Raw genomic sequence first — 55096 nt, forward strand, 5'->3', positions numbered from 1 at the left:
CCGGCTCGCCGCGCTCGACCTGGCCCTGCTGCCGGGGTGAGCGCGGCGGGCGGGACCCGCTGCCGGGCGGGCCGCCGGCGGCCGTTCGGCCTTCGACGGCCGTTCAGCCTTCGACGGCTGTAGAGCCCTCGACGGCCTCCCGGAGTTTGCGGAACTCCTCGGCCAGCCCGTCCAGGGTGTAGTGGGCGTTGAGTCCGCTGGGGTTCGGCAGCACCCACACCTCGGTGTCGCCGATGCCCTCCGGCTGGCGCCCGATCGCGGCCCGCCGCTGACCGAAGGCCGTCCGGTAGGCGCCGATGCCGAGCACGGCCAGGACGCGCGGGCGCAGCCGCAGCACCCGTTCGCGCAGTGCGGCGCCGCCCTCGCGCAGCTCCTCGGCGGTCAGCTCGTCCGCCTTGGCGGTGGTGCGCGGGGCGACGTTGGTGATGCCCAGGCCGAGCGCGAGCAACTCCCGCTGCTCGTCCGGGCGGTACTGGTGCCCGGTGAAGCCGGATCGGTGCAGGGCGGGCCAGAAGCGGTTGCCGGGGCGGGCGAAGTGGTGGCCGGTGGCGCCGGACCACAGGCCCGGGTTGATGCCGCAGAACAGCACCCGCAGCCCGGGCCCGGAGACGTCCGGGATGGTGGTGTCCTTGGCGGCCAGCAGTTGCTCGGCGGTGGGCTTCATCGGTGCGCTCGGGTTCACCCGGCCAAGTCTGCCGGGCCCTTCGTTGGAGCCTTCGCCGGGGCCGCGGCCGGAGCCGGTGCGGAGGCCGAAGCCGGAGCGGAAGTGGCGTCGGCAGCACGGCGGTTGCGCAGCCGGCGCAGCCCGTACACCACCGCGGCCGCGTAGGCCCAGCCGACGAAGACGTCGATGATGAAGTGCTCCGCGCCGTAGACCAGGGTGAAGGTCATCGCGAGCGGGTAGGCGACCAGGACCGCCCGCAGCCAGCGCTTGGCGGTGGGCCAGAAGAAGAACAGCAGCATCGCCGGGTAGGCGGAGTGCAGCGAGGGCATCGCGGCGACGTCGTTGGCGAACTGGCTGCCGTTCTCCAGCAGCGAGTCGGCCTGCGGCAGCCCGCTCAACGAGATCACCTCCCAGACCACCCGGGACAGGTGCGGCAGGTTGCCCGCCTGGGAGGTCAGCCACGGCGGCTCGGCCGGGTAGAGGAGGTAGGTGGCGAAGCCCGCGAAGGTGAGCGTCAGGTAGGCGGCCAGCAGCTGCCGGAACCGGTGGTGCGCGCGCCGCCAGAGCACCGCGAGCAGCAGGAAGACGACGAAGAAGTGCGAGAGGTAGACGGCCACCGCGGCGTAGTCGTACCAGTGCGGTGAGCCGGGGGTGTAGAGGGCGTGCTGGAGCCGGACGGTCCAGGTCTCGCCGAAGCCGAGCACCTCGTCGAAGCGCAGCTGCGGCAGCCAGTGCGGGGCCCACGGGGTGTGCGCGCCGTAGCCGCGCAGCAGCGAGTACGCCCACACCACGGCCATCACCGGGACCCAGTCGCGCAGGACCAGGAAGAAGCCGCGGGGGCCGTGCCCGCTGTGCACGGCGGCGGTCAGCAGGGCGGCGATCAGCCAGAGGAACAGCACGTCGTTGGCGGAGGGGATGCCCTCGGTGCGCAGGAACCAGAGGAGGCACGTCAGGTAGAGCGGCCAGGCCAGCCAGCGGAGTCTCGACCAGCCCGTCACGCGTGGGCGGGGCGGAGGCACCGGGCGCGGCTGCCCGGCCCGCACGTCGTGCGGGGCCGGGGGGAGGGTCTTGGTCATGCGCACCGAACCTACCAACCCAAACTTGGAGGACTCTGGGTGAAATATGACCGGTTCGTAAGAACGCTCGATCCGGTCGACACCCGGTTCGACGGACGATCCGAAGGACGGTTCGACAGGTGGTTCGACAGGTGGGTCGACACCCGGTGCGACCGGCGGTCGGACGCCGGTGGGGCACCGTCAGGCCACGATGCCCAGCTCGTGCGGAGTGTTGTTGAAGCGGCGGCCACCGGCCGGGGTGACGGTGACGATGTCCTCGATCCGCACCCCGAACCGGCCCGGCAGGTAGATCCCGGGCTCGATCGAGAAGCACATGCCGGGCACCAGCGGCCGCTCCTCGCCCTCGACCAGGTACGGCGGTTCGTGCGTGGTGGTGCCGATGCCGTGCCCGGTGCGGTGGATGAAGTACTCGCCGTACCCGCCGTCGGTGATCACCCGGCGGGCGATCCGGTCGATCTCCTGGCAGCCGATCCCGGGGCGGACCGCCTCGAAGGCGGTCTGCTGGGCCAGCCGGACCAGGTCGTGCACCTTCCGCACCTCGTCCGGGACGTCCGGGCCGACGTGCACCGTCCGGGTGGTGTCGGAGCCGTAGCCGTCCTTGAGACCGCCGAAGTCCAGCACCACGGTGTCACCCGTACGGATGACCCGGTCACCGGCCTCGTGGTGCGGGTCGGCGCCGTTCGGGCCGGAGCCGACCACCGTGAAGTCGACCTGGCTGTGCCCGTACTGGATGAGCAGCGCACCGAGGTCGGCGGCCACGTCGGTCTCCCGGCGGCCGGCGAAGCCGACCTCCAGGATGCCCCGGTAGGCGGCGTCCGCCGCGCCGCCGGCCGAGGCCAGGCGGTTCAGCTCCTCGGTGTCCTTGACGGCACGCAGCATCGGCAGCGTCTCGGTGAGCGAGGTGAAGGAGACACCGGGCAGCGCGGCCTGGAAACCGAGCAGGTGCAGCGCCCAGGTGTTGTCGGAGACGCCGTACCGCCCGGCCGGGTCGAGCAGCGGGCCCGCGGTGGCGAACGGGTCCGCGCCGTCGGACCAGTCGAGCAGCCGGACGGCCGGGGCGCCGACCGCCTTCGCGGCGTCCGGTCGCTCCAGCGTGGGGACGACCAGCGTGGGTTCGCGTCCGGCGGCGAGGACGAGGGCGGTCAGCCGCTCGGTGATCGCGGTGGGCGTGTAGCCGCACAGGTAGGCCAGGTCGGGGCCCGGGGCGACGACCAGGCCGGACAGCCCGGCGGCGGTCGCCTCGGCGGTGGCGCGGGCCATCCGGGCGGTGTGGTCCTCGACGGTGAAGGGGCGGGGCACGGTGGTTCCTCCTCTGCGGCCGGACGGGCTCTGTTGAGCCTCCGTCGCGTCAACTCCATCACTTGACGGTGGAGTTGGTGAAGCCCGAGGGGAGCATGCGGCGTGATCCGGGCGGTGCGGCGATCCCTTCCCGGTGGCCCGGGGTGGCCCGGGTGGGGCCTCGGACGGGTTCCTCGGGGGCAGGGTGAGGTGCGGTGGGGCGAGGTGCGGCAGGGCGCGGACCGGGCCGTGGGCCGTGGCCCGGACGTGGCGCAGGCCGGCCAGCGCGGCGGCGGCCAGCAGGGCGAGCGCCGGCCAGGACGGTCGACGGGTGGCGGCCGTGCGGGCGGTGCCGCCGATGTCGTCGGTGCCGCCACGGCCGGGCGGGGGCGTGTCCGTGGAACTCATCCGGTACTCCTCCCGGTGCGGCGCCACTCGGCCCCGGCCGGTCCTGGCCGGCCGCTCGGGGCCGGGCCTGCGGGCCGTGGGGGTTCAGGCGCCTGGTCCGGCGCCGCGGGGTCGCGGCCGATCCCCCGGAAGGACCCCGGAGGGCGAGCCGTACCCGGCCAGTTCACCCGGTTGCCTGGCCCGCCGCATGCGGCGGGGGCCGTGCGGGTGACCGGCGGCAGGCCCGGGGCGTCAGTCCTGTCCGGCGGCCGGCGCGGCAGCGGGCCACGTGGCGCGGCGCAGCGTGGGGCTCGCGGTCGCGGCCAGCAGGGCGGCGGCGAGCAGGGCGCTGATCGCGACCAGCACGGTGGCGGGGGAGGAGCGGTCCAGCAGCAGGCCGGCGACGAAGGTCCCCGCGGGCATGCCGGCCGTGAGCAGCGTCATGGTCGCCGCGATCACCCGGCCGCGCAGCGCGTCCGGGACCTGGCGGAAGACCAGCAGGTCGAGCATCACCCGCAGGGACGGCACGCCCGCGCCGAACACGAACAGTGCGGCGAAGACGGTCGGCGCCCCGCCGGGCAGCAGCGGCGCCAGCGGGACGGGTACGGCGCTCCAGGCCACCGCCAGCAGCAGCACGCCGGGGCCGGCCAGCCGGTGCAGCCGGGCGACCAGGACGGTGCCGGCCAGCGCCCCGACCGCCTCGCCGGCCAGGGCCAGGCCGATCCCGGCGCTGCCGGTGCCGTGTTCGTGCAACAGCACCATGACGGGCAGCAGCAGCGCGGCCCCGGTCAGATTGATCACCAGCAGGACGGCCAGGGCGGTCCGCAGCAGCGGGGAGGCGGCGAGGACGCGGAAGCCGGCCAGGGCGTTGCCCCCGGCGCTCCGGTCGGCAGCCCCGGACTCGTGCGGGCTGGGGAAGCGCACCACGAGGGCGGCGGTCAGCGCGAGCAGCGAGGCGAGCGTGGCCCCGAGGAAGGGGACCGCGCGGCCGAGCCCGAACAGGAATCCGGCCAGCGGCGGTCCGGCCAGCGCGGCGCCGCTCATCCGGGCCTCGTCCTGGGCCAGCGCCTGGGACAACTGCTCCGGCGGGACCACCGAGCGCAGTGCGAGCAGCCGGACCGGGCCGCTGTAGGAGACGGTCGCGCCGATCACGGCGGCGACCAGCAGCAGGTGGACCAGGTTCGGCGGACCGAACGCCAGGGCGGCCGGGACGCTGGAGAGGGCGAGCAGCCGGGCGCCGTCGGCGGCGATCAGCACCCGGCGGCGGTCCGCCCGGTCGGCCACCACGCCGCCGTGGACGCCCAGCAGCAGGGCGGTGGCCATCTGTACGGCACCGAATGCCCCGGCGGCGGTGGAGGAGCCGGTGAGCGCGAGGACCAGCAGGGGGAAGGCGGTGTCGCCGATCACCATGCCGAGGGTCGCGGAGGCCTGGCCGGCCCAGAGGGCCTGGAACCGCAGGTTGCGCCTCAGCGGTACGAGCGGAGCCGGTGCCGGCGACGGCGGTACGGACGCAGGCGGTACGGGCGGAGGCGGGTCGGCCGGTTCGGGGTGCGCCGCTGCCGTCACCGTCGGCTGGTCCGTCATGTCCGGCCTCCATCGTTCGCACTCTCGCCATCGTTCACGTTGAGGTGAATGGTGACGTAATCATGATTGCTTACGCAAGGCTGATTGGTTGTGGAAAGGTGATCGATGGCTCAGCGGTGAGCGCTCACCGCTGCGTGATTGCCGACGGAGCGGGCGATCTGGAAGGGTGGGCCCGTGGTCGAGCACGCACCGGAACCCGCCGACAGCGGCGAACAGCAGCCCGTCACCTGGGTCAAGGAGCGCCAGGTGTCCGACGTCGCCGTGCTCAAGGCGCTGGCCGACCCGCTGCGCCTGGCCATCCTCGGCGCCCTGCAGTCCTCCGAGGACCGCCCGCTGACGGCCAAGGAGCTCGCCGCCCGGCTCGACGAGCCGCAGACCAAGCTCTACCGGCACATCAAGCAGCTGGAGAAGGCCGGGCTGGTCCTGGTGGCCGGCACCCGGCTGGTCTCCGGCATCGTGGAGAGCCGCTACCGGGCCGCCCAGGGAGCGATCCGGCTGGCGCCGGAGATGTTCACCGCCGACTCCCCGGCCCGCTCCGGGGCGTACGACGCCATGCTGGCCGCGATGGACCGGGTGCGGACCGACTTCCGCGTCAGGATCGCCGAAGGCCGGCTGGACTTCGGCCGGCCGTCGGGCGGCTCGGGCCCGCCGTCCGGACTGTTCGCGGACTTCGCGCTGCGGCTCAGCCCGGACCGGCTGGACCGGCTGCGCTCCCAACTGGCCGGAATCTTCGACGAACTGAACGAGGAAGGGCCGAGTACGGCCGAGGACGCGCTGGACGTGACCGTCTTCACCCTGCTCTACGGTCTCCGACCGGGCACGGAATCATAAATTCCGGGCCGACTGTCGGCGCGGTGGGACACCATGTCCGGCATGTCCTACGAACTCCAGGCGCTGATAGGAACATCGGAGCTGCTGACGGTCGCCGCGGCGGAGGTCCCGGCCGCCAGGGTGGTGCCGTTGCGGCAGGGATTGGCGCTGATCCCGGTCACCTCCGCCGTCCTCGCCGCGCTCCAGGGGGACGGCAGCGTGCGCAGGCGGGGCGGCGGGGCCGGGTTCGGCTGGCACTCGGACGGCTTCGAACTCCGGCTGGCCGCCTGGTCGAAGGCCGGCCCGATCGCCTGTGTCGAGGCGGAGTACTTCGGCGGCAGCGGCACCCAGCGCGCCGCCGTCTGGACGGACGGCAAGGTCGTCCTCGGTCCGCTCACCATCGGCGAGTTCGAGCCCGCGCCGGCCGAAGGCACCCCGATCTCCCGCGCCCTGCGGGGCATCGGCGCGCGCACCGAGGAGGGCCTGGCGGACGAGTTCGAGTCGGTCGGCCTGGCCCGGCGCCGCAGCACCGACGGCTGGGCGGAGTCGGCCGGCTGAACCGGGCACGGGCGCCCCGAGCCTCTGCGGCCGGACGGACGCAAGGAACGGGGGCGCGGCACCGAAGAAGGTTTCGGTGCCGCACCCCCGTTGCGTCCCGTGGCCGCTCCGAGCCCGCGTCCCCGCCGGCCGGGGCCCGTACTAGCGGTAGTTCACGTACTGGATCGCGAAGTCCAGGTCCTTGCCCTTGAGCAGGGCCTGCACGGCCTGGAGGTCGTCGCGGCTCTTCGAGCTGACGCGCAGCTCGTCGCCCTGGACCTGCGCCTTGACACCCTTCGGGCCCTCGTCACGGATGATCTTCGCGACCTTCTTCGCGTCCTCCGTGGTGATGCCCTCCTTGATGTTGGCGAAGATCTTGTACTCCTTGCCGGACAGCTGCGGCTCGTTGGCGTCCAGCGCCTTCAGCGACAGGCCGCGCTTGACGAACTTGGTCTGGAGGATGTCGAGGACGGCGCGCACGCGCTCCTCGCCGTTCGCCTTCATCTCGATCTTCTCGCCGGAGCGGCTGATCTCGGCGCCCACGTTCTTGAAGTCGAAGCGCGTCGCGATCTCGCGGGAGGTCTGGTTGATCGCGTTGTCGACCTCCTGCCACTCGACCTTCGAGACGATGTCGAAACTGGAGTCGGCCATGGGTGTTGGTCTCCTTGATGCTCTGGCTTCACTGGCGCGGGCCCGCCACACCGGGTGCCCGCGGTCCCAGCCTATCCAGCGCCACACGGGCCCCGCCCGTAGCGGCAGCCCCTGGCTTCTTGATCGTCGCGTGATCTATCGAGTGGCGGAGCACCCCCCGGGATCGGGTATGGTTTACCAAGTCGAACGGGGTGAACACCCCGGGAAACGAAGATCCTGGCTGGTTGCCCGAGCGGCCAAAGGGAGCAGACTGTAAATCTGCCGCGTAAGCTACGCAGGTTCGAACCCTGCACCAGCCACAGGATAGAGAACAGCCCCTGATCTGCGGAAACGCAGACAGGGGCTGTTCTGTTTGCCCCGGGCCGCCCGTGCGCCGCCCGGGTGTCCCCGCCGCTCCCCGTCGTCCCCTCGTCGCCCCCGGACGGGCTTCCGGGCGAACTTATTGCACATTGCTTGCAATTACGGGTGTCAGGCAGCAGAGTGGGGTGCCGGGGGTGGGAGTCCTTCGACAGAGCTGATCGTCTTCCCAGCCGGCGACCGCCGGGACAACGGCTCGCCCCACCCCCGCCAACAGCTACCGGGCGGCGCCCGGAGTGGCGCGGCGGTTGCCTCGTGGGGGCATCAAGAGGGCGTCAGGGCCGCTCGTGGCGGCGTCAGGAACGCGTAGGGCCCGCGGGGCGGCGGGGATGCGGACCGCAGGATCGGACCAACTCACCGACTGCGGAGGTCCCGTCCGATGTCCAGCGCCATCACCACTGCGGCCGTCACGGCCGAACCCGAGCCGCCTGATACCGGTACGGGCGACGAACGGCACCGGCTCAGCGCGCTCGGTGGGCTGGCCGCGCTCTCGCTGGACGCCATGGCCTCGGTCGCGTACGGGCCGGAGTCGATCGTGCTGGTGCTGGCCGCCGCCGGTGCGTACGGGCTGGGTTTCACACTGCCGGTCACCGCGGCGATCGCCGTGCTGCTGGCGGTGCTGGTCGCCTCCTACCGGCAGGTGATCGCGGCGTTCCCGGACGGCGGCGGCTCCTACGCGGTGGCCAAGGCGCACCTGGGCCGCAGGACCGCGCTGACCGCGGCCGCCTCGCTGGTCGTCGACTACGTCCTGAACGTCGCGGTATCCGTCACGGCCGGCGTGGCCGCGCTCACCTCGGCCGTACCCGGCCTGTTCGGCGACCGGGTCTGGCTCTGCCTGGGGGTGCTGGCGCTGGTCACCGCGGTGAACCTGCGCGGGATCGCCGAGTCGGCGCGCTGGTTCATGGCGCCGACGGCCGTCTTCGTCCTCTCCATCCTGACGATCATCGTGGCCGGCCTGCTCCGGGACGCCCCGGCCAGCACCGCGGCCGCCGCCGGCCACGCCTCGACGCTCGCCGAGAACGCCACCACCGTCGGCGCGCTGCTGCTGCTCAAGGCCTTCGCGGCCGGCTGTTCCGCGCTGACCGGGGTGGAGGCGGTGGCCAACGCCGTCCCCTCCTTCCGCACCCCGCGGGTCAGGCGCGCGCAGCACACCGAGGTCGCGCTCGGCGCCCTGCTCGGCGTGATGCTGATCGGGCTGGCCGTGCTGATCGGGCGCTTCCACCTCCAGCCGGTGGAGGGCGTCACCGTGCTCGCCCAGCTCGCCGACGCCTCGCTCGGCCACGGCTTCGGCTTCTACGTCGTCCAGTTCGCCACCGTGGTGCTGCTCGGGCTGGCCGCCAACACCTCCTTCGGCGGGCTGCCGGTGCTGCTCGACCTGCTCGCCAGGGACAACCACCTCCCGCACCTGTTCGCGCTGCGCGCCGACCGCCAGGTGTACCGGTACGGCGTGCTGTTCCTGGCAGGGGTGTCGGCGGCGCTGCTGGTCGGCTCCGGCGGGGACGTCAACAGCCTGGTGCCGCTGTTCTCGATCGGCGTGTTCGTCGGCTTCACCATCTGCCAGGTCGGCATGGTCCGGCACTGGCTGCTGCACCGGCCCTCCGGCTGGCGGTGGAAGTCCGCGCTGAACGGTTTCGGCGCGCTGCTCACCGGCGTCGCGGCGCTGGTCGTCACCGGCACCAAGTTCACCGAGGGCGCCTGGGGCATCGTGGTGGCCCTGCCGCTGCTGGTGCTGCTGTTCGAGGCGGTCCACCGCAGCTACGCGCGGATCGGCGAGCGGCTGGAACTCGGCCGGGTGCCGGGACCGGTGACCAGGCAGCGCAGCCTGGTCGTCGTCCCGGTGACCGCGATCACCCGGCTGACCAGGGACGGCCTGTCGGCGGCGCTCTCGCTCGGCGACGAGGTCATGGCGGTGACCGTGGTGTACGAGCCGGCCGCGGCCGAGGCGCTGCGCCGGGACTGGGAGCTGTGGCAGCCGGGCGTGCCGCTGGTGGAGCTCCCGGACGGGCACCGCCGGCTGGGCCGGCCGATCGCGGACTTCGTCAACGAGCTGGGGGCGGAGCACGCCTACGACCGGCTGACCGTGCTGATCCCCGAGGTGGAGCCGGCCCGCTGGTGGCAGCGGGCGCTCCAGAACCGGCGCGGCGCCGTGATCGACCGTGCCCTGCGCCGGCACACCGACGCGGTGGTCTGCCGGCTGCGCATGCGGATGTGACCACGGTCGGTGACCACGATCGGTGACAGCGTCGGTGACCACCACGAAAGGCACCCGACAGGCCCCGGACGGCCCCGGGCGGCAGCCCGCCGCCCGGGGCCCGCGGCTTTCCTGGCGACGGCGCGGACCACGGCCACCGCCCGCGCCCAGACCCGCACCCCGGCGCGGACCACCACCCGCACCCCAGCGCGCACCCCGGCCGGATCTCGGCCCGATCACGACGGTCTCGGTCCGGTGAAGCGCCCGTCAACGTCGCGTCAACGTCGCGCTGTCACCCGTATGGACGGCGTCAGGGCCTCATAACGCGCCTCTGACGGCTGCTTTGCTGCATCTGCCGGTCGTCCGCCGGCGCCGCGCGTGCCCTCGGGCCCTGGTCGCGGCATCTCCCGAACCGCTCTGGTGGAGCCCATGTCCGATCTCATCTACGTCGGTGTCACGGTCGCCGTGTTCGCCGTCATCGCCCTGATCGCGCGGGGGGTGGAGAAGCTGTGAGCGTCGAGAACATCGCTGGTCTGATCGTGGCCGTCGCCCTCGTCGGCTATCTCGTCGTGGCGCTGATCTTCCCGGAGAAGTTCTGACATGGGATCCACTCTCGCGGGCTGGCTCCAGGCCGTCGCCCTCGTCGGCGCGCTGGCCCTGTGCTACCGCCCCCTCGGCGACTACATCGCCAAGCTCCTCACCTCCGCCAAGCACCTCAGAGTCGAACGCGGCGTCTACAAGCTGATCGGCGTCGACGGCGACGCCGATCAGCGCTGGCCGGTCTACCTCCGCTCGGTGCTGGCCTTCTCGGCCGTCTCCGTCCTCTTCCTCTACGGTCTGATCCGCCTCCAGGGCCACCTGCTGCTGAACCTGGGTGTTCCGCAGATGGAGGGCCACCAGGCCTGGAACACCGCGATCTCGTTCGTCGCCAACACCAACTGGCAGTCCTACGGCGGCGAGTCCGCGATGGGCCAGGTGGCGCAGATGGCGGGCCTGGCGGTGCAGAACTTCGTCTCCGCCGCCGTCGGCATCTCCGTCGTCGCCGCGCTGGTCCGGGGCTTCACCCGCAACAGGACCGACCGGGTCGGCAACTTCTGGGTGGACCTCACCCGGATCAACCTGCGCCTGCTGCTGCCGGTCTCGATCGTCTTCGCCCTGGTCCTGGCCGCCAACGGCGTGATCCAGAACTTCCACGGTTTCCACGAGGTCACCACCCTCGCGGGCGAGGTGCAGAAGATCCCGGGCGGCCCGGTGGCCTCCCAGGAGGTCATCAAGCTGCTCGGCACCAACGGCGGCGGCTTCTTCAACGCCAACTCGGCGCACCCGTTCGAGAACCCGACCGGTTTCACCAACCTGGTCGAGATCTTCCTGATCCTGGTGATCCCGTTCGCGCTGCCGCGGACCTTCGGCCGGATGGTCGGGGACAACCGCCAGGGCTACGCGATCGTCGCCGTGATGGGCCTGTTCTGGATCGCCTCGACGGCCCTGCTGACCCTCGCCGAGTCCCAGCACCACGGCAGCGCGCTCCAGGCCGCGGGCGCCGCGATGGAGGGCAAGGAGCAGCGCTTCGGCATCGCCGCCAGCTCGCTGTTCGCCGCCTCGACGACGCTGACCTCGACCGGTGCGGTGAACTCCTTCCACGACTCGTACACGCCGTTCGGCGGCGGGCTGACGGTCTTCAACATGATGCTGGGCGAGATCGCGCCCGGCGGTGTGGGCTCCGGCCTGTACGGCATGCTGGTGCTGGCGGTCGTCGCGGTGTTCGTCGCCGGCCTGATGGTCGGCCGCACCCCCGAGTACCTGGGCAAGAAGCTCGGCGGCCGGGAGATGAAGTTCGCCTCGCTGTACATCCTCACCACGCCGACGATCGTGCTGGTCGGCACGGGCGTGGCGATGGCGCTGCCGGGCGAGCGGGCCGGGATGCTCAACTCGGGTGCCCACGGCTTCTCCGAGGTGCTGTACGCCTTCACCTCCGCCTCCAACAACAACGGCTCGGCCTTCGGCGGCATCACCGTCAACACCGACTGGTACGACACGGCGCTCGGCCTGGCGATGATCTTCGGCCGGCTGCTGCCGATCGTCTTCGTCCTGGCGCTGGCCGGCGCGCTCGCCCAGCAGCAGCCGGTCCCGGCCACCCCGGGCACCCTGCCCACCCACAAGCCGCTGTTCGTGGGCCTGCTGTCGGGCGTGATCCTGATCGTCGTCGGCCTCACCTACTTCCCGGCCCTGGCTCTCGGGCCGATCGCGGAAGGTCTCTCCTCCTGATGTCCACCCCTACGCTCACCCCCGCACCAGCCGACAAGGCGGAGCCCGCCGCGCCGCACAGAGTGTCGAGCGGCCTGCTCGACCCGAAGCTGATCCTCGCGTCCCTGCCGGACGCGGTGAGGAAGCTCGACCCCCGGGTGATGGTCAAGAACCCGGTGATGTTCGTGGTCGAGGTCGGCTCGGTGGTCACCACCGTGTCCGCGATCGCCGACCCGTCCGTGTTCGCCTGGGCCATCACCGTCTGGCTCTGGCTCACCACGGTCTTCGCCAACCTGGCGGAGGCCGTCGCCGAGGGCCGCGGCAAGGCCCAGGCCGACACCCTGCGCAGGACCAAGACCGAGAGCGTCGCCCGCCGGCTCACGAACTGGCCGTCCACGAACGCCGAGGAGGAGGTGCCGGGCACCGCGCTGCGGCTCGGCGACCACGTGGTGGTCGAGGCCGGGCAGGTCATCCCCGGAGACGGCGACGTGGTCGAGGGCGTCGCGAGCGTCGACGAGTCGGCGATCACCGGCGAGTCCGCGCCGGTGATCCGCGAGTCCGGCGGCGACCGCTCCGCGGTGACCGGCGGCACCAAGGTGCTGTCCGACCGGATCGTGGTGAAGATCGCCTCGGAGCCCGGCAAGTCGTTCATCGACCGGATGATCGCCCTGGTCGAGGGTGCCGCCCGGCAGAAGACGCCGAACGAGATCGCGCTCAACATCCTGCTGGCCTCGCTGACCATCGTCTTCCTGGTCGCGGTCGTCACGCTCCAGCCGATGGCGACCTACGCGGGCGCCCCGCAGTCGATGATCGTCCTGGTCGCCCTGATCGTGGCGCTCATCCCGACCACCATCGGCGCGCTGCTCTCGGCGATCGGCATCGCCGGCATGGACCGTCTGGTCCAGCGCAACGTGCTGGCGATGTCCGGCCGCGCCGTCGAGGCCGCCGGCGACGTCAACACCCTGCTGCTGGACAAGACCGGCACCATCACCCTGGGCAACCGCCAGGCCGCCGAGTTCCTGCCGGCCCCGGGCGTGTCCACCGACGAACTGGCCGACGCCGCGCAGCTGTCCTCGCTCGCGGACGAGACCCCCGAGGGCCGCTCGATCGTGGTCCTCGCCAAGACCGAGTACGGTCTGCGGGCCCGCACCCAGGGCGAGCTGACCCACGCCACCTGGGTCCCGTTCACCGCCCAGACCCGGATGTCGGGCGTCGACCTGGCGGAAGCCGGGCCGGCGGGAACGGACGGCGCGGAGCGAGGCGACCCGGACGACGACAGCGGCGGCGGGCGACGGGCGGGCGGCCTCCGCCAGGTCCGCAAGGGCGCGGCCGGCGCCGTCTCCAACTGGGTCGCCGAGAACGGCGGTTCGGTCGGCGACGAGGTCTCCGCCCTGGTCGACGGGATCTCCGCCGCCGGCGGCACCCCGCTGGTGGTGGCGACCAGGGTCGGCACCAGGCCGGCCCGCGTCCTCGGGGTCATCCACCTCAAGGACGTCGTCAAGGAGGGCATGCGGGAGCGCTTCGACGAGCTCCGCCGGATGGGCATCAAGACCATCATGATCACGGGCGACAACCCGCTGACCGCCAAGGCGATCGCGGAGGAGGCCGGCGTGGACGACTTCCTCGCCGAGGCCACGCCCGAGGACAAGATGGCCCTGATCAAGAAGGAGCAGGAGGGCGGCAAGCTGGTCGCGATGACCGGCGACGGCACCAACGACGCCCCCGCGCTCGCCCAGGCCGACGTCGGCGTCGCGATGAACACCGGGACCATGGCGGCCAAGGAGGCCGGCAACATGGTCGACCTGGACTCCAACCCGACCAAGCTGATCGAGATCGTCGAGATCGGCAAGCAACTGCTGATCACCCGCGGCGCGTTGACCACCTTCTCGATCGCCAACGACGTGGCCAAGTACTTCGCGATCATCCCCGCGATGTTCGCCGGGGTGTACCCGGGCCTGAGCCACCTCAACATCATGGGCCTGCACAGCCCGCAGTCCGCGATCACCTCGGCGATCATCTTCAACGCCCTGGTCATCATCGGCCTGATCCCGCTCGCCCTGCGCGGCGTGCGCTACCGCCCGTCCGACGCCGGCTCGCTGCTGCGCCGCAACATCGGCGTCTACGGCTTCGGCGGCCTGGTGGTGCCGTTCGTCGGCATCAAGCTGATCGACCTGATCGTCCAGTTCATTCCCGGCCTCAGCTGACGGGGAAGGAGAGAAAACCATGTCCAAGCCCCTGCCGACCGCCGTGCGGACCCACTTCACGGCCCTGCGAGCACTCCTGGTGCTGACCGTGATCCTCGGGATCGCGTACCCGCTGCTGGTCACCGGCATCTCCCAGGTTGCCTTCACCGACAAGGCGAACGGCTCACCGGTCAAGGCCGACGGGAGGGAGGTCGGCTCCAGCCTGATCGGCCAGAGCTTCGACCTCCCGAAGACCGACCCCGGCGACCCGGAGGAGGAGGCCAGGCCGGACCCGAAGTGGTTCCAGCCCCGTCCCTCCGCGGCCGGGACCGGCTACGACGCGTCCTCCTCCGGCGCGAGCAACCTCGGCCCGAACAGCGAGGACCTGCTGAAGGCCGTCGAGGACCGCCGCGCCGCCGTCGCCGCGTTCGACGGCGTCGACCCGGCGAGCGTGCCGGCCGACGCGCTGACCGCCTCCGGCTCCGGCCTCGACCCGCACATCTCCGTCGCGTACGCCAAGGAGCAGGTGAACCGGGTCGCCAGGAACCGCGACCTGCCAGTGGAGACGGTGAACAAGCTCGTCGACGAGTCCACCGAGAGCCGCTCGCTCGGCTTCCTCGGCGCCGAGGGCGTCAACGTCCTCCTGCTCAACAAGGCGCTCAGCGAGCAGAAGTGACATCACCTCAAATGTGTGGGTGACCGGGCCGGCCCGCGTCCGCAGACGTGCACCGCCTCCCGATGGAAAGAGCAGCGCCCATGGCCCGCGACCTCACCCCCGGCACCGGAATCCGCGGCGGCCGGCTGAGGGTGTACCTCGGCTCCGCGCCGGGGGTCGGCAAGACCTACCGGATGCTGGACGAGGCCCGGCGCAGACAGGAGCGCGGGGTCGATGTCGTGGTCGGGTTCATCGAGTGCCACGGCCGGCGCCGCACCGAGGCCATGCTGGCCGGCCTGGAGGTCCTGCCGCGAGCCCACCGCTCCTACCGGGACGCCGAGTTCGAGGAGATGGACCTCGACGGCGTGCTCGCCCGCCACCCGGCCGTCGTGCTGGTGGACGAGCTGGCGCACACCAACATCCCCGGCGGCCGGCACGCCAAGCGCTGGCAGGACGTCGAGGAACTGCTCGCCGCCGGGATCGACGTCATCACCACCGTCAACATCCAGCACCTGGAATCGCTGAACGACGTCGTCCGGAAGATCACCGGCATCCCGCAGCGCGAGACCGTCCCGGACGAGGTGGTCCGCCGGGCCGACCAGATCGAACTCGTCGACATGGCCCCGCAGGCCCTGCGCCGCCGGATGGCCCACGGCAACGTCTACAAGGCGGAGAAGGTGGACGCCGCGCTCTCCAACTACTTCCGGGTCGGCAACCTGACCGCCCTGCGCGAACTCGCCCTGCTCTGGGTGGCCGGGCGGGTGGACGAGGGCCTGCGCGACTACCGGGCCAGCCACAACATCGACCGGGTCTGGGAGACCCGCGAGCGGGTCGTGGTCGCCCTCACCGGCGGCCCCGAGGGCGAGACCCTGATCCGCCGCGGCGCCCGGATCTCCGACCGGACGGCCGGCGGCGAACTGCTGGCCGTCCACGTCTCCCGCAGCGACGGCCTGGCCGGCGCCTCCTCCGCCGCGCTCGCCCAGCAGCGGCAGCTGGTGGAGACCCTCGGCGGCAGCTACCACGTGGTGGTCGGCGACGACGTCCCCACCGCGCTGCTCACCTTCGCCCGCGCCCACCACGCCACCCAGCTGGTGCTCGGCACCAGCCGCCGCGGCCGGATCAACCGCTTCCTCACCGGCCCCGGTACCGGGCAGACCACCGTGGACGACTCCGAGGACATCGACGTCCACATGGTCACCCACGAGTTCACCGGCCGCGGCCGGCTGCCCTCGCTCGGCCGCCGGCACTCCCGGCGCCGCACCATCGCCGGCTACCTGGCCGGCCTCGCGCTGCCCTGGCTGCTCACCGGCCTGCTCTCGCAGGCCGACCACAGCATCAACCTGACCACCGACGCGCTGATCTTCCAGCTCGGCGTGGTCATCGTCGCCCTGCTCGGCGGCGCGGTGTCGGCCCTGGTGGCGTCGGTCGTCGCCTCGGTGCTGCTCAACTACTACTTCATCCCGCCGATCCACAGCCTGACCATCGGCGAGACCAACAACATCGTCGCCCTGGTGGTCTTCGCCGCCATCGGGCTCACCGTCTCCACCGTGGTCGACCACGCCGGACGGCTCACCAGCCGGGCCGCCAGGGCCACCGCCGAGGCCGAGACCCTCTCCACCCTGGCCGGCAGCGTGCTGCGCGGCGCCGACGCGCTGCCCGCCCTGCTGGAGAAGTCCAGGACGGCCTTCGGCATGCGGGCCGTCGCCCTGCTCTCCCGGGCCGACGGCGAGGTGCTCGCGTGCCGGGAGGACGACCCCAGGGGCGACGGCGCCGGGCCGCACGAGACCACCGAGGTCCCGGTCGGCGCGGACGCCGTCCTGGTGCTCACCGGTCGCCGGCTGCCCGCCGCCGACCAGCGGGTGCTGACCGCCTTCGCCGCCCACGTCGCCGCCGCGCTGGAACGCGACCGGCTGGCCGTGGCCGCCGCCGAGGTCGAGCCGATCAAGGCAGCCGACCGGATGCGCACCGCCCTGCTCGCCGCCGTCAGCCACGACCTGCGCACCCCGCTGGCCGCCGCCCTCGCCTCGGTCGGCTCGCTGCGCAGCCCCGACGTCGAGTTCTCGCCCGAGGACCAGGCCGAACTCCTCGCCACCGCCGACGAGTCGCTGGTCAAGCTCACCCGGCTGGTCGACAACCTGCTCGACATGAGCCGCCTCCAGGCCGGCGCGCTCACCCTGCACCTCACCGTGACCCACCTGGACGAGATCCTGCCCCGGGCGCTCGACAGCCTCCCGGACCCGTACGCCCCGATCCAGCCGCTCGACTTCGACACCGTCCCGCCGGTGCTCGCCGACCCGCCGCTGCTGGAGCGGGTGCTCGCCAACGTGATCACCAACGCGCTGCGGTACAACGCCCCCGGCGCACCCGTCCTGGTCACCGCCAGCCACCACGCCGACCAGGTCGAGATCCGGGTGATCGACCGCGGCCCCGGCATCGCCCCGGAGGACCGCGACCGGGTCTTCCTGCCCTTCCAGCGCCTCGGTGACACCGACAACACCACCGGCGTCGGCCTCGGCCTCGCCCTCTCCCGGGGCCTCGCCGAGGCGATGGGCGGCAGTCTGGAGGTCGAGGACACCCCGGGCGGCGGCACCACCATGCTGCTCACCCTGCCCGCCGCGGACCCTGCCGCCACCGAGCCCGCTCCCGCCGAGCCCGCTCCCGCCGAACCCACTTCCGTCGAACCCACTTCCGTCGAACCCACTTCCGTCGAACCCACTTCCGTCGAGCCCACTTCCGTCGAACCCGGAGACCCCGGGGAGGAGCCACCGCATGAGTGAGCGAAGCGCGCCCCGCGAAGCGACCGTCGATCGGTGGGGGCATCCCCGGCCGCGGACCGGGGGAGAGGCGGAGGCATGAGCGAGATCCTGGTCGTCGACGACGAGCCCGCCCTGCTGCGCACCCTGCGGATCAACCTCAGCGCCCGGCAGTACGCCGTCCGCACCGCCGCCAGCGGCGGCGAGGCGCTCGACCGTGCCGCGCACTCCGTCCCGGACGCCGTCCTGCTCGACCTCGGCCTGCCCGACCTCGACGGGATGGACGTGCTGCGCGGTCTGCGCACCCGCAGCGCGATGCCGATCATCGTGCTCTCCGGCCGGACCGACGCCGCCGACAAGGTGGGCGCCCTGGACGCGGGGGCCGACGACTACCTCACCAAGCCGTTCCTGATGGACGAACTGCTGGCCCGGCTGCGCGCCGTGCTGCGCCGGCCGCAGACCGGCCCGCCGCCGGGCCGGCCGGTGATCGGCGACCACACCGTGGACCTCGCGGCCACCACGGTGAACGGCCCGAACGGCCCGGTCAGGCTCACCCCGACCGAGTGGCGCATCCTCGCCCTGCTGCTCGCCGACCCCGGCCGGCTGGTGCCGGGGAGGCAGATCCTGCGCGAGGTGTGGGGCCCGGCCCAGGAGGGGCGCGGCAACTACCTGCGGGTCTACTTCGCCGGGCTGCGCCGCAAGCTGGAGCGGGACCCGGCCCGGCCGCGGCACCTGATCACCGAGCCGGGGATCGGGTACCGGTACGTGCCGTGAAGGACTGGTACGTGCCGTGACGGACCGGCGCGCGGTCGTCGGTGCGCGCCGTCAACGAGCCGTCAACGAGCCGTCAAGAGCGGCTCTCCGGGCGACAGGAGGGCGTCAAGGCCGTCCGGTGGCGGTGCTTCGCGGGCGTAGCGTCGGTGGTGAAGGAGCGGGCCCTGCTCCGTGTGGGGGAGGTCTGGGGCCGCTCCGGCCGCCGTCCACGGACGGCCAGCAGGTGGGGGAGGGGCGCGCGACATCCGTCGCGCGCCCCCATGTGCTTTCCGGGCCGGACCCGAGCCGGTCGCGAGCCGGGCCCGCGGCCCGAGCCAGGCCAGGATCAGCAGTCGGTGCCGCCGGACTGCCGGGGCAGCGCCAGCGCCACCGTGTCCGCGAACTCCCGCACCGCGCTGGTCCGGCTGACCACCCGGCCGCTGTGCACCACCAGCCGGCTGTGCCCGCCCGCGAGCGCCCCGGACAGGCTGTCCCCGCGCACCGCCAGCAGCTCCGCGGGGAACCCGGCGTCCACCCGGACCGGCGGCAGGCCGAGCGCCGCCCGGGCCCGGTTCGCCACCGCGTCGTACGCCTCCTGCGGGTCCAGCTCCCCGCCGGCCGCCAGCAGATAGGCCGACTCCAGCGGATCGGCCCGGCCGACCGGGTTGGACGGATCGCGCAGCGCCCCGCTGCCCGCCGCCAGCGGCACCCGGGCGTCCGCCAACTCCCGTACCAGGCCGGGCCGCAGGCCCGTCGTCCGGCCTTCGATCCCGGTGCAGCAGCCGCTCTGCGGCAGGCAGACCACCCGCACTCCGCTGGTCGCCAGCACGGTCGACGCGCCCCGGGGCAGCGACCCGCACGGGCCGAGCGTCACCCGTGGCCGCAGTGGCGCCAACGCCCCTGCCATTCGGGCGAGTTGGACCGGGTCGGCGGCGCTGGTGTGCAGGTCCACCGGGCAGTCCGCCTCCCGGGCCGCCTCCAGCAGCAGCTGGACGTAGCCGGCCGGGTCCGGGTCCAGTTCGGGGCAGCCGCCGGCCGCGGTGGCGCCCAGCTTGAGCGCGTCGCGCAGCTGGGCCCGGCCGTCCGCGCCGGCCCGTCCGGTGAGCAGCCGGGGCATCGCCACCGCCTGGAGCTCGGCCAGCCCGCGCAGCGCCTGCCGGGCGGTGAGCACCGCCTCCAGCCGGCGCAGCCCGTGCACGTCGCCGATCCGGACGTGGGTGCGCTGGGCGGTGGCGCCGTAGCCGAGGGAGGTCAGCGCGGCCTCGGTGACCCTGCGGGTGAGGTCGGCCGGGGTGTCCGGCGGCGGGGTGGACAGGGCGGCGGAGAAGGCGGAGTCGTAGTGGGCGTGCGCCTCGGCGGGGGCCGGCAGCAGCAGGTAGCCGCGCAGGTCGATCCGGGCGCCGGTGGTGACGGTGGGAGCGCCGGGCAGGGCGGGCAGCGGGCCGAGGCTGCCGACGGTGCCGACGGCCTGGATCCGGTCGCCGCTGATCCTGACGTCCACCACCCGCCCGTCGGCCAGCCGGGCGCCGGTGAGCAGCAGGACGGGGCCGTGCCCGAGCGGGTTGGCCGCCGGGCCGGGCCCGGAGTGCGGCCCGTCGGCGGCTGCGCTGTCCATCGCCGGCTCCTTCTCGGGGCGGCCCGTGCGGTCGGCCCCCGTACGGCTGGCCGGTACCGCCGGCCAGTCCTCCCGATCAATGAGCGCCGAGCCTATGGGCCCGGGGGGCGGGGCGCCGGGAGGCGGGCAATAGTCGTATCGGGTCGGGCCGCGGGGCCCGGGGGCCGATCGAACGCCGGGCCTTGGATCGTTCGTCCGTACCCCTCGCCCACCTGCGGTCTTCGCCGCGGGATACGGATTTCACCTCCGGGCGCGGAACGTGTAATCTCTTCCTCGTTCGCCCCTATAGCTCAGTCGGTAGAGCGTCTCCATGGTAAGGAGAAGGTCTGCGGTTCGATTCCGCATGGGGGCTCGGTGAGAAACGGTCAGCTTCGGCTGTGCCGCGGATCACTGTGGCGGTGTAGCTCAGTTGGTAGAGCAAGCGGCTCATAATCGCTGTGTCACCGGTTCAAGTCCGGTCACCGCTACCCCGCGTAGTCGGTCGGGAGATCGCACTCCCGGTCGGCTACTCTTGTCGTGTTCTTATTCGTTGTCCAAGGAAGGCACTCCCGTGGCTGCCACCGATGTCCGCCCGAAGATCACGCTGGCCTGCGTGGAGTGCAAGGAGCGGAACTACATCACCAAGAAGAACCGGCGTAACGACCCGGACCGTCTTGAGATGAAGAAGCACTGCCCCCGCTGCAACTCGCACACCGCGCACCGCGAGACCCGCTGACCCTCTTGCAGGGCAACGGGCCTGCGTGACACCAGGTCTTCGACTCCGGACCGCATCCCTCACAGGGGTGCGGTCCGGAGTCTTTTTCGTATCCATCCGCGTGACGAGGAGCTGCCATGGCGCTCGACCCCTCCTTCATCGGGCGTAGTTACCCGCCCACCGAGCCGTACGAGGTCGGCCGGGAGAAGATCCGCGAGTTCGCGGCCGCGATCGGCGACGCCAATCCGGCGTACACCGACCCGGAGGCGGCGAAGGAACTGGGCCACCCCGATGTGATCGCCCCGCCGACCTTCCCGTTCGTGATCACCTACCGCGCGGCCGGCCAGGTGGTCGAGGACCCGGAGCTGGGCCTGGACTTCAGCCGGGTGGTGCACGGCGACCAGAAGTTCGCCTACACCCGCCCGGTGCGGGCCGGTGACCGGCTGTCGGTCTCGGTGACCATCGACAACATCAAGTCACTGGCGGGCAACGACGTGCTCACCGTGCGTGGCGAGGTGACGGACGCGACCGGCGAGCACGTGGTGACGTCGGTCATGACCCTGGTGGCCCGGGCCGCCGACGAGGCGGGGGAGTGAGCGCGATGGCGATCAGCTACGACGAGGTCGAGGCCGGCACCGAGCTGCCGGCGCAGTCCTTCCCGGTGACCCGCGACGCGCTGGTGCGGTACGCGGGCGCCTCCGGTGACTTCAACCCGATCCACTGGAACGAGAAGTTCGCCCTGGAGGTCGGCCTGCCGGACGTGATCGCGCACGGCATGTTCACCATGGCCGAGGCGATCCGGGTGGTCACCGACTGGGTCGGCGACCCGGCCGCGGTGGTCGAGTACGGCGTGCGCTTCACCCGCCCGGTGCCGGTGCCGAACGACGGGGTGGGCGCGGTGGTCGAGGTCACGGCCAAGGTCGCCAAGAAGCTGGACGGCGGCCGGGTGCAGGTCGACCTGCTGGCCACCACGGGCGGCCTGAAGGTGCTCGGCATGGCCCGGGCCGTCGTCCGGCTCGGCTGAGCGGCCCGCCCGGCCGGACGGCGCGGCGGCCGGAGCCCCGTACCCACGGGAACTCCGGTCCGGCCGCGGGTCTTGCGCAGATAGTGATTGACCACTAACTTGATATCCATGGCGAAGTCGAGCATCAGGATGAGCGCGGAGGAGCGGCGCGAGAGCGTCGTCCGGGCCGCCCTGACCGAGTTCGCCAGGGGTGGGTACCACGGCACCTCCACGGAGGCGATCGCCCGCCGGGTGGGCGTCTCGCAGCCGTACCTGTTCCGGCTGTTCCCGGGCAAGCAGGCGATCTTCGCCGCGGCCGCCGAACGCTGCGTCGAGGAGACCTGGCGGGTCTTCGACGAGGCCTCGGCCGGGCTGTCCGGCGAGGAGGCCGCCGAGGCGATGTCCGTCGCGTACATGGGCCTGGTCGAGGACCGTGACCAGCTGATGATGCAGATGCAGATCTACGTCTCGGTCTCCGCGGCGAGGGCGGCCGGCGAGGAGGAGGTCGGCGAGGCCGCCCGGCGGCTCTGGGCGGACCTGTTCGACCGGGTCAGGATCAGGATCGGCGGTGACGTGAAGGACGCCACGCGGTTCTTCGCGCACGGCATGCTGATCAACACCCTGGTGGCGCTCGGCTACCCGCAGGACCACCGGGTCTGGAGCGGCCTGGACGAGTGCAAGGCGCCCGAGCAGTAGTCCGGCCGCGCGGTGTGTCCGTGCGGCCTCTTTTCGGCCCATCAAAGTTATTGAGCAATAACTACCTAGAGGAACCTGGGGGAAGAAGTCATGACGGAGAAACCGGCCTTGGGCAGGGCCGCGATCTGGACCCTGGTGATCGTCAGCGTGGCGAGCTTCATGGCCGCGCTGGACAACCTGGTGGTCACCACCGCACTGCCGTCCATCCGCGAGGAGCTCGGCGGCGGGCTGTCCGACCTCGAATGGACGGTCAGCGCCTACACCCTGAGCTTCGCGGTGCTGCTGATGTTCGGCGCCGCCCTCGGCGACCGCTTCGGCCGCCGCCGGATCTTCCTGGTCGGCCTGGCCGTGTTCACCGCGGGCTCCGCCGCGGCCGCGCTGTCCCCGGGCATCGGCGAGCTGATCGCCGCCCGCGCCGTGCAGGGCACCGGGGCCGCGGTGATGATGCCGCTCACCCTCACCCTGCTCACCGCCGCCGTGCCCGAGGCCAAGCGGGGGCTGGCCTTCGGCATCTGGTCGGGAGTCAGCGGCCTCGCCGTCGCCGCCGGGCCGCTGATCGGGGGCTCGCTGACTGAGCACTTCTCCTGGCAGTGGATCTTCTGGGTGAACGTCCCGGTCGGCCTCGTCCTGCTGCCGCTGGCCTTCCTGCGGCTCGGCGAGAGCCGGGGCGAGGGCCGGGCGCTGGACGTGCCCGGAACCCTGCTGGTCAGCCTGGGGATGTTCGGGATCGTGCTCGGCCTGATCCGCGGCAACCCGGACGGCTGGACCAGCCCGCTGGTCCTCGGCACCCTGATCGGCGGCACCCTGCTGCTGGCCGTCTTCGTCTGGTACGAGCAGCGGGTGGCCGCCCACCCGATGCTGCCGATGCGGCTGTTCCGCAGCCGGGCCTTCTCCGCCGTCAACGCGGCCAGCCTGCTGATGTACCTGGGGATGTTCGGCTCGATCTTCCTGATCAGCCAGTACCTCCAGGGCGTCGGCGGCTTCAGCCCGCAGGAGGCCGGCATCCGGATGCTGCCCTGGACGGCGATGCCGCTGCTGGTCTCGCCGGTCGCGGGCATCGTCTCCGACCGGATCGGCGGCCGGCCGATCGTGGTCGCCGGGCTGGCGCTGCAGGCCGTGGGTCTGGCGCTGTTCGCCCTGGTCGCGGACGGGAGCACCGGCCTCGACTACGTCGCCCAGATCCCGGCCATCGTGATCAGCGGGATCGGCATGTCGCTGTACTTCGGCCCGACCGCCCAGCTGGTGATGGCCAGCGTCCGGCCGCAGGAGCAGGGGATCGCCTCCGGCGCCAACAACGCGCTGCGCGAGATCGGCGGGGCGCTCGGGGTCGCGGTGCTCGCGGCGGTGTTCTCGGAACAGGGCGGCTATCAGTCGGCGCGGGCCTTCACGGACGGGCTGGTCTCCGCGCTGTACGTCGGCGCGGCAGCCGTCGCGCTCGGGGCGCTGGCCGCGGTGTTCATCCCGCGGCGGCGCAGGTCGCCGGTCGCGGCGGCGGGGGAGCCGGCCGGGCAGCGGGCCGAGCCCGCGCGGATCTGAGGGCCGCCGGGTGGCAGGGGTGCCGGGGGGCACCCCTGCCACCCGTACGCTGGTGGGCGTGCTGGTAGAAAACGACGCTCCCCTCGCCCCGCTGACCACGCTCCGGCTCGGCGGCCCGGCCCGCCGCCTGGTGACCGCGCACACCGACGACGAGGTGATCGCGGCCGTCCGCGAGGCCGACGCGGCCGGCGAGCCGCTGCTGGTCCTCGGCGGCGGTTCCAACCTGGTGATCGGCGACGCCGGCTTCCCCGGCACCGTGCTGCGGATCGCCACCGAGGGCTTCGTCCTGGACGGCACCGGCCTGGAGGTCGCGGCCGGCGAGAACTGGTCCGAGGTGGTCCGCCGCACCGTGCTGGACCACGAGCTCGCGGGCATCGAGTTCCTGGCCGGCATCCCCGGCTCGGTGGGCGCCACCCCGGTGCAGAACGTGGGCGCGTACGGCCAGGAGGTCGCGCAGTCGATCACCGAGGTGGTCGCGTACGACCGCTCCGCCGACGAGGTGGTCACGCTCTCGAACGACGGGTGCGCGTTCTCCTACCGGCACAGCCGCTTCAAGGCGGAGCCGGACCGCTACGTGGTGCTGCGGGTCCGCTTCCGGCTGGAGGACGGCGGCGGGCTCTCCACCCCCGTCCGCTACGCCGAGACCGCCAGGCACCTGGGCGTCGAGCAGGGCGAGCGGGTGGCGGTCGGCACGGCCTGGAACGCGGTGCTGCTGCTGCGCGCCGGCAAGGGCATGGTGCTGGACCCGGCGGACCACGACACCTGGTCGGCCGGCTCCTTCTTCACCAACCCGGTGCTCACGGCCGCGCAGTACGAGTCCTTCCGCACCCGCCCCGGCGCGGAGGACGCCCCCGCCTACCCGGCGCCCGAGGGCCGCACCAAGACCTCGGCGGCCTGGCTGATCGACCGGGCGGGCTTCGGCAAGGGCTACGGCACCGGCCCGGCGACGCTCTCCACCAAGCACACCCTGGCGCTCACCAACCGCGGCGCGGCCACCGCCGACGACCTGCTGGCGCTGGCCCGGGAGATCCGGGACGGGGTCCGCGAGGCCTTCGGGGTGGAGCTGGTGAACGAGCCGGTGATGGTGGGCGTCAAGCTCTGAGCCGGTACGGCGGCGGGCCCTAAGCGGGTACGGCGGCCGCGCCCGCGGGGGCACGGCTGCCCGCCAGCCAGGCGTCGATGTCCGCCAGCAGCTCCTTGCGGACGGCCTCCGGCGCGACCGAGCCGCGCACCGACTGCCGTGCCAGCTCGGCGAGTTCGGCGTCGGAGAAGCCCAGTACGTCCCGGACCAGCTCGTACTGGGCGACCAGCCGGCTGCCGAACAGCAGCGGGTCGTCCGCGCCCAGCGCGAGCGGCACCCCGGCGTCGAAGAGCCGGCGCAGCGGCACCTCCCCGGGGTGCTCGTAGACGCCCAGCGAGACGTTGGAGGACGGGCAGACCTCGCAGGTGACCTGCCGGTCCGCCAGCCGCTGCATCAGCCGGGGGTCCTCGGCGGCCCGCACGCCGTGGCCGATCCGGCCGGCGCCCAGGTCGTCCAGGCAGTCCCGGATCGACTCGGGGCCGGACAGTTCGCCGCCGTGCGGAGCGGCCAGCAGCCCGCCCCTGCGGGCGATCGCGAAGGCCCGGTCGAAGTCCCTGGCCAGGCCCCGGCGCTCGTCGTTGGAGAGGCCGAAGCCGACCACCCCGTGGTCGGCGTAGCGGACGGCCAGCCTGGCCAGCGTCCTGGCGTCCATCGGGGACTTCATCCGGTTGGCCGCGACCAGGACCCGGATGCCCACCCCGGTGGCCGCGGCGGCCTGCTCCACGGCGTCCAGGATCAGTTCCAGGGCCGGGATCAGTCCGCCCAGCCGGGGCGCGTAGGAGGTCGGGTCGACCTGGATCTCCAGCCAGCGGGAGCCGTCCCGCCGCTCGTCCTCGGCGGTCTCCAGGACCAGCCGGCGGATGTCCTCCTCGTCCCGCAGCACCGAGCGGGCGGTGTCGTACAGCCGCTGGAAGCGGAACCAGCCGCGTTCGTCGGTGGCCCGCAGCTTGGGCGGCTCGCCGGAGCTGAGTGCCTCCGGCAGCCGGACGCCGTGCTTGTCGGCCAGCTCCAGGAGGGTGGCGGGCCGCATCGAGCCGGTGAAGTGCAGGTGCAGGTGGGCCTTCGGGAGGTCCCTGACGTCTCGCGGGTTCAACAGGCGTTCCATTCACCGATACTGCCGTATCCGACCCCCGAACGGGAACCGCCCCCTATCCATCCCCCGAAGGGGTGAAAGGGGGCGGTGCGTCGGGTGAAACCCCGGCATCGGGTTGACGTCCGTCGGCAACCCGAGGTCAGTCGCGGGCCTCGCCGAGCAGCTTCTGGACCCGGCTGATGCCCTCGACCAGGTCGGCGTCGCCGAGCGCGTAGGAGAGCCGCAGGTAGCCGGGGGTGCCGAAGGCCTCGCCCGGGACGACCGCGACCTCGGCCTCGTCCAGGATCAGGGTGGCCAGCTCGCCGGAGGTCTGCGGGCGCCTGCCGCGGATCTCCTTGCCCAGCAGGTCCTTCACCGACGGGTAGACGTAGAAGGCGCCCTCGGGCTCGGGGCAGAGCACGCCCTCGATCTCGTTGAGCATCCGCACGATGGTCCTGCGGCGGCGGTCGAAGGCCTCGCGCATCTCGGCGACCGCGTCCAGGTCGGCGGCCACGGCGGCCAGGGCGGCGCGCTGGGCGACGTTGGAGACGTTCGAGGTGGCGTGCGACTGGAGGTTGGTCGCGGCCTTGATGACGTCCTTGGGGCCGATCACCCAGCCCACCCGCCAGCCGGTCATCGCGTAGGTCTTGGCGACGCCGTTGACCACGATGCACTTGTCGGCCAGCTCGGGCAGCAGGGCCGGCAGCGAGGTGAAGGTCGCGTCGCCGTACACCAGGTGCTCGTAGATCTCGTCGGTGAGCACCCACAGGCCGTGCTCCAGGGCCCAGCGGCCGATCGCCTCGGCCTCGGCCTCGGTGTACACCGCGCCGGTCGGGTTGGACGGCGAGACGAACAGCACGACCTTGGTGTTCTCGGTGCGGGCGGCCTCCAGCTGCTCGACCGAGACCTTGTAACCGGTGGTCTCGTCGGCGACGACCTCCACCGGGACGCCGCCGGCCAGCTGGACCGACTCCGGGTAGGTGGTCCAGTACGGGGCCGGGATGACGACCTCGTCGCCCGGGTCCAGGATCGCCGCGAAGGCCTCGTAGATCGCCTGCTTGCCGCCGTTGGTGACCAGCACCTGGGAGGCGTCCACCTCGTAGCCGGAGTCGCGCAGCGTCTTGGCGGCGATCGCGGCCTTCAGCTCGGGCAGGCCACCCGCCGGGGTGTAGCGGTGGTTCTTCGGGTCACGGCAGGCCTCGACGGCCGCCTCGACGATGTAGCCCGGGGTCGGGAAGTCGGGCTCGCCGGCGCCGAAGCCGATGACCGGGCGGCCGGCCGCCTTGAGGGCCTTGGCCTTGGCGTCCACGGCGAGGGTCGCGGACTCGGCGATCGCGCCGATCCGGGCGGAGACCCGGCGGTCGGCGGGGCGGATGGACTGGTCGGGCTGCGGGGTGGAAGCGCTCATGCCTGCATCGTCGCAGAACCGGGACGGACCGGGCATCGGGGTATCGGCATCCGTACGCCCCCGTCCGGATCGTGGCTCCGGCGATCCGTCGGTGGGGGCCCCGCCGGGCCGGACATCCGCCGGGGGAGCGGCCGGTCCGGAAGAAGAGGTTCGACCAAACACCCCTCGACCACGTACACTCGCTGCTCGACGGCCCGCCGAAAGAAACCGGAGCTTTCACCGCCTGTACGAACGGCGGGGGGAGATGCGGTAGGTTGGTCGCCACCGGAGCCGCGAGGCACCGTAGGGCAATAGCTCAATTGGTAGAGCACCGGTCTCCAAAACCGGCGGTTGGGGGTTCGAGTCCCTCTTGCCCTGCTGCTAGATCCGTTTTCAGCCCGTTCGCTCCACAGGAGTGAGCGGGCTTGATGCGGAGATGGCACCGATCAGCACCGCTAGCCGACTGGTCGTGCCCCACCTGGTGCGCGGCGAAGCTCGGCAGGACCCGGATTCAGGTGAGGACGAGTGACGGAGACCACGGGCTCCACCGCAACGCCTGAGAGCGGCAACCCCGAGGGTGCCGACGGCGCCGCCGAGGCCACGCCCGCCGAGGGCGAGAAGTCCGGCAAGCGCGGCGGCCGCGAGAAGAAGTCCGGCAAGCGGGCCAAGAAGGGCGCGTTCGCCCGGATCGGCCTGTTCTACCGCCAGATCATCGCGGAACTGCGCAAGGTCGTCTGGCCCACCAAGGGCGAGCTCACCAGCTACACCGCCGTCGTGGTCACCTTCGTCGTGGTCATGATGGGCATCGTGGCCGGCCTGGACTACGGCTTCTCCAAGCTGAGTCTCTGGGTCTTCGGCTGACCGGCCGCCCCACCTCCGTAGACAGCTTTCCGACCCGGGCCGATTCATCGGCCCGGGTCGAGCTGTCGGCGCCGGACGTACGCGCGGCTACCGTGGACTCGGTACTGTTGAAGTCTCCGAGACCTCATCTGGCGCCCGCGCGAGCGGACGCGTACCGGGCGGGTCGAGGAGCGCGCCACCTTCACCATCTCCAGGAAAGAAGCAGCCACCGTGTCTGAGTCCCCCCTGTACGACGCCGACGAGACCGTCCGCGAGGCGGATGTCGCCGCCGAGCCGGACGCGGCCGAGCTGGCTGACGACGTCGAGTCCGCCGAGCAGATCGTGGACGCCGCGGACAGCGACGAGGACGAGGTCGAGGCGCACGACGAGGCCGAGGCCGGCGAGCCCGCCGAGGAGGCCGCGCTGCACGTGGAGGGCGACGCCGAGGAGGCCGACGCGGAGGAGACCGAGGAGGAGGCCGCCGAGGAGGAGGCCGCCGAGGTCGACCCGGTCGCCAAGTTCCGCGAGGACCTGCGCTTCATGCCAGGCGAGTGGTACGTGATCCACACCTACGCCGGCTACGAGAACCGGGTGAAGCAGAACCTGGAGCAGCGCGCCGTCTCGCTGAACGTCGAGGAGTACATCTTCCAGGCCGAGGTGCCGCAGGAGGAGGTCGTCCAGATCAAGAACGGCGACCGCAAGACCATCCGCCAGAACAAGCTCCCCGGCTACGTCCTGGTGCGCATGGACCTCACCCCCGAGTCCTGGGGCGTCGTGCGCAACACCCCGGGTGTCACCGGCTTCGTCGGCAACGCCTACGACCCGTACCCGCTGACCCTGGACGAGGTCGTCAAGATGCTCGCCCCGGACGTCGAGCGCCAGGCGGCCAAGGACGCCGGCAAGCCCTCGCCGGTCAAGCCGAGCGAGATCCAGGTGCTGGACTTCGAGGTCGGCGACTCGGTCACCGTCACCGACGGTCCGTTCGCGACCCTCCAGGCGACCATCAACGAGATCAACCCGGACTCGAAGAAGGTCAAGGGCCTGGTCGAGATCTTCGGCCGGGAGACCCCGGTCGAGCTCTCCTTCGACCAGATCCAGAAGAACTAGTCGTACGGTCTTCGGATCCGGGGCAGGGCCGAGGGCCCTGCCCCGGATCCGTTTTGGTCCAGCGGCGCGAACGCGTTAGCCTGGTCCGATGTGTGTGCTGGCGGCAGGGTGTCGCCCCGGTCCCGCACGCACCAGCAATCACCTCTCGGAAGGACCCGGAGAGACATGCCTCCCAAGAAGAAGAAGATCACGGGGCTTATCAAGCTCCAGATCAACGCCGGTGCGGCCAACCCGGCGCCGCCGGTCGGCCCCGCGCTGGGTCAGCACGGCGTCAACATCATGGAGTTCTGCAAGGCCTACAACGCCGCGACCGAGTCGCAGCGCGGCATGATCGTGCCGGTGGAGATCACGGTCTACGACGACCGTTCCTTCACCTTCATCACGAAGACGCCGCCGGCCGCGCGCCTCATCCTGAAGGCCGCGGGCGTCGAGAAGGGCTCCGGCGAGCCGCACAAGACCAAGGTCGCCAAGCTCACCAGCGCCCAGGTCCGTGACATCGCCACGGTCAAGATGCCCGACCTGAACGCCAACGACCTGGACGCCGCGGAGAAGATCATCGCCGGCACCGCCCGGTCGATGGGCATCACCGTCGAGGGCTGAGAACCTCCCTTCCCGTCAGGGAAAAGCTGATTCAGCCATCCCCGTGGTAGGGCCCGCGCAGGCCCGTGACACCACAACTCCATTCATCATTCAGGAGCAGCCATGAAGCGCAGCAAGGCCCTGAAGGCCGCGGACGCCCAGGTCGACCGCGAGCGCCTTTACGCCCCCCTCGAGGCCATCCGCCTCGCCAAGGCGACCAGCACCAGCAAGTTCGACGGCACCGTCGAGGTCGCCATGCGTCTGGGTGTCGACCCGCGCAAGGCCGACCAGATGGTCCGCAGCACCGTGATCCTCCCGCACGGCACCGGTAAGACCGCTCGGGTCCTGGTCTTCGCGACCGGCGAGCGTGCCGAGGCCGCGCGTGCTGCTGGCGCCGACATCGTCGGTGCCGACGAGCTGATCGACGAGGTCGCGAAGGGCAAGCTGGACTTCGACGCCGTCGTCGCCACCCCGGACCTCATGGGCAAGGTCGGCCGCCTCGGCCGCGTGCTCGGTCCCCGTGGTCTGATGCCGAACCCGAAGACCGGCACCGTGACCCCGGACGTCGCCAAGGCTGTCAACGACATCAAGGGCGGCAAGATCGAGTTCCGCGTCGACAAGCACTCGAACCTGCACTTCATCATCGGTAAGGCCTCCTTCACCGACGAGCAGCTGGTCGAGAACTACGCCGCCGCGCTGGACGAGGTGCTCCGCGCCAAGCCGTCCGCCGCCAAGGGCCGCTACATCAAGAAGACCGCGTTCTCGACCACCATCGGCCCCGGCATCCTGGTGGACCCGAACCGCACCCGTAACCTCCTCGTCGAGGAGGACCCGGCCGCCGTCTGAGCACCCGTGCTCTAGCGCAGTCCGTACGACGGGCCCGCACCCCCTTCACCGGGGGTGCGGGCCCGTCGTCGTTCCCCGAACGGTTGCCGGATCGGGACATCGGGGGAGGGGAGCGGGCGGCCGAACCGTCGTACGCTCTGGCGGTCAGACCACGTGGAGAACCTGTGACCGCCGGAGTGTGCCGTGCCGCCCGCCCCTCGCCCCACCGTTCTCGTGGCGGCCCTGCTGCTCGCCACCACCACCGGGTGCAGCCTGCTGGCCGCCCCGACCACGGGGACCCCGGGCGGTCCCGCGCCGGTGCCGCCCAAACAGGTGGTGCTCGCCGCCGCGCAGGCGCTCGACGACGCCGGCAGCGCCCGGATCGACGTGGTCCGGGAGGGCCCGGACGGCCGGCGGACCGCGAGCGGCTCGCTGGTCTGGGGTGCGGCGGACGAGGCCGCGCTGACCGTCACCGACGAACTGGGCAGCGGACGGCTGACCGTGAAGGACGGCGTGCTCGACCTCGTGTACCAGGACGGCGCGGCCAAGCACGCGGAGCGGAGCACCGCGGAGTCGGTCGACCCCGGGGCGGGCGCCGGCCCCGGCGGCTTCGCGGGCGGCTGGACGAGCACGCTGATCACCGGCCCCGGCAGCCGGGCGTACGCGGTCGCGCAGGGCGTCACCCTCGGCTCGCTCGGCGCCGAGCAACTGGCCGGGACCACCGTCGCGCACTACCGGGGCTCCGTGCCGGTGGCCGAACTCTTCGGAAGCGACAAGGAGTTGAGCCCGCAGCGGCGCGCCGCCACACTGGACTGGTACCAGCGGCGCGGGGTGACGGCGATCGGCTACGACGTCTGGGTCGGGCCCGGCAAGCAACTGCTGCGGCTGCGCGAGACGGTCCGGGGGAGCGCGGGAACCACGGTGACCACGACCGATGTCTCGGTCTCGGGGGCGGCGGACCCGGCGCCTCCCGCGGGCGGGTGACGCGGAGGGGATATCGGGTGGGTGGGGCGTCCGACGATCCGTTAGAGTCCGCCTGAGAAATACATGAGAAGAGCTGACAATCGGCCTTTCTCTGGGCCGATCGGATCTCACGGGGGCAGCAAGGCCGCCGTCACCGGCACGGACGCGAACCGCGGCAAGGCCGCCGCGACCGCGGCACCGGCCGTCGGCGTCCTCGGCAGCGAGGCCGACCTGCCCGAGCTGCTCGGCTGATCCGGCGCGGCCCGTCCACCGGGCCCACCGGCAGCAACGACCGGCTACCACCCGGGCGCATCGAGGGCCCGGGGTCCTCAAGGGGGGAATCATGGCTGGAACCCGCAAGACCGCCGTCGCCGTCGTCCTCGCCGCCCTGGCGCTGACCGCGACCGCGTGCAACGACAACGCCGACAAGGGCGCCGACAAGAACGCCGCCCCGGCCGCGCCGACCCCGGCCGCCGCCACCACGCCGGCCGGCACCCCGTCGGCCGCCCCGACCGGTGGCGCCAAGCCGGAGAAGGCGAGCCCGGCGGTCTACCTGGAGCAGGTCACCCAGAAGACCGGCGCGGCCAAGTCGGCGAAGATCACCGAGACCATCACGATCGGCGACATCGCCATGAAGGGCACCGGCGCGATCTCCTGGGCCGACGGCCTCCAGGGCGACCTCACGATGGACATGTCCGGCTCCCCGCTGGGCAAGGGCATCGCGCTCCTCACCGGCAGCGAGTCCGCGCCGTACCGCTTCACCAAGGACGGGATGTACCTGCGCGTCGGCGGCGACGCGGTCCAGGTCCTGGACGGGAAGCACTGGGTGCACTACAGCGCCGCCGACCAGGCCAAGGCCTCCGGGGGCACGGCCAACCAGTTCAAGGACGCGGACCCGGTCGAGGGTGTGCGGCTGCTGATCGCGACCGGCAAGGTCGCCGAGGTCGGCGAGGAGACGGTGGCCGGCAAGGCGACCACCCACTACTCCGGTGTGCTCAACGCCGACGACATCGCCAAGGCGTCCGGCAAGGGCCTGAGCCAGGAGAAGCTCGACGGGATCAAGCAGAAGCTGGCCGCGTCCGGCATCACCAGCGAGCGGATCGACGTGTGGGTCGACACCGACCAGCTGGTGGTGCAGCGGACCGAGACCGGTGACACCTCGGCCGGCGCGTTCAAGGCCTCGGTCCTCTACTCGGACTACGGGACCGCGGTGAACACCACCGCGCCGGCCGCGTCCGACGTGGTGGAGGCCTCCGCGCTGGCGAAGCTCAGCAAGGGCGGCGGCGCGAGCTGATCCGTCCGCCGGGCCGGCCGGATTCGGCCGACCCGGTGGATCCGCCAGGGGCGGCGGCCCCCGACGAGGGGGCCGCCACCTGGCGGGCCGGGGACGGGTGGCAAGGTGGCCGGAGCGAGGGCCGCCGTCGGACGGGGCCGGGCGAGAGGGGTACGGACGATGGCGGGACGGCAGCGGTTGGCGGCAGTGGCCGTCGTCGCCCTGCTGGTGAGCGGGCTGAGCGGGTGCGACGGGGGCGCGCCCGCCGGGCCGTCCGGCGGCCCGACGCCGACCAACGCCTCGCCGGCCGCCGCCTCCCCGAGCGCCCAGGCCAAGCCGACCGACCGGTCGCCGCACGGGGTGCTGCTCTCCGCCCAGCTGGCCATGCAGACCGCCCGCCGGGCCAAGGTCAGCTACCGGCTCGGCCAGGACGCCGGCTCGGGCCCGCTGTTCTGGCAGCCCAAGACCGCGCTCCAGATCAAGCGCTCCACCCCGTCCGGGTCCGAGCAGCTGATCGTCGTGGACACCGTCGCCTACCAGGGCGGGGACGCCGCCACCGCGGCCAGGAACGGCGGCAGGCACTGGGAGCGCTTCACCGTGCCGCCGGACGCGGACGGCCACAAGGAGATCCCCTACGCCGGGCTGATCGACCTGCTGAACCCGGTCGAGGCGCTGACCGCGGCCACCGCAGAGGGGGCGGACCCGGTCTTCGTCGGCGAGGAGAAGTACGAGGACTCGACCGTCGAGCACTACCGGATCACCACCACCGCCGAGAAGTACGCGGCCGCCCAGACCCAGCTGACCCAGGCCCGCAGGGACGGCCTCCGGGCCGCGCTCGCGCCGGGCGGCTCGCTCTCGCTCACCGTGGACCTCTGGCTCAACGACAAGGACCAGCTGGTCCGGCTCCAGCGCACCGGCAGCGGGGACAGCGGCAGCGCGGACGACTCGGTGCTCTACACCGACTTCGCCGGGGCACTGCTCTCGGCGCAGGCGCCGGTCGAGTCGGACACCGTGGACACCGGGGTCCGGACGGTCTCCCCGCTGGCCCGCTGAGCCGCCTGACGCCCGCCCGCGGTTGCTCCGTCCGAGGGCGATTTGCACCTTGCGACCGGCTCCGGCTAATCTAGCCGAAGCCAAAGACCGCTGGTTGTCATCGCGCCCCCGTCAGGGAGCCGGTGGCCGAAGGATCTGCGTTTCGTCGCAGGCAGCCCGCGCAGGTGTGTCTGGAGCTTCGACTTCCGGGTACCGCGTCCGCGCGGCCGCCCGTTGAGGTCGCTACGAGCCCCGTGCGCCTGCGCACCGGGGCTCATTGCGTTTCCGCAGGAGCTTTCCTTCCGTCCGGTCGGTCCACGGCGACCCAGGTCGACTTTCGCGGTCGGCCCGACTTCGACATCACGGAAGGAGGCGTAAGCCTATGGCCAGGCCCGACAAGGCTGCTGCCGTTGCCGAGATCACGGACAAGTTCCGTGGCTCCTCCGCGGCGCTGCTGACCGAGTACCGCGGTCTCTCGGTGAAGCAGGTCAAGACCCTGCGTCGCTCGCTCGGCGACAACGCCGAGTACGCCGTGGTGAAGAACACGCTGACCAAGATCGCGGCCAATGAGGTCGGGATCACGGAGCTCGACGACCTGTTCAGTGGTCCGACGGCTGTCGCCTTCGTCACCGGTGACCCGGTGGAGTCGGCGAAGGCTCTGCGTGACTTCGCCAAGGAGAACCCCGCTCTCATCATCAAGGGCGGTGTCCTTGACGGTAAGGCGCTGTCCGCCGATGAGATCAAGAAGCTCGCGGACCTCGAGTCCCGCGAGGTGCTGCTCGCCAAGCTGGCGGGTGCCCTGAAGGCCAAGCAGTCCCAGGCTGCCGCGCTCTTCCAGGCCCTGCCGTCGAAGCTCGTCCGCACTGTGGACGCGCTGCGCGACAAGGTCGAGCAGGGCGGTGCCGGTACGCCGGCTCCCGCCGCCGAGGACGCCGCCGCGGAGTAATCCGCAGGCTCACGCCTCGCTGCGGGCCCGTGCCCGCCCAACCCGTACATACGGCACCAACCTGCCGATTTAGTGGAAGGACGCCATCATGGCGAAGCTGTCCCAGGACGAGCTGCTCGCGCAGTTCGAGGAGCTCACCCTCATCGAGCTGGCCGCCTTCGTGAAGGCCTTCGAGGAGAAGTTCGACGTCACCGCCGCCGCGCCGGTCGCCGTTGCCGCCGCCGGTGTCCCCGGTGCCGCCGCTGAGGCCGTCGAGGAGCAGGACGAGTTCGACGTCATCCTCGAGGGTGCCGGCGACAAGAAGATCCAGGTCATCAAGGAGGTGCGCACCCTGACCTCCCTCGGCCTGAAGGAGGCCAAGGACCTCGTTGACACCGCTGGTGCCAAGGTCCTGGAGAAGGTTGCCAAGGACGTTGCCGAGAAGGCCAAGGCCGCCCTCGAGGGTGCCGGCGCCAAGGTCACCGTCAAGTGATCTCGCGCCCCCTCTGAGGGGGCGTAGGGCCGGGCCGATCACCCTTGCGGGTGGTCGGCCCGGCCTTTTCGCGTTTCCGGGCCCGGAGCCGTTCGCCCGGGCGGCCGACAGGGCCCACCGGTGTGGCCGAGAGGGCACTCGGCACCGTCGGTGCCGGGAGGTATGGTGATCACCGTCGTCGAGGGCGGCCCCACCACGGCTTCTGTAACGCCGAGGGGGTCCGGATCGATAGACAGGTCGAGGCCCGCGCCGTCGGCGGGCCCTTGACGAACCTGGCGCGGCGCGCGATTCTCAAGGCGCGAGTCCGCCCGGTTGGTTCGCTGCTGGATGCATAACCAGTGGCGCGGCGGGAAATGACTCCACGTGAGTTAGAGCAGTACCCGGTGGGCGTCCGCGCTCGCCGGCTACCGGGAGGAGTCTCCGATTCGGTCTCCGAATCAGAGCTGGACAGCAGTGTCGCCATTGGCTACACTGTCCCTTTGCGCTGCCTGTTAGCTGCTCCGTGACTCGTCGCCCGGAGTTTGCGTTGCCCTGAAGGGGCCTGGCATCGCCTCCGCAAAGCGGCTCTGACCTGGGGTTCCGACCCCGGCGGAGGCCAGTGGCGAGGGAGGCGGGACCAAGCCCAAGCAGGCCCGGCCGGTACGCGCGTAGTGAGCTCCGAGCCCTCGGAAGGACCCCCCTCTTGGCCGCGCCGCGCAACGCCTCGAACAATTCCGCCGCATCCACCGCTCCGCTTCGCGTCTCGTTCGCGAAGATCAAGGAGCCCCTCGAGGTCCCGAACCTCCTGGCCCTGCAGACCGAGAGCTTTGACTGGCTGCTCGGCAATGCGGCCTGGAAGTCCCGGGTCGAGCGGGCGCTGGAGTCTGGTCTGGACGTCCCCACCAAGTCCGGTCTGGAGGAGATCTTCGAGGAGATCTCGCCGATCGAGGACTTCAGCGGGTCGATGTCGTTGACCTTCCGCGACCACCGTTTCGAGCCGCCGAAGAACTCCATTGACGAGTGCAAGGACCGCGACTTCACGTTCGCGGCCCCGCTCTTCGTCACGGCCGAGTTCACCAACAACGAGACCGGTGAGATCAAGTCTCAGACGGTCTTCATGGGCGATTTCCCGCTCATGACCCACAAGGGCACGTTCGTGATCAACGGCACCGAGCGTGTCGTCGTGTCGCAGCTCGTCCGCTCCCCGGGTGTGTACTTCGACTCCACCCTGGACAAGGTGTCCGACAAGGACATCTACTCCTGCAAGGTCATCCCCTCGCGTGGTGCCTGGCTGGAGATGGAGATCGACAAGCGCGACATGGTCGGCGTCCGCATCGACCGCAAGCGCAAGCAGTCCGTCACCGTGCTGCTCAAGGCCCTCGGCTGGACCAACGAGATGATTCTCGAGGAGTTCGGCGAGTACGAGTCGATGCGCAACACCCTGGAGAAGGACCACACCCAGGGCCAGGACGACGCGCTGCTGGACATCTACCGCAAGCTGCGTCCGGGCGAGCCGCCCACGCGCGAGGCCGCGCAGACGCTTCTGGAGAACCTGTACTTCAACCCGAAGCGCTATGACCTCGCCAAGGTCGGCCGTTACAAGGTCAACCGCAAGCTGGGCAACGCCGAGTCGCTGGACTCCGGCGTGCTCACCGAGCCCGACATCATCGGTGCGATCAAGTACCTGGTGAAGCTGCACGCCGGCGAGACCGAGTGGCGTGACGGCGAGGGCCGCGACATCGTGGTCGAGGTCGACGACATCGACCACTTCGGCAACCGTCGCCTCCGCAACGTCGGCGAGCTCATCCAGAACCAGGTCCGTACGGGTCTCGCCCGTATGGAGCGCGTCGTGCGTGAGCGCATGACCACCCAGGACGTCGAGGCGATCACGCCGCAGACCCTGATCAACATCCGGCCGGTCGTCGCCTCCATCAAGGAGTTCTTCGGCACCAGCCAGCTGTCGCAGTTCATGGACCAGACGAACCCGCTGTCGGGCCTGACCCACAAGCGCCGTCTGTCCGCCCTCGGCCCCGGCGGTCTCTCCCGTGAGCGCGCCGGCTTCGAGGTCCGTGACGTGCACCCCTCGCACTACGGCCGCATGTGTCCGATCGAGACGCCCGAAGGCCCGAACATCGGTCTGATCGGCTCGCTGGCCTCGTACGGCCGGGTCAACGCGTTCGGCTTCATCGAGACCCCGTACCGCAAGGTCGTCGACGGTGTGGTCACCGAGAAGGTGGACTACCTCACCGCCGACGAGGAGGACCGCTACGTCATCGCCCAGGCGAACGCGCCGCTGACCGCGGACCTGCACTTCGCCGAGCCGCGTGTCCTGGTCCGCCGCCGTGGTGGCGAGATCGACTACATCCCGGGCACCGAGATCGACTACATGGACGTCTCGCCGCGCCAGATGGTGTCGGTCGCGACCGCCATGATCCCGTTCCTCGAGCACGACGACGCCAACCGCGCGCTCATGGGCTCGAACATGATGCGTCAGGCGGTGCCGCTGCTGAAGAGCGAGGCCCCGCTGGTCGGCACCGGCATGGAGTACCGCTGCGCCGTCGACGCCCAGGACGTCATCTCCGCCGAGAAGGCGGGTGTCGTCCAGGAGGTCTCGGCCGACTACGTCACCGTGGCGAACGACGACGGCACGTACACCACGTACCGCGCCGCCAAGTTCACCCGCTCCAACCAGGGCACCGCCTTCAACCAGAAGGTGCTCGTGGACGAGGGCGCCCGGGTCGAGGCCGGCCAGGTGCTGGCCGACGGCCCGTGCACCGACGAGGGCGAGATGGCCCTCGGCAAGAACCTGCTCGTGGCGTTCATGTCGTGGGAGGGTCACAACTACGAGGACGCGATCATCCTGTCGCAGCGCCTCGTGCAGGACGACGTCCTCTCCTCGATCCACATCGAGGAGCACGAGGTCGACGCCCGTGACACCAAGCTCGGCCCCGAGGAGATCACCCGGGACATCCCGAACGTCTCCGAGGAGGTCCTCGCCGACCTCGACGAGCGCGGCATCATCCGCATCGGCGCCGACGTCGTCACCGGCGACATCCTGGTCGGCAAGGTCACCCCGAAGGGTGAGACCGAGCTGACCCCCGAGGAGCGCCTGCTCCGCGCGATCTTCGGTGAGAAGGCCCGTGAGGTCCGCGACACCTCGCTGAAGGTCCCGCACGGTGAGTCCGGCAAGGTCATCGGCGTCCGCGTCTTCGACCGCGAAGAGGGCGACGAGCTGCCCCCGGGCGTCAACCAGCTGGTCCGCGTCTACGTGGCCCAGAAGCGCAAGATCACCAACGGTGACAAGCTCGCCGGCCGTCACGGCAACAAGGGCGTCATCTCCAAGATCCTGCCGGTCGAGGACATGCCGTTCCTGGAGGACGGCACCCCGGTCGACATCATCCTGAACCCGCTGGGTGTCCCGTCCCGAATGAACCCGGGACAGGTCCTGGAGATCCACCTCGGGTGGCTCGCCAAGCAGGGCTGGGACGTCTCCGGCCTCGCCGACGAGTGGGCCCAGCGCCTCCAGGTGATCGGCGCGGACAAGGTCGAGGGCGGCACCAACCTCGCCACCCCGGTCTTCGACGGCGCCCGCGAGGACGAGATCACCGGCCTGCTGGACAACACCACCCTCACCCGTGACGGTGAGCGCCTGGTGAACTCCACCGGCAAGGCCCGGCTGTTCGACGGCCGCTCCGGCGAGCCGTTCCCGATGCCGGTCTCGGTCGGCTACATGTACATCCTCAAGCTGCACCACCTGGTCGACGACAAGCTGCACGCCCGCTCGACCGGTCCGTACTCGATGATCACCCAGCAGCCGCTCGGTGGTAAGGCGCAGTTCGGTGGCCAGCGCTTCGGTGAGATGGAGGTGTGGGCCCTCGAGGCGTACGGCGCGGCCTACGCACTCCAGGAGCTGCTCACCATCAAGTCCGACGACGTCCTCGGCCGAGTGAAGGTCTACGAGGCCATCGTCAAGGGCGAGAACATCCCCGAGCCCGGCATTCCCGAGTCCTTCAAGGTCCTCATCAAGGAAATGCAGTCGCTCTGCCTCAACGTGGAGGTGCTGTCCTCGGACGGCCAGTCCATCGAGATGCGGGACTCGGACGAGGACGTGTTCCGCGCCGCCGAGGAGCTCGGCATCGACCTGTCCCGGCGCGAGCCGAGCAGCGTCGAAGAGGTCTGACGGAGGTGGGGCCGGCCGCAGCAGCGGCCGGCCCGCCCCCAGGCCCCCCTCAGACCACATTGAACGACTCTCGACTTACGAAAGAGGGCTTGACGACCAGTGCTTGACGTCAACTTCTTCGACGAGCTCCGCATCGGCCTGGCCACCGCCGACGACATCCGCCAGTGGTCCCACGGCGAGGTCAAGAAGCCGGAGACCATCAACTACCGCACCCTGAAGCCCGAAAAGGACGGACTCTTCTGCGAGAAGATCTTCGGCCCCACCCGGGACTGGGAGTGCTACTGCGGTAAGTACAAGCGCGTCCGCTTCAAGGGCATCATCTGCGAGCGCTGCGGTGTCGAGGTGACCCGCGCCAAGGTGCGCCGCGAGCGGATGGGCCACATCGAGCTGGCCGCTCCGGTCACCCACATCTGGTACTTCAAGGGCGTGCCGTCCCGCCTGGGCTACCTGCTCGACCTGGCGCCGAAGGACCTCGAGAAGGTCATCTACTTCGCCGCCTACATGATCACCTGGGTCGACGACGAGCGCCGCCAGCGCGACCTGCCGTCCCTGGAGGCGCACGTCTCGGTCGAGCGCCAGCAGATCGAGAACCGTCGCGACTCCGACCTCGAAGCCCGCGCCAAGAAGGCCGAGACCGACCTGGCCGAGCTGGAGGCCGAGGGCGCCAAGGCCGACGTGCGCCGCAAGGTGCGCGAGGGCGCCGAGCGCGAGATGAAGCAGCTGCGCGACCGCGCGCAGCGCGAGCTCGACCGCCTCGACGAGGTGTGGGCCCGCTTCAAGAACCTCAAGGTCCAGGACCTGGAGGGCGACGAGCTGCTCTACCGCGAGCTGCGCGACCGCTTCGGCACCTACTTCTCCGGCTCGATGGGCGCGGCGGCCCTCAAGGACCGCCTGGAGACCTTCGATCTGGCGGAGGAGTCCGAGCGCCTGCGCGAGATCATCCGCACCGGCAAGGGCCAGAAGAAGACCCGTGCGCTGAAGCGCCTCAAGGTCGTCTCCGCGTTCCTGCAGACCACCAACAAGCCCAACGGCATGGTGCTGGACTGCGTCCCGGTCATCCCGCCGGACCTGCGTCCGATGGTGCAGCTGGACGGTGGCCGCTTCGCGACCTCCGACCTGAACGACCTGTACCGCCGCGTCATCAACCGCAACAACCGCCTGAAGCGGCTTCTCGACCTCGGTGCCCCCGAGATCATCGTGAACAACGAGAAGCGCATGCTCCAGGAGGCCGTCGACGCGCTGTTCGACAACGGCCGCCGCGGCCGTCCGGTCACCGGCCCGGGCAACCGCCCGCTGAAGTCCCTCAGCGACATGCTGAAGGGCAAGCAGGGTCGTTTCCGTCAGAACCTGCTCGGCAAGCGAGTCGACTACTCGGCCCGTTCGGTCATCGTCGTCGGCCCGCAGCTCAAGCTGCACCAGTGCGGTCTGCCGAAGGCCATGGCGCTGGAGCTCTTCAAGCCGTTCGTGATGAAGCGCCTGGTCGACCTGAACCACGCGCAGAACATCAAGTCGGCCAAGCGCATGGTCGAGCGTGCCCGTCCGGTCGTGTGGGACGTGCTCGAAGAGGTCATCGCCGAGCACCCGGTCCTGCTGAACCGCGCGCCCACCCTGCACCGCCTCGGCATCCAGGCCTTCGAGCCGCAGCTGGTCGAGGGCAAGGCCATCCAGATCCACCCGCTCGTCTGCACCGCGTTCAACGCGGACTTCGACGGTGACCAGATGGCCGTCCACCTGCCGCTCTCCGCGGAGGCGCAGGCCGAGGCCCGCATCCTGATGCTGTCCTCGAACAACATCCTGAAGCCGGCCGACGGTCGCCCCGTCACCATGCCGACCCAGGACATGGTGCTCGGTCTGTTCTTCCTGACCTCGGACCGCGACAACGTGAAGGGCGCCGGCCGCACCTTCTCGTCGACCGCCGAGGCGATCATGGCCTTCGACGCCCGCGACCTGGACGTGCAGGCCCCGATCGAGCTGCGCCTCCAGGCCGGCACCGTCCCGCCGCGCGGCTGGACCCCGCCGGTGGACGAGGACGGCCGGTCGTCCTGGTACGAGGGCGAGCCCTTCCGCCTGACCACCACCCTGGGCCGCGCGCTCTTCAACGAGCTGCTGCCCGAGGACTACCCGTTCGTCGACTACGAGGTGGGCAAGAAGCAGCTCTCCGCGATCGTCAACGACCTGGCGGAGCGCTACCCCAAGGTCGTCGTCGCGGCGACCCTGGACAACCTGAAGGCGTCCGGCTTCCACTGGTCGACCCGCTCGGGTGTCACCGTCTCGATCTCGGACGTCGTCGTCCCGCCGAACAAGCCCCAGATCCTCGAGGGCTACGAGGCGAAGGCGGAGAAGGTCCAGCGTCAGTACGAGCGCGGCCTGATCACCAACGACGAGCGCAAGCAGGAGCTCATCGGCATCTGGACCCAGGCGACCAACGAGGTCGCCGAGGCCATGAACGAGAACTTCCCGAAGACGAACCCCATCTTCATGATGGTCGACTCGGGTGCTCGTGGAAACATGATGCAGATGCGCCAGATCGCCGGTATGCGTGGTCTGGTGTCGAACGCGAAGAACGAGACCATCCCGCGTCCGATCAAGGCCTCGTTCCGTGAGGGCCTGTCCGTGCTGGAGTACTTCATCTCCACCCACGGTGCCCGTAAGGGTCTGGCCGACACCGCCCTCCGTACCGCCGACTCCGGCTACCTCACCCGTCGTCTGGTCGACGTCTCCCAGGACGTCATCATTCGCGAGGAGGACTGCGGCACCGAGCGCGGCCTGAAGCTGTCGATCGGCTCCGTGGGTGCGGACGGCGTGCTGCGCAAGGCCGACGACGTCGAGACCAGCGTCTACGCCCGCATGCTCGCCGAGGACATCACGGTGGACGGCAAGCTCCTTGCCACCGCCAACACCGACCTCGGTGACGTGCTGATCGACGAGCTGATCCGCCACGGCATCGGCGAGGTCAAGACCCGCTCGATCCTGACCTGTGAGTCGGCCGTCGGCACCTGCGCCATGTGCTACGGGCGTTCGCTGGCCACCGGCAAGCTGGTCGACATCGGTGAGGCGGTCGGCATCATCGCCGCCCAGTCCATCGGTGAGCCCGGTACCCAGCTGACCATGCGTACCTTCCACACCGGTGGTGTGGCCGGTGACGACATCACCCAGGGTCTGCCGCGTGTCGTCGAGCTCTTCGAGGCCCGTACCCCCAAGGGTGTGGCCCCGATCTCGGAGGCGCAGGGCCGGGTCCGCATCGAGGACACCGAGAAGACCCGCAAGCTGGTCGTCACGCCGGACGACGGCACCGACGAGATCGCCTACCCGGTCTCGAAGCGTGTGAAGCTGCTCGTCAGCGAGGGCGAGGCGGTCGCGGTCGGCCAGAAGCTGACCATGGGTGCCACCAACCCGCACGACGTCCTGCGCATCATGGGCCAGCGTGCCGTCCAGGTCCACCTGGTCGCCGAGGTCCAGAAGGTCTACAACTCGCAGGGCGTGTCGATCCACGACAAGCACATCGAGATCATCATCCGGCAGATGCTCCGCCGCGTGACGATCATCGAGTCGGGCGACGCCGAGCTGCTCCCGGGCGAGCTCGTCGAGCGCGGCCGCTTCGAGACCGAGAACCGTCGCGTGGTCGCCGAGGGCGGTCACCCCGCCTCCGGCCGTCCGCAGCTGATGGGTATCACCAAGGCCTCGCTGGCCACCGAGTCCTGGCTGTCGGCCGCCTCCTTCCAGGAGACGACCCGGGTCCTCACCGACGCGGCGATCCACGCCAAGTCGGACCCGCTGCTGGGCCTCAAGGAGAACGTCATCCTCGGTAAGCTCATCCCGGCCGGTACGGGTCTGCCCCGCTACCGCAACATCCGGGTCGAGCCGACCGAGGAGGCCAAGGCCGCGATGTACTCGGCCGTCGGCTACGACGACTACGACCTGTCGCCCTTCGGCGCCGGCTCCGGCCAGGCTGTTCCGCTGGACGACTACGACTACGGCCCGTACACCGGCTGAGTCCCCCTTCCCGCCCGTCATCGGGCGGGAGGGGCGCAGGTCACTGATCGCAGGGCGGTCACCCCTCAGGGGGTGGCCGCCCTGCGGCGTTTCCGGGCCCGTGCCGGCACCGCGGACGGTGCCGGCGGCGCCGGTCGGGGCCCGAAGGGGAGGCGATTAGGTGATCCGGGTGAAGTCGCGTAGAGTCGTGTTTACCGACGCGGGGTGGAGCAGCTCGGTAGCTCGCTGGGCTCATAACCCAGAGGTCGCAGGTTCAAATCCTGTCCCCGCTACAAAGACGAAGGGCCCGGAGGCATCAAGCCTCCGGGCCCTTCGGCGTTCCCGGGGTCCGGTCGGCTCCGCCGTACGGGGGAGGGGCGAGAACCGCTCCGGCGGGGGAGGCGGTGGCGCACGCGGCTGGGGGAGGGTTCTCGGCGTCGGGACGACGGGCGGGCGAAGGAGCCGGGGATGAAGCGGGTGCTGGGCGCGGTGGCGATCACGGCGGGGGTGCTGGCCGGGATGTCGGGCTGTCTGCCGATCGGTGGCGAGGAGGAGCACCGGACGGTGGGCTACGTGGTGGCAGAGCCGGTCCGGGAGCTCGTCGTCGAGGGGATCAACGGCGGGGTGGTGGTGAACGGAGGCGGCGACGGCGTGCACGTGGTCGAGAAGCAGAACTACAAGGGGGGCGAGCCGAAGAGCACCCACGAGGTGAAGGACGGCGTGCTGAAGCTGACCTACGACTGTGGCCGCTGCGGGATCGGCTACACCGTGCAGGTGCCCGCCGGGACCAAGGTGCGGGTGAAGTCGGGTAACGGCGGCGTCAAGCTGACGGGCCTGGCCGGCGAGACGGAGGCAGACGCGACCAACGGCGGGGTCGAGGCCAGCGGGCTGAGGTCCCCGCGGGTACGGCTGTCCGCGGTGGACGGCGGGGTGCGGGCCGACTTCGCCGTAGCGCCCTCGATGGTGGAGGCGAGCACCTCCAACGGTGGGGTGCGGCTGCGGGTGCCGGCCGGGGAGGCGTACGCGGTGGACGCGCGGGCCTCGGTCGGCGGGGTGGAGCTGGGCATCCCCTCGCAGCCGGGGGCGGCGCGCAGCATCAGCGCCCGGGCGGAGACCGGCGGTGTGACGGTCACCGGTGTCTGACTCGGGCGTTCCCGAGGTCCTGCCGGTAGGGCATGATCTTCTCCGCCGGGGTGGCGTCCCCGGTGACGGGGGAGGGGCCGGGGTGGAGCGTGTGGCGCGCGGGTGGGGCCGGGCGGACGGGCTGAGCCCGTACCTGCCGGACTCGCTGCTGGCGGGGGCGGCGGCCGGGGTCGCGGTCTGGGCGGTGTACTACGACGACACGGCTCGCCCGTGGTGGATCTACCTGCTCGCGGTGGTGACCGCGCTCCCGCTGCCCTGGCGGCGCCGGGCGCCGCTGACGGTGCTGGTGCTGGTGCTGGCGCCGTCGCTGGTGATCTCGGTCGTGGCGCACTCGGCCAACCCCCAGGTGCCGCTGTCCGGGGTGATCTCCCTGTACACGGTGGCGGAACGTTCCTCGGAGCGGGTGCGGTGGAGCGTGCTGGCGGTGGCGGTGGCCGGCAACGTGATCGGCACCCAGTCGCCGAACGGCGCGCTGTTCAGCCTGGTCACCTCCGTCGGCACCTTCGTGTTCGGCTCGCTGGTGCGCGCCCAGCGGCAGCTGGCCAGGGTGCAGGCGGAGCGTGCCAGGGAGGCCGGCGAGCGGGCGGCGAGCGACGCGGCCAGGGCGGTGGCGGAGGAGCGGTCCAGGATCGCCAGGGAGATGCACGACATCCTGGCGCACGCGGTCTCGCTGATGGTGATCCAGGCCGAGGCCGGTCCCGTGGTGGTGCGCGGCGATCCGGACCGGGCGATCCGGACGTTCGACAACATCGCCGACGCGGGCCGCGACGCGATGGTCCAGCTGCGGCGGGTGCTCGGGGTGCTGAAGGACCCGGAGGCCGGCCGGGAGCTGGCGCCGCAGCCCAGGCTGGCCGAACTCGCCGCGGTGGTCGAGCGGGTGCGCGGGGCCGGTCTGAGGGTGGAGCTCGAACTTCCCCGGGGGCGGGGCGGGCTGCCCGGGGACGTGGAGGCGGCGGTGTACCGGATCGTCCAGGAGGCGCTGACCAACACCGTCAAGCACGCCGGGGCGGACCGGGCGGCGGTCCGGGTGCGGCGATCCGGGCAGGTGCTGGAGGTCCTGGTCTCGGACAACGGCCGCGGAGTGCCGCCGGTGGCCGGCCGTACGGTGGCCGGCTGGTCCGGTGGCCGCGGGCTGGTCGGCATCCGGGAGCGGGCGGCGGCCTGTGGCGGGCGGGCGGAGGCCGGTCCGGGCCCGGAGGGCAGGGGTTTCCTGGTGAGCGCCCGGCTGCCGCTGGGGGCGGACACGACGGTGGAGAGGGTGGAGGGATGACGCCGATACGGGTGGTCGTCGCAGACGACCAGGAGCTGGTGCGGGCCGGGTTCGGGATGATCCTGGACGCGCAGCCGGACATCGAGGTGGTGGCCGAGGCCTGCGACGGCGCCGAGGCGATCGAGGCGGTGCGCGAGCACGACCCGGACGTGCTGCTGCTGGATGTCCGGATGCCGGTGATGGACGGGCTGGAGGCGGCCCGCCGGGTGTGCGCGGAGTTCCCGGCCACCCGGGTGATCATGCTGACCACCTTCGACGTCGACGACTACGTCTTCGACGCGCTGTACGCGGGCGCCAGCGGCTTCCTGCTCAAGGACGTCCGGCGGGACGACCTGGCGCACGGGGTGCGGATGGTCGCCTCGGGCGAGGCGCTGCTCGCGCCCTCGGTGACCAGGCGGCTGATCGGCGAGTTCGCGGCCCGGCGGCCGGGGGCGCCGGAGCGGGCGGCGCGGCCGCCGTCGCGGCGACTGGAGCAGCTGACCCTGCGCGAGCGGGAGACGCTGCAGCTGATCGCGCGCGGGCTGTCCAACGCGGAGATCGCGGCCGAGCTGGTGGTCAGCGAGCACACGGTGAAGACCCACGTCAGCAACGTGCTGAGCAAGCTCGGGCTGCGGGACCGGGTGCACGCGGTGGTGTTCGCGTACGAGGCCGGGGCGGTGGTGGCGGGGGAGGGCTGAGCCCTTCCCGGCCGCGGTGGTGCCCGACGGCTCCGTCCGGCCTCCGTCGTACGGGGGAGGCGGCCGGTTCGCCGGTGCGGGCGATCCGGGACGAGGGGTGCGGCCGACAGGCTCTGCGGTGTCGGAACGGACCCCACCACTGGAGCTTCTCGGATGAACGCCACTCGGACCACCCCGTACGCCGGGACCACCTCGCACGGACTGGGCGGCGCCCGGACGGCCCGCCTCACCCCCTTGGCCGTCGTCGGCGCACCCGCACTGATGGCCCTCTACGGCGGCATCCGGCTGCTGCCGGGCTCCCGCGAGCCTGGCCCCGGTTGGACGACCGGGCACGCCGCGATGTTCGCCGGGCTGTTGCTGTTCGCCCCGCTGCTGCTCGCCCTGCGCCGGCTGCTCGCCCCGGGAGGGACGACGGCCGGGCGGTTCGCGGCCGGGGCGGCGCTGGGGACGGCGGTCACCGGGCTGGCCTGCTCGCTGACGCAGATCGGGATCGACCTGGTGGTCGGGCTGACGGCGGCGGACGGAGCCGAGCAGTCGCGGATGTTCGACCGGGTGCAGGACGTCCCCGGCGTGCTGCCGGCCGTCTACCAGGTCGGCCCGCTGCTCTTCCACGTCGGCCTGCTGGCGCTGCTGACCGCTGCGGCGGCGGGCCGTTCCCGGGCACTGCGCTGGTGGAGCCCGGTGCTGGTGCTGCTCGGCACCCTGGCGTCGGGAGCCGACCTGGCATTCGTGCCGGTCGCCGCCGCCTGCTACCTGCTCGCCCTCGCCCCGCTCGCCCGTCCGGCCGGGGCACCGGGTGCCGTCGTACCGGCCTGAGGCGGGCCGGCGGCCGTCAGCTCATCAGGAAGACCGGCCCGCGCGGGGTGAACGGCAGCACCGCGCCGCGCGGGACGAGGAAGGCGTGCTCGCGCCGGACCCGCAGCACGTCGCACTCGCCGTCGGTGATCACCAGGACGGGCGCTCCGGGCGGGAAGTCCTCGGCCCGCTCCAGCAGGTCGATGCCCGGCTGGAGGACGGTGCCGCCGCGTCCGTGCACCCGCAGCCGCCCGGCGATCTCCTCGACCGGTAGGTACCCGGCGTCGTGCGGTGCGGCGTCGCAGTGCACCACCCGGGCGGCCGGGACGTCCCGGGCGGCGGCGTAGGAGGCGATCGCGCCGAGCGCCTTGCCGAGCAGCGTCCGGCTCATCGAGGCCGAGGTGTCCAGGACCACCCCGAAGGTGCAGCGCGGCACCTCCTCCGCGGGGCGGTGGCGGCCGGCCCGGGGGATGTCCGGGGTGGCGGACTGCCGGCGGGCCGGGCGGGCGTAGCTGCGCACCGGCTCCGGGCTCGGCACGAACTCGTCGAACCAGCGTGCCAGCCGGGCGTCCCAGGGCAGCGGCGGGTGGGCGAGTGCGCGGATCTCCTCGACCAGCCCGGCCGGGAGCAGGCCGCGTTCGCGCCGGTGCAGCTCGAAGCCCTGCTGGAGGCCGCGCCGGTAGAAGTCGTCCAGGTCCACGTAGGCGCGCGGGCCGCGGTCCAGCGGTTCGCCGAGGATGTCGGGGCGGTTCTTCCCGGCGAGGGTGGCGAGGCGGCGGATCCGGCGCTGGTCGCGGACGATCCGGTCGTACACCTCCTCGGCCGACAGGCCCTTCAGCCGCGGGTCGTGCAGCAGCCCTTCGGGCATCTCGCCGACGCCCATCTCCAGCAGCCAGCCGTTGATCACGTAGTCGGCGGCGACGTTGAACAGGAACGGGTCGCGGCCCCCGCGGCGCTCGCCGTGCCGCAGGGCGGCGTGCAGCATCTCGTGGCCGAGGATGAACCGCCACTCCTCGTCGCTGTGGTGGCGCAGCGGGTTGACGTAGATCTCGCCGGCCTCGGCGTTGACGGCGGCGACGGCGATGCCGTGGGCCCGGGCCAGTTCGGCGTCGGCGACGACGGTGAGGCCGGCCGCGATGCCGCCGAGCAGGGGGTACGAGGAGACGAACCAGTTGAGCGCCCTGTCCCAGGGCCGCTGGGGCAGCCGTTCGCCGGTGTCGGCGTCGATCCGGCCGCCGGCCCGGTCCATCGCGGCGGACACGGTACGGGTGAGCGCGGAGGCGAAGGCCGCAGACCAGTCGTCGGGCTGCCCGTGGCCGTGCCACTCGACCAGCAGCTGGTCGCGTCCGGCGGTGCCGGCCGTCCCCGCGGTGGCGGGCGGCGGCAGGCCGTCACGGCGCCAGCGGGCGGCCAGCTCCTCCTCGTCGCCGCCGGGGTACTGCTGCGGGAGGACGACCGGGGCGCGGCCCACCGGGAAGGTCGCGAGGAAGCGGTTGACCACCGCGCAGCGGGCGGCGGCCAGCGGGGCGTCCGGCTGGACGCGGGGGCCGCGGGCGGCCGGGACGTGCCCGAAGCCGAGGTGCAGCAGGCAGTGGGCCAGCGCCCAGGCCCACTCCTCGGGCTCGGCCCGGCGGCGCGGGTCGACGTGCACGGTGCCGGCCGAGTCGACCACCGCCCAGCCGTCGACGGGGGCCCTGGTACAGGCCTCGCTGCGGCAGAAGCCGGCGCGCAGGGCGGCGAGGGCCGGGTTGCGGTGGAGCAGCCGGACGCCCGCCGCGAAGGCCTCGGCGCCCGGGTCCTTGGGAGCGGCGGAGGGCTTCACCGGCGGGCCTCGACCAGCCGGGGCATGTCCCGGGCCGCCTCGATCAGGAACCAGGAGGGCAGCACCGGGTTGCCGTCCGGACCGTCGGCGATCACCGTCTGGGCGACCTCCACCGAGATCTCGGCCAGCTGCACCAGCAGCGACTTGGCCCGGAAGGCGGTCTGCCGCTGTGCCCCGGAGGCGTGCTCCTTGCTCGCGGGCAGCTCCTTGGCCAGGCGGCCGCGGAAGGAGTCGGCCAGGTAGTAGAGCAGGTCGCGGTCCTCCGGCCGGTGCGGCCACCGGGCGTCGCCCCTGAGGATCGCCGCCAGGCCGTAGGAGTTGCGGACGATCTTCGCGTAGCCGCCGAAGGCGACCGCGTGCTGCGCGGTGAGCAGGCCGTGCGCGAGGACCTTGAGGGTCTCCTCGTCCACGGTCGGGCCGAAGGAGTGCAGCGCGTCGGAGAGCATGTGCCAGGCGCGCGGGGTGGAGAACGGTTCCTCGGTCTTCGGCGGGGCGGTCCACAGGTGGTCGGGCCGGTCGGTGAGGTAGTCGACGACCCAGGGGTGGATCCCGGCGCCGGCCGCCCAGCGCAGCCAGTCCCCGGCGCTGGCCCGCAGGTGGACGTGGACCATGCGGTTGACGAGCGCGGACGCCATCGGGCGGGCGAGCGCGCCGTCGGTGGCGCGGTTCCCGGCGCCGATCACGATCGAGCCGGGCGGCAGCTCGTACGAGCCGATCCGGCGGTCCAGGATCAGCGAGTAGAAGGCCTTCTGGACGTCCGGCGAGGCCGCGTTGAGCTCGTCCAGGAACAGGCAGTACGGCTCGTCGCGGGCGATCTGCTCGGGCGGGCAGAACCGGGAGCGGCCCTCGGGCGTGAGCTGCGGGACGCCGATCAGGTCCTCCGGGGCGAGCTGGGTGCCGACCAGGCTGACGCACTCCAGGCCGAGCGACTCCGCGAACTCCCTGACCAGGGAGGACTTCCCGATCCCCGGGGCGCCCCAGAGGAACACCGGGCGGACGGTGGCCAGCCCGAGCAGCAGCTCGGGGACCTGGACGGGCGAGACGCTGACTGCTCCCTGCACGGGGCTCCTTCGGGTACGGCGGTGCGACCGGCCCAGTGTGCGGCGGGAGCCGGGCGGGCGCACCCGGATTTTCGGTGGCCGGGAGCGGGCTCCCGGCCGTACCGTCCGGGGCATGAACGCGAAGCGTCCCCTGATCGCCGTGCTCACCGGCGCGGGCATCTCGACCGACTCGGGCATCCCCGACTACCGCGGCCCGCAGGGCCTCTGGCAGAAGGACCCGTCGGCCCAGGAGCTGGTCACCATCGGGCCGTACCGGGACGACCCCGAGGTGCGCCGGCGGGCCTGGCGGATGCGGCTGGAGACCGGCGCGCTGCTGGCCGAGCCGAACGCCGGGCACCGCGCGCTGGTCGATCTGGAGCGCTCCGGCCTGCCGGTGCGGGTGCTCACCCAGAACGTGGACGGGCTGCACCAGGCGGCCGGGCTGACCGCCCGCAAGGTGCTCGAACTGCACGGCACCGCGCGGGAGGTGCAGTGTCTGCGCTGCCGGGTGGTGGGGCCGATGGCGGAGGCGCTGACGAGGGTCGAGGCGGGGGAGCCGGACCCGGACTGCCGGGCCTGCGGGGGGATCCTCAAGCCGCGCACGGTGATGTTCGGCGAGAACCTGGACCCGGAGGTGCTCGGGCAGGCCGACGCGGTTTCCCGTGCCTGCGACCTGTTCGTCGCGGTCGGCACCAGCCTCCAGGTGTTCCCGGTGGCGGCGCTGCCGTACAACGCGGTGAAGACCGGGGCGAAGCTGATCATCCTGAACGCCGAGCCGACGCCGTACGACGAGGCGGCGGACGAGGTGATCCGCGAGCCGATCTCCCAGGCGCTGCCGAAGCTGGTGCGCCGACTTGTCCTGGAGCGGGCCTGATCGGGAGCCGGAAGGGTCATATTCCCGGACGTACCGCGTGCGTACGATGATCCTTCCGGCTTCCCCCCTCCTGGCCTGGAGTGATCGACCGATGACGACGACGGTGACGTTCGACCCCTGGTCGGCGGCGTTCGTGGCCCACCCGTACGACGCGTACGCCGAACTGCGCGAGCACGCGCCGGTGACGTACTTCGAGCCGACGAACCAGTGGCTCGTCTCGCGCCACGAGGACGTCAGCGCCCTGCTGCGCGACCGGCGGCTGGGCCGCACCTACACCCACCGCTTCAGCCACGCCGAGTTCGGCCGCCCCGAGCCCGACCCGGCGCACGAGCCCTTCCACACCCTGAACGACAACGGGCTGCTCGACCTGGAGGCGCCCGACCACACCCGGATCCGCCGGCTGGTCTCCAAGGCCTTCACCCCGCGCATGGTCGAGGGCCTGCGCCCCACCGTGCGGCGGCTGGCCGGGGATCTGGTCGACGAGCTGCTCGCGGCCGGCGGCGGCGACCTGATCGCCACCGTCGCCGAGCCGCTGCCGGTCGCCGTGATCGCCGAGATGCTCGGCGTGCCGGAGGCCGACCGGCACCTGCTGCGGCCGTGGTCCTCCGACATCACCGGGATGTTCGAGCTCAACCCGAGCGAGGAGGCCGCCCGCCGGGCCGTCACCGCGAGCGTCGAGTTCTCCGACTACCTGCGCGCCCTGATCCGCGAGCGCCGCACCGCCCCCGGCGGCGACCTGATCAGCGCACTGATCCAGGCCCAGGAGGGCTCCGACGCGCTCAGCGAGCAGGAGATGATCTCCACCTGCGTGCTGCTGCTCAACGCCGGCCACGAGGCGACCGTCAACACCACCGGCAACGGCTGGTGGGCGCTGTTCCGCAACCCCGGCGAACTCGCCCGGCTGCGCGGCTCGGTGGACGAGCTGCTGCCCACCGCCGTCGAGGAACTGATGCGCTGGGACACCCCGTTGCAGATGTTCGAGCGTTGGGTGCTGGAGGACATCGAGGTCGGCGGCGTCACCATCCCGCGCGGCGCCGAGATCGCCCTGCTGTTCGGCTCCGCCAACCGCGACCCCGAGCGCTTCGCCGACCCGGACCGCCTCGACCTCGGCCGCACCGACAACCCGCACATCACCTTCGGCGCCGGAATCCACTTCTGCCTCGGTGCCCCGCTCGCCCGGCTGGAGCTCACCGAGTCCTACGGCACCCTGCTGCGCCGGGCGCCGGGCCTGCGGCTGGTCCGCGAGCCCGAGTGGAACCCGGGCTACGTGATCCGCGGGCTCAGGGAACTGCTGGTCGAGGTCTGACGGGGAAGCGCGGCCTGCCGGGGAGGCGGCGGGAGGCGGCGGGTGCGGGCCGGGTGGAACCGGTCGACGGGGCGGCACGTCGAAGGGCCATGACGAACCGCAGCACCGGACCCCGCAGCACCGGAACCCGCAGCACCGGACCCCGCCGCACCCTCCGCCGCCCGGCGGCGCTGCTCCTCGCGGCCGCGCTCGCCACGCCGCTGTTCGCCGGCTGCGGCAGCACCGGGGCCGCCGCGCCCGTGGAGCTCAGGGCCTCCGCGCCCGCGAGTCGGCCGGCGGTCGACCCGGCCCAGGTGGCCGCCACCGCGGCCGCCACCGACGCCTTCGGCCTGGACCTCCTGCACACCCTGACCGCCCAGCCGGACGCGGCCGACCGCAACCTGGTGGTCTCCCCGTCCGGCCTGGCCACCCTGCTCGCCATGCTGCTGCCCGGCGCCCGCGGCACCACCGCCGAGGAACTCGCCAAGGCCCTGCACACCGGGCTCACCCCGCAGCAGTACGCGCTCGCCACCGGCGAGCTGAACCGGCCGGTCCCGGCGACCGGCAAGCTCACCCTGAGCCGCAGCGACGACGTCTGGACCCAGCGGGGACTGTCCGTCGCCCCGGACTACCTGGCCACCCTCGCCGCCGCCTTCGACACCGGCGTGCACCAGACCGACTTCGCCAAGGACCCGGACGGGGCCCGCAAGACCGTCAACGAGACCGTGGAGAAGGCCACCGACGGCCGGATCAAGGACCTGTTCGGCCAGGGCGCGATCACCCAGGACACCCGGCTGGTGCTCACCGACGCGCTCTGCCTCAAGGCCGAGTGGGCCTCCGCCTTCAAGCCCTCGCACACCGCCGACCGCCCGTTCCACAAGCTCGACGGCTCCGCTCCGGCCGTCCCCACGATGGGGCAGACCGGGGACTTCAAGTACGCCGACGGCTCCGGCGGGATCGCCGGCGAGCCCTGGCAGGCCGTCGAACTCCCTTACGCGGACGGCGGGTTGGTGATGGACCTGATCGTCCCCGCGCAGGGCGGCTTCGCCGATTTCGCCAAGAGCCTGGACCAGCCCCAGCTCGACCGCATCCTCGGCGCCCTCGCCGAGCGGCCGGTCGACCTCCAGCTGCCGCGCTTCCACTTCGGCACCTCGGAGGAGCTGACCCCGGCGCTGCGCTCGCTCGGCGTGCGGGCGGCCTTCGACGGGGCCGACTTCGGCGGCATCACCAAGGACCCGCTCGTCGTCGGCACGGTGGTGCAGAAGGCCACCGTCGAGGTCGACGAGAAGGGTACGGTCGCGGCGGCCGGCAGCGGTGCCGGGATGGAGGCGGCGGCGGCGCCGCAGGCCGACAAGCCCGTCCGGCTGCACCTCGACCGGCCGTTCCTGTTCCTGATCCGGGACACCAGGGGCGGGGCGCCGCTGTTCCTCGGCCAGGTCACCGACCCGCAGGCCCGGTAGGCCCGGCAAGCCCGGTGGGCCCCGGGGGACCCGTGGGCGCGCCGCCCGGGCGGCTCACCAGGCCGGGTAGCGCCCGCCGAGCCCCGGGTGCAGCGGGTCGCGGCTGCCGAACAGCACCAGCAGGTCGTCCGCGACCTGCCGCAGCTCCGTACGGCCCTCGACCGCTCCGGCCCACTCGGCGGGCAGCGCCGCGGCGCCGTACGCGGCCCCGACCAGGTTGCCGCAGACCGCGCCGGTGGAGTCGCTGTCCCCGGAGTGGTTCACCGACAGCAGCAGCGCGGTGCGCACCGGGTCGGGGTCCAGGGTGGCCGCCAGCAGCGAGTACACCGCGATGGCCAGGCACTCCTCGGCGATCCAGCCGAGCCCGACCCGCTCCACCGTCTCCGCCGCCGGCTCGGCCTCCTGGGCCAGCCGCACCGCCCGGGCCAGCGCCTGGACGGTCTCCTTGGAGCTCGGCAGCTCGCGGATCTGCTCCACCGTCTCGCCGACCGCCGCCCACGGCTCGGTGCCGTTCGCGAGCCGCTCGACCAGCGCCGCGAAGGCGCCCGCCGCGAGGTAGCCGGTCGGGTGTCCGTGGGTGAGCTGGGCGCACTGCACCGCCAGCCCGAAGGACTGTTCGGCGCCCAGCCTGGCCAGTCCGAACGGCGCCGAGCGCATCACCGTGCCGCAGCCCTTGGAGCCCGGGTTGACCGGCCCGGCCAGCCCGATCGCGGACGGCGCCTCGAACACCGGGTGCTCGGACGCCCCGCTCAGGCACGCGTTGCCCGGCGCCCGCCGCGCGTACAGGAAGGGCCGGCTCAGCAGCCAGCCGTCGTACGGGCGGGGCTGCGGCGCGGTGTCCGGCGCGCCCTGGTACTGGGTGCGCAGCCAGCGCCGGTAGGCGCCGTGGACGGCCTCCGGCACCGAGCCGCCGCCGCCCGTCCAGCCGCGGACGAAGCCGCGGATCAGGCCCTCGGCGGTGAACAGCGTCATCTGGGTGTCGTCGGTGACCTCCACCGGGCCGGGCCCGGCCGGCAGCGCGGTCACGCCGTCCGGTCCGTACCGGTCCCGGATCTGGTGGAGCTGCTGGAACTCCACCGGCCAGCCCAGCGCATCGCCGATCGCTCCGCCGAGCAGCGCTCCGCGCACCCGGTCCCGGTACCCCGACTCGGCCGCCGGCTCCGTCACGTCGAATCCCCCTTCGTTCGTGGCGGACTACGTTCTATCAGGTCCGTCGGAGCGCCGCCGGGCTCCGGGTGGATCTTGTCGGGGCGGGTCGGGCACCGCGGGGCCCGGCCTACCGGCGGAGCTGCCCGGCCCGCCCGTGCAGCGCGGCCCGGTCGGCGGCGGCGCGTCCGGCCGCCCAGCCCACGCCG

45 protein-coding genes and 5 tRNA genes are annotated in these 55096 nt (G+C 72.1%); 39 read left to right on the plus strand and 11 right to left on the minus strand.

Features of this window, described 5'->3' with window-relative positions; translation table 11 throughout:
- Positions 1 to 103: 103 nt before the first annotated feature.
- From mug to BU198_RS03605, 4 genes are all read right to left on the minus strand, one after another.
- A complete protein-coding gene (gene mug / locus BU198_RS03590; protein ID WP_188295392.1) occupies positions 104 to 664 on the minus strand; it encodes a G/U mismatch-specific DNA glycosylase in 561 nt (186 codons plus the stop codon).
- Between the two features lie 14 nt (positions 665 to 678).
- Positions 679 to 1740 (minus strand): phosphatase PAP2 family protein, encoded by a 1062-nt coding sequence (locus BU198_RS03595; protein WP_188295355.1) that lies wholly within the window; start codon positions 1738 to 1740, stop codon positions 679 to 681.
- Positions 1741 to 1920: 180 nt separating this feature from the next.
- Positions 1921 to 3000, minus strand: a complete 1080-nt coding sequence (locus tag BU198_RS03600) for an aminopeptidase P family protein (protein ID WP_188295393.1) — start codon at positions 2998 to 3000, stop codon at positions 1921 to 1923.
- Positions 3001 to 3657: 657 nt separating this feature from the next.
- Positions 3658 to 4989 carry an MFS transporter gene (locus BU198_RS03605; RefSeq protein WP_188295356.1) on the minus strand — a complete coding sequence of 444 codons (1332 nt, stop codon included), beginning with the start codon at positions 4987 to 4989 and terminating at the stop codon, positions 3658 to 3660.
- Between the two features lie 174 nt (positions 4990 to 5163).
- Between BU198_RS03605 and BU198_RS03610 the strand changes: the two genes are divergently transcribed.
- On the plus strand, positions 5164 to 5820 hold the full coding sequence (locus BU198_RS03610; RefSeq protein ID WP_188295357.1) for an ArsR/SmtB family transcription factor: 657 nt from the start codon (positions 5164 to 5166) through the stop codon (positions 5818 to 5820).
- Positions 5821 to 5862: 42 nt separating this feature from the next.
- Entirely contained in the window at positions 5863 to 6357 is a 495-nt protein-coding gene (locus BU198_RS03615) for a hypothetical protein (RefSeq protein WP_188295358.1), read from the plus strand.
- 141 nt (positions 6358 to 6498) lie between these two features.
- On the opposite strand, the gene BU198_RS03620 is transcribed toward BU198_RS03615, so the two are convergent.
- Entirely contained in the window at positions 6499 to 6987 is a 489-nt protein-coding gene (locus BU198_RS03620; RefSeq protein WP_188295359.1) for a YajQ family cyclic di-GMP-binding protein, read from the minus strand.
- Positions 6988 to 7205: 218 nt separating this feature from the next.
- Between BU198_RS03620 and BU198_RS03625 the strand changes: the two genes are divergently transcribed.
- The 8 genes from BU198_RS03625 (at position 7206) to BU198_RS03660 (ending at position 18144) form a co-directional block, all read left to right on the plus strand.
- Positions 7206 to 7286, plus strand: a tRNA-Tyr gene (locus tag BU198_RS03625).
- A 437-nt stretch (positions 7287 to 7723) separates the two neighbouring features.
- On the plus strand, positions 7724 to 9556 hold the full coding sequence (locus BU198_RS03630) for an APC family permease (protein WP_188295360.1): 1833 nt from the start codon (positions 7724 to 7726) through the stop codon (positions 9554 to 9556).
- A gap of 488 nt (positions 9557 to 10044) precedes the next feature.
- Complete coding sequence (gene kdpF / locus BU198_RS03635; RefSeq protein ID WP_035794954.1) at positions 10045 to 10134, plus strand: K(+)-transporting ATPase subunit F; 90 nt, start codon at positions 10045 to 10047, stop codon at positions 10132 to 10134.
- Position 10135: 1 nt separating this feature from the next.
- Positions 10136 to 11800, plus strand: coding sequence for a potassium-transporting ATPase subunit KdpA (gene kdpA, locus BU198_RS03640; RefSeq protein WP_188295361.1), 1665 nt, complete (start codon positions 10136 to 10138; stop codon positions 11798 to 11800).
- Positions 11800 to 13983 (plus strand): potassium-transporting ATPase subunit KdpB, encoded by a 2184-nt coding sequence (kdpB, locus tag BU198_RS03645; RefSeq protein WP_188295362.1) that lies wholly within the window; start codon positions 11800 to 11802, stop codon positions 13981 to 13983. The genes kdpA and kdpB overlap by 1 nt, the downstream gene beginning before the upstream one ends.
- A gap of 19 nt (positions 13984 to 14002) precedes the next feature.
- Positions 14003 to 14638: a potassium-transporting ATPase subunit KdpC gene (gene kdpC, locus BU198_RS03650; RefSeq protein WP_188295363.1), complete on the plus strand. Its 636-nt coding sequence runs from the start codon at positions 14003 to 14005 to the stop codon at positions 14636 to 14638.
- Between the two features lie 80 nt (positions 14639 to 14718).
- Positions 14719 to 17394, plus strand: coding sequence for a sensor histidine kinase (locus BU198_RS03655; RefSeq protein ID WP_188295364.1), 2676 nt, complete (start codon positions 14719 to 14721; stop codon positions 17392 to 17394).
- 75 nt (positions 17395 to 17469) lie between these two features.
- A complete protein-coding gene (locus tag BU198_RS03660) occupies positions 17470 to 18144 on the plus strand; it encodes a response regulator (protein WP_188295365.1) in 675 nt (224 codons plus the stop codon).
- A gap of 325 nt (positions 18145 to 18469) precedes the next feature.
- Here BU198_RS03660 and BU198_RS03665 read toward each other — a convergent pair whose 3' ends face one another.
- Positions 18470 to 19738, minus strand: coding sequence for a hydrolase (locus BU198_RS03665; protein WP_188295366.1), 1269 nt, complete (start codon positions 19736 to 19738; stop codon positions 18470 to 18472).
- Positions 19739 to 20017: 279 nt separating this feature from the next.
- On the opposite strand from BU198_RS03665, the gene BU198_RS03670 reads away from it, so the two are divergent.
- The 8 genes from BU198_RS03670 (at position 20018) to BU198_RS03705 (ending at position 24769) form a co-directional block, all read left to right on the plus strand.
- Positions 20018 to 20090, plus strand: a tRNA-Thr gene (locus tag BU198_RS03670).
- A gap of 42 nt (positions 20091 to 20132) precedes the next feature.
- Positions 20133 to 20205: transfer RNA gene (locus BU198_RS03675), tRNA-Met, on the plus strand.
- An 83-nt stretch (positions 20206 to 20288) separates the two neighbouring features.
- Complete coding sequence (gene rpmG, locus BU198_RS03680; RefSeq protein WP_006604855.1) at positions 20289 to 20453, plus strand: 50S ribosomal protein L33; 165 nt, start codon at positions 20289 to 20291, stop codon at positions 20451 to 20453.
- 116 nt (positions 20454 to 20569) lie between these two features.
- Positions 20570 to 21028: a MaoC family dehydratase N-terminal domain-containing protein gene (locus BU198_RS03685; protein WP_188295367.1), complete on the plus strand. Its 459-nt coding sequence runs from the start codon at positions 20570 to 20572 to the stop codon at positions 21026 to 21028.
- A gap of 5 nt (positions 21029 to 21033) precedes the next feature.
- The gene (locus BU198_RS03690; protein ID WP_188295368.1) at positions 21034 to 21456 is read left to right on the plus strand and encodes a MaoC family dehydratase; all 423 of its coding nucleotides are present in this window, start codon (positions 21034 to 21036) and stop codon (positions 21454 to 21456) included.
- A gap of 108 nt (positions 21457 to 21564) precedes the next feature.
- Positions 21565 to 22131, plus strand: coding sequence for a TetR/AcrR family transcriptional regulator (locus tag BU198_RS03695; protein ID WP_223243885.1), 567 nt, complete (start codon positions 21565 to 21567; stop codon positions 22129 to 22131).
- 90 nt (positions 22132 to 22221) lie between these two features.
- A complete protein-coding gene (locus tag BU198_RS03700) occupies positions 22222 to 23667 on the plus strand; it encodes an MFS transporter (RefSeq protein WP_188295369.1) in 1446 nt (481 codons plus the stop codon).
- Between the two features lie 19 nt (positions 23668 to 23686).
- Complete coding sequence (locus BU198_RS03705; RefSeq protein ID WP_317619948.1) at positions 23687 to 24769, plus strand: UDP-N-acetylmuramate dehydrogenase; 1083 nt, start codon at positions 23687 to 23689, stop codon at positions 24767 to 24769.
- Positions 24770 to 24788: 19 nt separating this feature from the next.
- Here BU198_RS03705 and BU198_RS03710 read toward each other — a convergent pair whose 3' ends face one another.
- Both BU198_RS03710 and BU198_RS03715 read right to left on the minus strand, forming a co-directional pair.
- On the minus strand, positions 24789 to 25853 hold the full coding sequence (locus BU198_RS03710) for an adenosine deaminase (protein ID WP_188295371.1): 1065 nt from the start codon (positions 25851 to 25853) through the stop codon (positions 24789 to 24791).
- Between the two features lie 127 nt (positions 25854 to 25980).
- Positions 25981 to 27228 carry a pyridoxal phosphate-dependent aminotransferase gene (locus BU198_RS03715; protein ID WP_188295372.1) on the minus strand — a complete coding sequence of 416 codons (1248 nt, stop codon included), beginning with the start codon at positions 27226 to 27228 and terminating at the stop codon, positions 25981 to 25983.
- A 284-nt stretch (positions 27229 to 27512) separates the two neighbouring features.
- Here BU198_RS03715 and BU198_RS03720 point away from each other — a divergent pair.
- The 18 genes from BU198_RS03720 (at position 27513) to BU198_RS03805 (ending at position 47281) form a co-directional block, all read left to right on the plus strand.
- Positions 27513 to 27585, plus strand: a tRNA-Trp gene (locus BU198_RS03720).
- A 147-nt stretch (positions 27586 to 27732) separates the two neighbouring features.
- Positions 27733 to 28068 carry a preprotein translocase subunit SecE gene (gene secE, locus BU198_RS43690; RefSeq protein ID WP_188295373.1) on the plus strand — a complete coding sequence of 112 codons (336 nt, stop codon included), beginning with the start codon at positions 27733 to 27735 and terminating at the stop codon, positions 28066 to 28068.
- A gap of 210 nt (positions 28069 to 28278) precedes the next feature.
- Positions 28279 to 29154, plus strand: a complete 876-nt coding sequence (gene nusG, locus BU198_RS03730) for a transcription termination/antitermination protein NusG (RefSeq protein ID WP_188295374.1) — start codon at positions 28279 to 28281, stop codon at positions 29152 to 29154.
- A 165-nt stretch (positions 29155 to 29319) separates the two neighbouring features.
- Positions 29320 to 29754: a 50S ribosomal protein L11 gene (gene rplK / locus BU198_RS03735; RefSeq protein WP_188295375.1), complete on the plus strand. Its 435-nt coding sequence runs from the start codon at positions 29320 to 29322 to the stop codon at positions 29752 to 29754.
- Positions 29755 to 29856: 102 nt separating this feature from the next.
- The gene (gene rplA / locus BU198_RS03740; RefSeq protein WP_045939618.1) at positions 29857 to 30579 is read left to right on the plus strand and encodes a 50S ribosomal protein L1; all 723 of its coding nucleotides are present in this window, start codon (positions 29857 to 29859) and stop codon (positions 30577 to 30579) included.
- A gap of 183 nt (positions 30580 to 30762) precedes the next feature.
- The gene (locus tag BU198_RS03745) at positions 30763 to 31542 is read left to right on the plus strand and encodes a hypothetical protein (RefSeq protein WP_188295376.1); all 780 of its coding nucleotides are present in this window, start codon (positions 30763 to 30765) and stop codon (positions 31540 to 31542) included.
- Between the two features lie 63 nt (positions 31543 to 31605).
- Complete coding sequence (locus tag BU198_RS03750; RefSeq protein ID WP_188295377.1) at positions 31606 to 31773, plus strand: hypothetical protein; 168 nt, start codon at positions 31606 to 31608, stop codon at positions 31771 to 31773.
- A gap of 91 nt (positions 31774 to 31864) precedes the next feature.
- The gene (locus tag BU198_RS03755; RefSeq protein WP_188295378.1) at positions 31865 to 32815 is read left to right on the plus strand and encodes a hypothetical protein; all 951 of its coding nucleotides are present in this window, start codon (positions 31865 to 31867) and stop codon (positions 32813 to 32815) included.
- 159 nt (positions 32816 to 32974) lie between these two features.
- Positions 32975 to 33847 (plus strand): hypothetical protein, encoded by an 873-nt coding sequence (locus BU198_RS03760; protein ID WP_188295379.1) that lies wholly within the window; start codon positions 32975 to 32977, stop codon positions 33845 to 33847.
- A gap of 361 nt (positions 33848 to 34208) precedes the next feature.
- Complete coding sequence (gene rplJ / locus BU198_RS03765; RefSeq protein WP_030232356.1) at positions 34209 to 34772, plus strand: 50S ribosomal protein L10; 564 nt, start codon at positions 34209 to 34211, stop codon at positions 34770 to 34772.
- A gap of 88 nt (positions 34773 to 34860) precedes the next feature.
- A complete protein-coding gene (gene rplL, locus BU198_RS03770) occupies positions 34861 to 35244 on the plus strand; it encodes a 50S ribosomal protein L7/L12 (RefSeq protein WP_188295380.1) in 384 nt (127 codons plus the stop codon).
- Positions 35245 to 35926: 682 nt separating this feature from the next.
- Positions 35927 to 39403: a DNA-directed RNA polymerase subunit beta gene (gene rpoB / locus BU198_RS03775; protein ID WP_188295381.1), complete on the plus strand. Its 3477-nt coding sequence runs from the start codon at positions 35927 to 35929 to the stop codon at positions 39401 to 39403.
- Positions 39404 to 39502: 99 nt separating this feature from the next.
- Positions 39503 to 43396, plus strand: a complete 3894-nt coding sequence (locus BU198_RS03780) for a DNA-directed RNA polymerase subunit beta' (RefSeq protein ID WP_188295382.1) — start codon at positions 39503 to 39505, stop codon at positions 43394 to 43396.
- A 198-nt stretch (positions 43397 to 43594) separates the two neighbouring features.
- A tRNA-Met gene (locus BU198_RS03785) sits at positions 43595 to 43668 on the plus strand.
- A gap of 175 nt (positions 43669 to 43843) precedes the next feature.
- Positions 43844 to 44518, plus strand: a complete 675-nt coding sequence (locus tag BU198_RS03790) for a DUF4097 family beta strand repeat-containing protein (protein ID WP_188295383.1) — start codon at positions 43844 to 43846, stop codon at positions 44516 to 44518.
- Between the two features lie 82 nt (positions 44519 to 44600).
- Positions 44601 to 45788 carry a sensor histidine kinase gene (locus BU198_RS03795; protein ID WP_188295384.1) on the plus strand — a complete coding sequence of 396 codons (1188 nt, stop codon included), beginning with the start codon at positions 44601 to 44603 and terminating at the stop codon, positions 45786 to 45788.
- On the plus strand, positions 45785 to 46465 hold the full coding sequence (locus BU198_RS03800; RefSeq protein ID WP_188295385.1) for a response regulator: 681 nt from the start codon (positions 45785 to 45787) through the stop codon (positions 46463 to 46465). Before BU198_RS03795 ends, BU198_RS03800 begins: the two co-directional genes overlap by 4 nt.
- Positions 46466 to 46618: 153 nt before the next feature.
- Complete coding sequence (locus tag BU198_RS03805) at positions 46619 to 47281, plus strand: hypothetical protein (RefSeq protein ID WP_223243894.1); 663 nt, start codon at positions 46619 to 46621, stop codon at positions 47279 to 47281.
- 16 nt (positions 47282 to 47297) lie between these two features.
- Here the strand turns inward: BU198_RS03805 and BU198_RS03810 are convergent, their stop codons facing one another.
- Positions 47298 to 49082 (minus strand): DUF2201 family putative metallopeptidase, encoded by a 1785-nt coding sequence (locus BU198_RS03810; protein WP_188295386.1) that lies wholly within the window; start codon positions 49080 to 49082, stop codon positions 47298 to 47300.
- The gene (locus BU198_RS03815) at positions 49079 to 50143 is read right to left on the minus strand and encodes an ATP-binding protein (protein WP_188295387.1); all 1065 of its coding nucleotides are present in this window, start codon (positions 50141 to 50143) and stop codon (positions 49079 to 49081) included. Before BU198_RS03815 ends, BU198_RS03810 begins: the two co-directional genes overlap by 4 nt.
- A gap of 112 nt (positions 50144 to 50255) precedes the next feature.
- Between BU198_RS03815 and BU198_RS03820 the strand changes: the two genes are divergently transcribed.
- From BU198_RS03820 to BU198_RS03830, 3 genes are all read left to right on the plus strand, one after another.
- On the plus strand, positions 50256 to 50996 hold the full coding sequence (locus BU198_RS03820; protein ID WP_188295388.1) for an SIR2 family NAD-dependent protein deacylase: 741 nt from the start codon (positions 50256 to 50258) through the stop codon (positions 50994 to 50996).
- Positions 50997 to 51087: 91 nt separating this feature from the next.
- On the plus strand, positions 51088 to 52302 hold the full coding sequence (locus BU198_RS03825; RefSeq protein ID WP_188295389.1) for a cytochrome P450: 1215 nt from the start codon (positions 51088 to 51090) through the stop codon (positions 52300 to 52302).
- A gap of 89 nt (positions 52303 to 52391) precedes the next feature.
- Entirely contained in the window at positions 52392 to 53741 is a 1350-nt protein-coding gene (locus BU198_RS03830; RefSeq protein ID WP_188295390.1) for a serpin family protein, read from the plus strand.
- 54 nt (positions 53742 to 53795) lie between these two features.
- On the opposite strand, the gene BU198_RS03835 is transcribed toward BU198_RS03830, so the two are convergent.
- Positions 53796 to 54908 (minus strand): ADP-ribosylglycohydrolase family protein, encoded by a 1113-nt coding sequence (locus BU198_RS03835; protein ID WP_188295391.1) that lies wholly within the window; start codon positions 54906 to 54908, stop codon positions 53796 to 53798.
- Positions 54909 to 55096 lie beyond the last annotated feature (188 nt).

It is taken from the genome of Streptomyces sp. CBMA156 (assembly GCF_014596515.1).
In the GTDB taxonomy this organism is placed as follows: domain Bacteria; phylum Actinomycetota; class Actinomycetes; order Streptomycetales; family Streptomycetaceae; genus Kitasatospora.

What these genes read in the sequence shown, in the direction of transcription:
- mug (WP_188295392.1), bottom strand. Translation starts at nt 664, where the DNA reads ATGAAGCCCACCGCCGAGCAACTGCTGGCCGCCAAGGACACCACCATC.
- BU198_RS03595 (WP_188295355.1), bottom strand. Translation starts at nt 1,740, where the DNA reads ATGACCAAGACCCTCCCCCCGGCCCCGCACGACGTGCGGGCCGGGCAG.
- BU198_RS03600 (WP_188295393.1), bottom strand. Translation starts at nt 3,000, where the DNA reads ATGGCCCGCGCCACCGCCGAGGCGACCGCCGCCGGGCTGTCCGGCCTG.
- BU198_RS03605 (WP_188295356.1), bottom strand. Translation starts at nt 4,989, where the DNA reads ATGACGGACCAGCCGACGGTGACGGCAGCGGCGCACCCCGAACCGGCC.
- BU198_RS03615 (WP_188295358.1), top strand. Translation starts at nt 5,863, where the DNA reads ATGTCCTACGAACTCCAGGCGCTGATAGGAACATCGGAGCTGCTGACG.
- BU198_RS03620 (WP_188295359.1), bottom strand. Translation starts at nt 6,987, where the DNA reads ATGGCCGACTCCAGTTTCGACATCGTCTCGAAGGTCGAGTGGCAGGAG.
- BU198_RS03630 (WP_188295360.1), top strand. Translation starts at nt 7,724, where the DNA reads ATGTCCAGCGCCATCACCACTGCGGCCGTCACGGCCGAACCCGAGCCG.
- kdpA (WP_188295361.1), top strand. Translation starts at nt 10,136, where the DNA reads ATGGGATCCACTCTCGCGGGCTGGCTCCAGGCCGTCGCCCTCGTCGGC.
- kdpB (WP_188295362.1), top strand. Translation starts at nt 11,800, where the DNA reads ATGTCCACCCCTACGCTCACCCCCGCACCAGCCGACAAGGCGGAGCCC.
- kdpC (WP_188295363.1), top strand. Translation starts at nt 14,003, where the DNA reads ATGTCCAAGCCCCTGCCGACCGCCGTGCGGACCCACTTCACGGCCCTG.
- BU198_RS03655 (WP_188295364.1), top strand. Translation starts at nt 14,719, where the DNA reads ATGGCCCGCGACCTCACCCCCGGCACCGGAATCCGCGGCGGCCGGCTG.
- BU198_RS03660 (WP_188295365.1), top strand. Translation starts at nt 17,470, where the DNA reads ATGAGCGAGATCCTGGTCGTCGACGACGAGCCCGCCCTGCTGCGCACC.
- BU198_RS03665 (WP_188295366.1), bottom strand. Translation starts at nt 19,738, where the DNA reads ATGGACAGCGCAGCCGCCGACGGGCCGCACTCCGGGCCCGGCCCGGCG.
- BU198_RS03685 (WP_188295367.1), top strand. Translation starts at nt 20,570, where the DNA reads ATGGCGCTCGACCCCTCCTTCATCGGGCGTAGTTACCCGCCCACCGAG.
- BU198_RS03690 (WP_188295368.1), top strand. Translation starts at nt 21,034, where the DNA reads ATGGCGATCAGCTACGACGAGGTCGAGGCCGGCACCGAGCTGCCGGCG.
- BU198_RS03695 (WP_223243885.1), top strand. Translation starts at nt 21,565, where the DNA reads ATGGCGAAGTCGAGCATCAGGATGAGCGCGGAGGAGCGGCGCGAGAGC.
- BU198_RS03700 (WP_188295369.1), top strand. Translation starts at nt 22,222, where the DNA reads ATGACGGAGAAACCGGCCTTGGGCAGGGCCGCGATCTGGACCCTGGTG.
- BU198_RS03710 (WP_188295371.1), bottom strand. Translation starts at nt 25,853, where the DNA reads ATGGAACGCCTGTTGAACCCGCGAGACGTCAGGGACCTCCCGAAGGCC.
- BU198_RS03715 (WP_188295372.1), bottom strand. Translation starts at nt 27,228, where the DNA reads ATGAGCGCTTCCACCCCGCAGCCCGACCAGTCCATCCGCCCCGCCGAC.
- rplK (WP_188295375.1), top strand. Translation starts at nt 29,320, where the DNA reads ATGCCTCCCAAGAAGAAGAAGATCACGGGGCTTATCAAGCTCCAGATC.
- rplA (WP_045939618.1), top strand. Translation starts at nt 29,857, where the DNA reads ATGAAGCGCAGCAAGGCCCTGAAGGCCGCGGACGCCCAGGTCGACCGC.
- BU198_RS03750 (WP_188295377.1), top strand. Translation starts at nt 31,606, where the DNA reads ATGAGAAGAGCTGACAATCGGCCTTTCTCTGGGCCGATCGGATCTCAC.
- BU198_RS03755 (WP_188295378.1), top strand. Translation starts at nt 31,865, where the DNA reads ATGGCTGGAACCCGCAAGACCGCCGTCGCCGTCGTCCTCGCCGCCCTG.
- BU198_RS03760 (WP_188295379.1), top strand. Translation starts at nt 32,975, where the DNA reads ATGGCGGGACGGCAGCGGTTGGCGGCAGTGGCCGTCGTCGCCCTGCTG.
- rplJ (WP_030232356.1), top strand. Translation starts at nt 34,209, where the DNA reads ATGGCCAGGCCCGACAAGGCTGCTGCCGTTGCCGAGATCACGGACAAG.
- rplL (WP_188295380.1), top strand. Translation starts at nt 34,861, where the DNA reads ATGGCGAAGCTGTCCCAGGACGAGCTGCTCGCGCAGTTCGAGGAGCTC.
- BU198_RS03790 (WP_188295383.1), top strand. Translation starts at nt 43,844, where the DNA reads ATGAAGCGGGTGCTGGGCGCGGTGGCGATCACGGCGGGGGTGCTGGCC.
- BU198_RS03800 (WP_188295385.1), top strand. Translation starts at nt 45,785, where the DNA reads ATGACGCCGATACGGGTGGTCGTCGCAGACGACCAGGAGCTGGTGCGG.
- BU198_RS03805 (WP_223243894.1), top strand. Translation starts at nt 46,619, where the DNA reads ATGAACGCCACTCGGACCACCCCGTACGCCGGGACCACCTCGCACGGA.
- BU198_RS03820 (WP_188295388.1), top strand. Translation starts at nt 50,256, where the DNA reads ATGAACGCGAAGCGTCCCCTGATCGCCGTGCTCACCGGCGCGGGCATC.
- BU198_RS03825 (WP_188295389.1), top strand. Translation starts at nt 51,088, where the DNA reads ATGACGACGACGGTGACGTTCGACCCCTGGTCGGCGGCGTTCGTGGCC.
- BU198_RS03830 (WP_188295390.1), top strand. Translation starts at nt 52,392, where the DNA reads ATGACGAACCGCAGCACCGGACCCCGCAGCACCGGAACCCGCAGCACC.